General features: G+C 44.5%; 54 protein-coding genes and 4 pseudogenes (2 of these 58 running past the window's edge). 36 read left to right on the top strand and 22 right to left on the bottom strand.

Annotated features, from left to right (window positions below):
- From AC0L6N_RS05085 to AC0L6N_RS05040, 10 genes are all read right to left on the bottom strand, one after another.
- A protein-coding gene (locus tag AC0L6N_RS05085) for an ethanolamine ammonia-lyase subunit EutB (RefSeq protein WP_473479463.1) crosses the window boundary here: on the bottom strand, positions 1-177 show its beginning. It extends 1,227 nt beyond the left edge of the window; the window shows 177 of its 1,404 coding nt (coding positions 1-177); its start codon is at positions 175-177; the stop codon falls past the left edge of the window.
- A gap of 685 nt (positions 178-862) precedes the next feature.
- Positions 863-1,918 (bottom strand): NAD(P)-dependent alcohol dehydrogenase, encoded by a 1,056-nt coding sequence (locus AC0L6N_RS05080; protein ID WP_473481253.1) that lies wholly within the window; start codon positions 1,916-1,918, stop codon positions 863-865.
- Between the two features lie 177 nt (positions 1,919-2,095).
- A complete protein-coding gene (locus tag AC0L6N_RS05075) occupies positions 2,096-3,196 on the bottom strand; it encodes an alkene reductase (protein WP_473481251.1) in 1,101 nt (366 codons plus the stop codon).
- Between the two features lie 490 nt (positions 3,197-3,686).
- Entirely contained in the window at positions 3,687-4,697 is a 1,011-nt protein-coding gene (locus AC0L6N_RS05070) for a GGDEF domain-containing protein (RefSeq protein ID WP_473479461.1), read from the bottom strand.
- Positions 4,698-4,889: 192 nt separating this feature from the next.
- Positions 4,890-6,071 (bottom strand): MFS transporter, encoded by a 1,182-nt coding sequence (locus tag AC0L6N_RS05065; RefSeq protein ID WP_473479459.1) that lies wholly within the window; start codon positions 6,069-6,071, stop codon positions 4,890-4,892.
- 217 nt (positions 6,072-6,288) lie between these two features.
- Positions 6,289-7,518 (bottom strand): 2-methylaconitate cis-trans isomerase PrpF, encoded by a 1,230-nt coding sequence (prpF, locus tag AC0L6N_RS05060; RefSeq protein WP_473479456.1) that lies wholly within the window; start codon positions 7,516-7,518, stop codon positions 6,289-6,291.
- 9 nt (positions 7,519-7,527) lie between these two features.
- Positions 7,528-10,134, bottom strand: coding sequence for a Fe/S-dependent 2-methylisocitrate dehydratase AcnD (gene acnD, locus AC0L6N_RS05055; protein WP_473479454.1), 2,607 nt, complete (start codon positions 10,132-10,134; stop codon positions 7,528-7,530).
- 132 nt (positions 10,135-10,266) lie between these two features.
- Positions 10,267-11,391: a bifunctional 2-methylcitrate synthase/citrate synthase gene (gene prpC / locus AC0L6N_RS05050; protein ID WP_473479452.1), complete on the bottom strand. Its 1,125-nt coding sequence runs from the start codon at positions 11,389-11,391 to the stop codon at positions 10,267-10,269.
- Between the two features lie 115 nt (positions 11,392-11,506).
- Positions 11,507-12,385, bottom strand: coding sequence for a methylisocitrate lyase (gene prpB, locus AC0L6N_RS05045; RefSeq protein ID WP_473479451.1), 879 nt, complete (start codon positions 12,383-12,385; stop codon positions 11,507-11,509).
- Positions 12,386-12,484: 99 nt separating this feature from the next.
- Positions 12,485-13,153, bottom strand: a complete 669-nt coding sequence (locus AC0L6N_RS05040; RefSeq protein WP_473479448.1) for a GntR family transcriptional regulator — start codon at positions 13,151-13,153, stop codon at positions 12,485-12,487.
- Between the two features lie 1,479 nt (positions 13,154-14,632).
- Between AC0L6N_RS05040 and AC0L6N_RS05035 the strand changes: the two genes are divergently transcribed.
- The 4 genes from AC0L6N_RS05035 (at position 14,633) to AC0L6N_RS05020 (ending at position 16,678) form a co-directional block, all read left to right on the top strand.
- The gene (locus tag AC0L6N_RS05035; RefSeq protein ID WP_473479446.1) at positions 14,633-14,971 is read left to right on the top strand and encodes a hypothetical protein; all 339 of its coding nucleotides are present in this window, start codon (positions 14,633-14,635) and stop codon (positions 14,969-14,971) included.
- Positions 14,972-15,127: 156 nt separating this feature from the next.
- Positions 15,128-15,457 carry a hypothetical protein gene (locus AC0L6N_RS05030; protein WP_473479444.1) on the top strand — a complete coding sequence of 110 codons (330 nt, stop codon included), beginning with the start codon at positions 15,128-15,130 and terminating at the stop codon, positions 15,455-15,457.
- A gap of 584 nt (positions 15,458-16,041) precedes the next feature.
- Entirely contained in the window at positions 16,042-16,377 is a 336-nt protein-coding gene (locus AC0L6N_RS05025) for a type II toxin-antitoxin system RelE/ParE family toxin (RefSeq protein WP_473479442.1), read from the top strand.
- Complete coding sequence (locus AC0L6N_RS05020) at positions 16,364-16,678, top strand: helix-turn-helix domain-containing protein (protein ID WP_473479440.1); 315 nt, start codon at positions 16,364-16,366, stop codon at positions 16,676-16,678. The genes AC0L6N_RS05025 and AC0L6N_RS05020 overlap by 14 nt, the downstream gene beginning before the upstream one ends.
- Positions 16,679-17,196: 518 nt before the next feature.
- Here the strand turns inward: AC0L6N_RS05020 and AC0L6N_RS05015 are convergent.
- Positions 17,197-18,078 carry a helix-turn-helix transcriptional regulator gene (locus AC0L6N_RS05015; protein ID WP_473479437.1) on the bottom strand — a complete coding sequence of 294 codons (882 nt, stop codon included), beginning with the start codon at positions 18,076-18,078 and terminating at the stop codon, positions 17,197-17,199.
- A gap of 155 nt (positions 18,079-18,233) precedes the next feature.
- Between AC0L6N_RS05015 and AC0L6N_RS05010 the strand changes: the two genes are divergently transcribed.
- Both AC0L6N_RS05010 and AC0L6N_RS05005 read left to right on the top strand, forming a co-directional pair.
- Positions 18,234-20,321 (top strand): TonB-dependent receptor, encoded by a 2,088-nt coding sequence (locus tag AC0L6N_RS05010; RefSeq protein WP_473479435.1) that lies wholly within the window; start codon positions 18,234-18,236, stop codon positions 20,319-20,321.
- A gap of 2 nt (positions 20,322-20,323) precedes the next feature.
- Positions 20,324-21,454 (top strand): PepSY-associated TM helix domain-containing protein, encoded by a 1,131-nt coding sequence (locus AC0L6N_RS05005; protein ID WP_473481250.1) that lies wholly within the window; start codon positions 20,324-20,326, stop codon positions 21,452-21,454.
- Between the two features lie 261 nt (positions 21,455-21,715).
- On the opposite strand, the pseudogene AC0L6N_RS05000 reads toward AC0L6N_RS05005, so the two are convergent.
- Positions 21,716-21,818 (bottom strand): annotated as a pseudogene (locus AC0L6N_RS05000) (transposase); the annotation flags it as partial.
- Between the two features lie 253 nt (positions 21,819-22,071).
- Here AC0L6N_RS05000 and AC0L6N_RS04995 point away from each other — a divergent pair.
- The 4 genes from AC0L6N_RS04995 to AC0L6N_RS04980 all read left to right on the top strand — a co-directional run bounded on the left by AC0L6N_RS04995 (position 22,072) and on the right by AC0L6N_RS04980 (position 24,378).
- Positions 22,072-22,323, top strand: coding sequence for a hypothetical protein (locus tag AC0L6N_RS04995; protein WP_473479433.1), 252 nt, complete (start codon positions 22,072-22,074; stop codon positions 22,321-22,323).
- A gap of 118 nt (positions 22,324-22,441) precedes the next feature.
- Positions 22,442-22,933: a hypothetical protein gene (locus tag AC0L6N_RS04990; protein ID WP_473479431.1), complete on the top strand. Its 492-nt coding sequence runs from the start codon at positions 22,442-22,444 to the stop codon at positions 22,931-22,933.
- Positions 22,934-23,275: 342 nt separating this feature from the next.
- Positions 23,276-23,584, top strand: a complete 309-nt coding sequence (locus AC0L6N_RS04985) for a hypothetical protein (protein ID WP_473479429.1) — start codon at positions 23,276-23,278, stop codon at positions 23,582-23,584.
- A gap of 83 nt (positions 23,585-23,667) precedes the next feature.
- Positions 23,668-24,378 (top strand): hypothetical protein, encoded by a 711-nt coding sequence (locus AC0L6N_RS04980; RefSeq protein WP_473479426.1) that lies wholly within the window; start codon positions 23,668-23,670, stop codon positions 24,376-24,378.
- A gap of 275 nt (positions 24,379-24,653) precedes the next feature.
- Here the strand turns inward: AC0L6N_RS04980 and AC0L6N_RS04975 are convergent, their stop codons facing one another.
- Positions 24,654-26,474, bottom strand: a complete 1,821-nt coding sequence (locus AC0L6N_RS04975) for an acyl-CoA dehydrogenase C-terminal domain-containing protein (protein ID WP_473479424.1) — start codon at positions 26,472-26,474, stop codon at positions 24,654-24,656.
- A gap of 303 nt (positions 26,475-26,777) precedes the next feature.
- Here AC0L6N_RS04975 and AC0L6N_RS04970 point away from each other — a divergent pair, with 303 nt between their 5' ends.
- From AC0L6N_RS04970 to glpQ, 8 genes are all read left to right on the top strand, one after another.
- Positions 26,778-27,029 carry a hypothetical protein gene (locus tag AC0L6N_RS04970; RefSeq protein WP_473479421.1) on the top strand — a complete coding sequence of 84 codons (252 nt, stop codon included), beginning with the start codon at positions 26,778-26,780 and terminating at the stop codon, positions 27,027-27,029.
- A gap of 34 nt (positions 27,030-27,063) precedes the next feature.
- Complete coding sequence (locus AC0L6N_RS04965) at positions 27,064-27,201, top strand: hypothetical protein (RefSeq protein ID WP_473479419.1); 138 nt, start codon at positions 27,064-27,066, stop codon at positions 27,199-27,201.
- Entirely contained in the window at positions 27,194-27,964 is a 771-nt protein-coding gene (locus AC0L6N_RS04960; RefSeq protein ID WP_473479416.1) for an SDR family NAD(P)-dependent oxidoreductase, read from the top strand. Before AC0L6N_RS04965 ends, AC0L6N_RS04960 begins: the two co-directional genes overlap by 8 nt.
- A 404-nt stretch (positions 27,965-28,368) precedes the next feature.
- A complete protein-coding gene (locus tag AC0L6N_RS04955) occupies positions 28,369-29,394 on the top strand; it encodes an NADP-dependent oxidoreductase (protein WP_473479414.1) in 1,026 nt (341 codons plus the stop codon).
- 836 nt (positions 29,395-30,230) lie between these two features.
- Positions 30,231-31,604: a cellulase family glycosylhydrolase gene (locus tag AC0L6N_RS04950; protein ID WP_473479412.1), complete on the top strand. Its 1,374-nt coding sequence runs from the start codon at positions 30,231-30,233 to the stop codon at positions 31,602-31,604.
- Between the two features lie 421 nt (positions 31,605-32,025).
- Positions 32,026-32,340 (top strand): quaternary ammonium compound efflux SMR transporter SugE, encoded by a 315-nt coding sequence (gene sugE / locus AC0L6N_RS04945; protein ID WP_011574244.1) that lies wholly within the window; start codon positions 32,026-32,028, stop codon positions 32,338-32,340.
- A 103-nt stretch (positions 32,341-32,443) separates the two neighbouring features.
- Entirely contained in the window at positions 32,444-32,827 is a 384-nt protein-coding gene (gene gloA, locus AC0L6N_RS04940) for a lactoylglutathione lyase (protein ID WP_011574243.1), read from the top strand.
- A 36-nt stretch (positions 32,828-32,863) separates the two neighbouring features.
- Complete coding sequence (gene glpQ / locus AC0L6N_RS04935; RefSeq protein ID WP_473479410.1) at positions 32,864-33,853, top strand: glycerophosphodiester phosphodiesterase; 990 nt, start codon at positions 32,864-32,866, stop codon at positions 33,851-33,853.
- Between the two features lie 134 nt (positions 33,854-33,987).
- Here glpQ and AC0L6N_RS04930 read toward each other — a convergent pair whose 3' ends face one another.
- The gene (locus AC0L6N_RS04930; protein ID WP_011574241.1) at positions 33,988-34,851 is read right to left on the bottom strand and encodes a flagellar protein MotY; all 864 of its coding nucleotides are present in this window, start codon (positions 34,849-34,851) and stop codon (positions 33,988-33,990) included.
- Positions 34,852-35,060: 209 nt separating this feature from the next.
- Here AC0L6N_RS04930 and rnt point away from each other — a divergent pair, with 209 nt between their 5' ends.
- Positions 35,061-35,696: a ribonuclease T gene (gene rnt, locus AC0L6N_RS04925; RefSeq protein ID WP_473479408.1), complete on the top strand. Its 636-nt coding sequence runs from the start codon at positions 35,061-35,063 to the stop codon at positions 35,694-35,696.
- Positions 35,697-35,831: 135 nt separating this feature from the next.
- Here rnt and AC0L6N_RS04920 read toward each other — a convergent pair whose 3' ends face one another.
- A complete protein-coding gene (locus tag AC0L6N_RS04920) occupies positions 35,832-36,437 on the bottom strand; it encodes a peroxiredoxin (protein WP_006993420.1) in 606 nt (201 codons plus the stop codon).
- Between the two features lie 266 nt (positions 36,438-36,703).
- Here AC0L6N_RS04920 and AC0L6N_RS04915 point away from each other — a divergent pair, with 266 nt between their 5' ends.
- Positions 36,704-36,898 (top strand): bacterioferritin-associated ferredoxin, encoded by a 195-nt coding sequence (locus AC0L6N_RS04915; protein ID WP_006993419.1) that lies wholly within the window; start codon positions 36,704-36,706, stop codon positions 36,896-36,898.
- A gap of 185 nt (positions 36,899-37,083) precedes the next feature.
- On the opposite strand, the gene AC0L6N_RS04910 is transcribed toward AC0L6N_RS04915, so the two are convergent.
- Positions 37,084-37,413, bottom strand: coding sequence for a Grx4 family monothiol glutaredoxin (locus tag AC0L6N_RS04910; protein WP_011574239.1), 330 nt, complete (start codon positions 37,411-37,413; stop codon positions 37,084-37,086).
- Between the two features lie 266 nt (positions 37,414-37,679).
- Here AC0L6N_RS04910 and sodB point away from each other — a divergent pair, with 266 nt between their 5' ends.
- The 7 genes from sodB (at position 37,680) to AC0L6N_RS04875 (ending at position 44,686) form a co-directional block, all read left to right on the top strand.
- Positions 37,680-38,261, top strand: a complete 582-nt coding sequence (gene sodB / locus AC0L6N_RS04905; RefSeq protein WP_011574238.1) for a superoxide dismutase [Fe] — start codon at positions 37,680-37,682, stop codon at positions 38,259-38,261.
- 332 nt (positions 38,262-38,593) lie between these two features.
- The gene (locus AC0L6N_RS04900) at positions 38,594-40,516 is read left to right on the top strand and encodes a PrkA family serine protein kinase (protein WP_011574237.1); all 1,923 of its coding nucleotides are present in this window, start codon (positions 38,594-38,596) and stop codon (positions 40,514-40,516) included.
- 53 nt (positions 40,517-40,569) lie between these two features.
- Complete coding sequence (locus tag AC0L6N_RS04895; protein WP_473479405.1) at positions 40,570-41,853, top strand: YeaH/YhbH family protein; 1,284 nt, start codon at positions 40,570-40,572, stop codon at positions 41,851-41,853.
- 3 nt (positions 41,854-41,856) lie between these two features.
- Positions 41,857-43,422 carry a SpoVR family protein gene (locus AC0L6N_RS04890; protein WP_473479403.1) on the top strand — a complete coding sequence of 522 codons (1,566 nt, stop codon included), beginning with the start codon at positions 41,857-41,859 and terminating at the stop codon, positions 43,420-43,422.
- Positions 43,423-43,488: 66 nt separating this feature from the next.
- Positions 43,489-43,782 carry a VF530 family protein gene (locus AC0L6N_RS04885; RefSeq protein WP_011574234.1) on the top strand — a complete coding sequence of 98 codons (294 nt, stop codon included), beginning with the start codon at positions 43,489-43,491 and terminating at the stop codon, positions 43,780-43,782.
- Positions 43,783-43,801: 19 nt separating this feature from the next.
- A complete protein-coding gene (locus tag AC0L6N_RS04880; RefSeq protein ID WP_473479400.1) occupies positions 43,802-44,296 on the top strand; it encodes a M48 family metallopeptidase in 495 nt (164 codons plus the stop codon).
- Positions 44,297-44,317: 21 nt separating this feature from the next.
- Positions 44,318-44,686, top strand: coding sequence for a YacL family protein (locus tag AC0L6N_RS04875; RefSeq protein ID WP_011574232.1), 369 nt, complete (start codon positions 44,318-44,320; stop codon positions 44,684-44,686).
- A 148-nt stretch (positions 44,687-44,834) separates the two neighbouring features.
- On the opposite strand, the gene AC0L6N_RS04870 is transcribed toward AC0L6N_RS04875, so the two are convergent.
- Complete coding sequence (locus tag AC0L6N_RS04870) at positions 44,835-45,311, bottom strand: phosphate-starvation-inducible PsiE family protein (protein ID WP_473481249.1); 477 nt, start codon at positions 45,309-45,311, stop codon at positions 44,835-44,837.
- 408 nt (positions 45,312-45,719) lie between these two features.
- Here AC0L6N_RS04870 and AC0L6N_RS04865 point away from each other — a divergent pair.
- The 4 genes and pseudogenes from AC0L6N_RS04865 to AC0L6N_RS04850 all read left to right on the top strand — a co-directional run.
- A pseudogene (locus AC0L6N_RS04865) lies at positions 45,720-46,400 on the top strand (transposase); the annotation flags it as partial.
- 108 nt (positions 46,401-46,508) lie between these two features.
- On the top strand, positions 46,509-47,492 hold the full coding sequence (locus AC0L6N_RS04860; RefSeq protein WP_473479397.1) for a transposase: 984 nt from the start codon (positions 46,509-46,511) through the stop codon (positions 47,490-47,492).
- Positions 47,493-47,944: 452 nt separating this feature from the next.
- A pseudogene (locus AC0L6N_RS04855) lies at positions 47,945-48,247 on the top strand (transposase); the annotation flags it as partial.
- A gap of 450 nt (positions 48,248-48,697) precedes the next feature.
- Positions 48,698-48,886: pseudogene (locus AC0L6N_RS04850) on the top strand (IS110 family transposase); the annotation flags it as partial.
- A 22-nt stretch (positions 48,887-48,908) separates the two neighbouring features.
- Here the strand turns inward: AC0L6N_RS04850 and AC0L6N_RS04845 are convergent.
- Positions 48,909-49,652, bottom strand: a complete 744-nt coding sequence (locus AC0L6N_RS04845) for a S1 family peptidase (protein WP_473479394.1) — start codon at positions 49,650-49,652, stop codon at positions 48,909-48,911.
- Between the two features lie 238 nt (positions 49,653-49,890).
- On the opposite strand from AC0L6N_RS04845, the gene AC0L6N_RS04840 reads away from it, so the two are divergent.
- The 4 genes from AC0L6N_RS04840 (at position 49,891) to AC0L6N_RS04825 (ending at position 52,724) form a co-directional block, all read left to right on the top strand.
- On the top strand, positions 49,891-50,133 hold the full coding sequence (locus AC0L6N_RS04840; RefSeq protein ID WP_473479391.1) for a site-specific integrase: 243 nt from the start codon (positions 49,891-49,893) through the stop codon (positions 50,131-50,133).
- Positions 50,134-50,234: 101 nt separating this feature from the next.
- Positions 50,235-50,528, top strand: a complete 294-nt coding sequence (locus tag AC0L6N_RS04835) for a tyrosine-type recombinase/integrase (RefSeq protein WP_473479388.1) — start codon at positions 50,235-50,237, stop codon at positions 50,526-50,528.
- Positions 50,417-50,746, top strand: coding sequence for a tyrosine-type recombinase/integrase (locus AC0L6N_RS04830; protein ID WP_473479385.1), 330 nt, complete (start codon positions 50,417-50,419; stop codon positions 50,744-50,746). The genes AC0L6N_RS04835 and AC0L6N_RS04830 overlap by 112 nt, the downstream gene beginning before the upstream one ends.
- A gap of 109 nt (positions 50,747-50,855) precedes the next feature.
- A complete protein-coding gene (locus AC0L6N_RS04825; RefSeq protein WP_473479382.1) occupies positions 50,856-52,724 on the top strand; it encodes a choice-of-anchor I family protein in 1,869 nt (622 codons plus the stop codon).
- 52 nt (positions 52,725-52,776) lie between these two features.
- Here AC0L6N_RS04825 and AC0L6N_RS04820 read toward each other — a convergent pair whose 3' ends face one another.
- The 3 genes from AC0L6N_RS04820 to AC0L6N_RS04810 form a co-directional block, all read right to left on the bottom strand.
- Positions 52,777-53,178, bottom strand: a complete 402-nt coding sequence (locus AC0L6N_RS04820; RefSeq protein ID WP_011574223.1) for a BLUF domain-containing protein — start codon at positions 53,176-53,178, stop codon at positions 52,777-52,779.
- Positions 53,179-53,326: 148 nt separating this feature from the next.
- Positions 53,327-54,610, bottom strand: a complete 1,284-nt coding sequence (locus tag AC0L6N_RS04815; RefSeq protein WP_473479380.1) for a cation:proton antiporter — start codon at positions 54,608-54,610, stop codon at positions 53,327-53,329.
- A 424-nt stretch (positions 54,611-55,034) separates the two neighbouring features.
- Positions 55,035-55,574 carry a hypothetical protein gene (locus AC0L6N_RS04810; protein ID WP_473479379.1) on the bottom strand — a complete coding sequence of 180 codons (540 nt, stop codon included), beginning with the start codon at positions 55,572-55,574 and terminating at the stop codon, positions 55,035-55,037.
- Positions 55,575-56,008: 434 nt separating this feature from the next.
- Here AC0L6N_RS04810 and AC0L6N_RS04805 point away from each other — a divergent pair, with 434 nt between their 5' ends.
- Complete coding sequence (locus tag AC0L6N_RS04805; RefSeq protein WP_473479376.1) at positions 56,009-57,340, top strand: Na+/H+ antiporter NhaC family protein; 1,332 nt, start codon at positions 56,009-56,011, stop codon at positions 57,338-57,340.
- A gap of 91 nt (positions 57,341-57,431) precedes the next feature.
- Here AC0L6N_RS04805 and AC0L6N_RS04800 read toward each other — a convergent pair whose 3' ends face one another.
- Positions 57,432-57,671: the 3' portion of an alpha-amylase family glycosyl hydrolase gene (locus tag AC0L6N_RS04800; RefSeq protein WP_473479373.1), read on the bottom strand. The gene runs 1,542 nt beyond the window's last position; 240 of the gene's 1,782 nt are visible here — the last part of the coding sequence; its start codon lies off the right edge, out of view; it ends in the stop codon at positions 57,432-57,434.

The raw sequence follows: 57,671 nt of genomic DNA, 5'->3' as shown, positions 1-57,671 counted from the left end.
AGTCAGCACAACGTCGGCCAAGGTAAATTGTGCAGCCACACGCTCTTGCTCAGTCTCAGCTGCCACCCCAGCAAGTATGTCTCCCGAGCGCAGCGGAGTGGCTTTGGCCATTAGCTGGGCCAAACTCGTGAATTGATATGTAGTACCGCCGACTGTGTGTCGATAACCTTGACTCATTCAACTATCCATAATGAAGTTGGTCAGTGTCAGCCGCATATTCACGTCATTATCCTTAAGATGAAGAGAAGACTTCAATTTAAGATCTACATGCATGAACGACTGACAGCCAGATTAGGGTGTTGCGCACGTTATGTTCTGTTCCTTTATTATTGTTTAAAAATGCAAATTTGCTCAGGGCGTGTTGAGCTTTTCTGCACATTTTCACAGCGGTCAGTGTGCTGTTTGAGCAAGGTGAATGATTGAAGGTCTAGTGGTCTCAATCAAAACCATTCAACGCGCCCTATCAAAAAGTAAACCTGCCATGACGAGTTTCATTTTTCGCTTGCCTACATCAGAAGTTGCCAGAAACATGCCGCTGGACTAACTTTTCAGCAATTAATCTCAAGTGTTGGTTAATATATATTGATATCAATAACTTACATGTAAATGGTAAAATAAACTCTCAACACCGTCCATTGTCGCCATGCCGCGCCCAACAAAGTGAGCACCATTTTAGTTGCAATGCACCTTTTCAAAGCATCAATTAATGTTGGGTAAGCGCTGCCGGGGCCTTATTGGACGTATTTAGCTACAAGGCCTTTATAAAAAAAAGCTGTAAATGAAAAACCCAAGCACAGTGCTTGGGTTTCTAGGTAATGTTCGACTTATAGACGCGTTATTGAATTTTCATTATCAAGCCGTCTTATAAACTCTGCATATCAATGACGAAGCGATAACGCACGTCGTTACTCTTCATGCGCTCAAACGCGTCATTAATATCCTGCATATCAATTTTTTCGATTTCGGAGACCACATTATGCTCACCGCAAAAATCGAGCATCTCTTGGGTCTCTTTGATACCACCAATAAGAGAACCAGCCAGCGCTTTACGCCCACCAATCATGAATGCACCGTTAACTGCATCGAGTGGCTCAATGGCACCGACAAAACACATAGTGCTGTTGTATTTAAGCAAAGATAGATACGGGTTCACGTCATGCCCCACCGGAATGGTGTTAAGCAAGAAATCAAATTTACCTCGCCATTTTTTCATGGCGTCTTTGTCTTTAGTGACTAACACATCATCCGCGCCAAGCTTTTTGGCGTCATCGGCTTTATCTTTAGAGGTGGTTATCATTACCACATGGGCGCCCATGGCAGAAGCGAACTTAATGCCCATATGGCCCAAGCCACCCAAACCAATCACACCCACTGTCATGCCTTCTTTCACACCATGTTGATGCAACGGTGAGTAAGTTGTGATCCCCGCACACAGTAGTGGCGCGGCAGCGGCTTTATCTAAGTTCTCGGGCACTTTTAGTACGAATTTATCGTTAACCACAACTCGCTTAGAATAACCGCCCTGCGTGATGTCTTCTTCATCATCAGTAGCGTCTTTTAACTTACTGTTATAGGTCATGGTCGCGCCGTTCAAGCAGTGCTGCTCAAGGTTTTCCTCGCAAGCTGCACAAGTTTGACATGAGTCCACCATGCAACCCACACCCACGGTATCGCCTACTTTGAAGTTGCTTACTTTGCTGCCCACAGCGCTGACTTCACCGATGATTTCGTGGCCAGGCACTAGAGGGTAATTGGAGTTGCCCCAGTCGTTTTTAACCGCGTGCAAATCACTGTGACACACCCCACAGAACTGAATATCGATTTGTACATCATGCTCGCCAGGCGCTCGGCGTTTAATGTCATGGGGTGCCATTTGGCCGTCTTCTGATTTTGCTGCATATGCTGAAATAGTCGTCATCATTTATCCCTTGGTTATCGCGAAAGATATTGTGTGTAACCGTCAATTCAATACCCGCTTTCTCGCAGTTGTTAAACTGAGGCGCTAACTACTTTTGCACAAGTCAGCGCCACGTTAAGTGTTAGGTGCAAGCTTTGCGTTGCTTGCCTTACATTAAAAAGGTGTGAGGGTGAAATCTTACATAGCTGATTTAACATGACTCAATGAAGGATAATCCACGTAGCCTTCACTGCCACCGCCGTAGAATGTCTCATCATTTGGCTCGTTATATGGGCCATCTTTAGCGATGCGAGCGGGTAAATCTGGGTTAGCCAAAAACGAGCGCCCGAATGCTACTGCATCAGCGTCGTTATTTTTAATCCACGTATCAGCCTCTTGTGGACTAAATTCACCGTTCGCGATAAACACCCCGCTAAAGGCTGCGCGCATATCTTTAAGCAGTTGGTTACCTTGCTCGATGCCTGAGCCATCGCCTGTGTGGTTATTCGGGCGAACCACATGTAGATAAACGGCACCTTTGCCAGATACTGCTTTAGCCGCGGCAACGTAAGTGCCTTCTGGGTCGTCGTCATAACTGCCACCTGGTCCGCCGGTGGGCGATAAGCGCACACCAATATTATTGCGCGGTATTTCCTGTGCGATAACGTCAATGACTTCTTCGAGTAAACGCAATCGATTTTCGACACTGCCACCATATTGATCGTCTCGTTTGTTCACCGATGAGCGAATGAATTGATCAAGTAAATAGCCGTTGGCAGCATGTAATTCGATACCATCGAACCCAGCTTCCTTGGCGCATTTCGCTGCGTGACGGTAATCGCGTTTAAGGTTATCAATATCCTCAAGCGTCATCGCTTGCGCTGTAGGGTGTGGCACCGTTGGGCCATCAGGCAATAGATCCCCCACAAAGGCTTCGCCTTCAGGTTGAAATTCGCTTGATGAAAATGGCTGCGCATCATGTGGCTGGAACACTTGATGAGAAATTGCCCCAACATGCCATAGTTGACAGAAAATACGCCCCCCCGCGTTGTGCACTGCATCTGTGACCACTTGCCAGTGCTGAACTTGCTCGTCAGTGAAAATGCCCGGCGTCCACGCATAACCTTGGCCCTGAGGGCTGATTTGGGTGGCTTCAGAGATAACCAGGCCCGCAGAAGCCCGTTGTGCGTAATACAAGGCATGCAAAGGCGTTTGTAAATTTTCTCCTGGGGTTGAGCGCGAGCGTGTTAACGGGGCCATGAACACACGATTGTTAAGCTGTATGTTGCCCATATTGATTGGCGCAGATAAAGAAGGAAAGGCGCTTTTTTCGTTGCTTTTTTCACTGCTTTTCTCGCTACTTAGTCCGTTATTTGTTTCGGGCTGAGATGACGTTGAATTATGAATATTTGGCAATGGTATTGTCCTCTTGCTGAGTTACGGCTGCGGCTGCACCTGACACCTTGTGCTTTGGTTGTCGCTTTAAAAGTGCATACCTGTTCGTAACGTTAAAGTGATGTGACGTAGGCTAAGCAAGGGGTATTCCAATCGCTGGAAATTATATACGTTCGCGTGCTCATGCTAGAAGCGCTCTATTGTGTAGACATGTTTGGTTATAACGGAATGATATTTTTAGAAGGTAAAAACTGGTGAGCCAAGCGCTGAAACAGTAATAATTGCAAAGTGAGTGGCAGTATTACTCGGTCGGTTGCGCAGTGACGAAGTGCTTTTAACGTTGCAGTCAACCACGTAATGAGCCGCGTTATTGCGTACCAAAATGAAAGTAATATTAAGACCCGTCAGCAATATCAGCATTAATAAAGCGCGCTCGGCCCTCATTTTTTGCCACATAAAGTGCCTTATCCGCTTGATCGATTAATTGCGTCTTCTGCGTGTCTTTATCTACATGCGTACTTATCAGACCAATGGAACAGCTTACAAAGTCTTGGCCCTGACCTTTACCGTGTTGAATTTTTCTTCTTTCCCACTCTCGCAGCACTTCAGCAGCCAGCGCCTCAGAAGCCAGTGCGTTAATGCCCAGTGATATGACAATAAACTCTTCACCGCCATAGCGCGCAACCGTGTCTGTCTCACGATTAAACACTTGCCTTAATATTTCTGCTTGAATTCTTATCACCTCGTCACCGCGCAAATGCCCATAGCCATCGTTAAAATCTTTAAAATTATCAAGGTCAATCATAAACACACTGATAGATGTGCCTATACGACTAGAAACCGATAGCATCAGATCAAACTGTTGCTCTAAAGCGCCACGATTATATAGCCCAGTTAATTGATCTATTTGATTTAAGTGCACAAGCTTTTCGTTAAGATGCTGAAAGCGCCCAAAGGCACTTTCAATTTGCTTTACGCCAATCAAGCTGATCAGTAAACCAAGGGAGACAAAGCCAAGATTTACCATACCAAAGCCTGCGTAAACAGGGTATGAGCCTACAATTAGAGCAAATCCGAATATAGTAAACGATACAAAAATAATTGAAAATTTGAATGATAATCGCATGATAAACATACAAAAAAGTCCATAAAGCAGAGTCCCCTCATAGGAAAATGAAAACTCTGCTATTTGCCAGCATTGTACAATCAGCCAGTAGTTGGCATAGCACACTAGAAGGAGACTGACACACAGCACTAAGTGATAAATTCGATGGTAATTCGGTAGGAAAGTCAGAGCGAAAAAGATACACAATATTGGCAATTGCATGCCTAACCGAGAGACAAGGTAGACCTGTTTAACCGCTTCGGGGATAACGCTTAAATCCGCAATGATAAAACTCATCATCAGCACTGTACCTAATGCAATCACTTGCCTCAGTTTGCTTAAGCTAAGTAATACAGTGTTATCTGGTATATGACTCGTAATTGTGGCTATTCCAACAAGTAAACCGGTCTATGAACTTTATAGTGCCCAAACGCGCAGATCAACGAAAAGGATAAATGGTGTTAGTGCATGGCGTTACTATAGTGAGGTCTACTATGAAATACCATGTAGACGTCTTAATTTGTAACCGAGTGCCAATATAACCAACAGCATTAACCAAGACCCTAACACAACACCACCCCAATGGCCGCCTTGCCAGAATAGGTTTAAATAGATGCCTCCAGAACTGGCACCAAGATAATAAAAAGTCAGATACAAAGAGGACGCGCTAGCTTTGCCCGTTTTAGCATTTAAGCTTACCCAACTGCTTGCAGTGGAATGCGTTAAAAAGAAACCAAAGGCATTAATCAGTAACCCTAGAATAATCGCATATAAAGACGGAATTAACGTCACGGCTGAACCCAGCATAATTATCACTGTACCCGCCATCATGCATACAGGTTGCGAATAACGCTTGCCCAACTTACCTGAAATAGCCGATGCGTAAGTGCCAGATAAATAAGTTAAAAATAGCAATCCAATATACTGCGCCGATAAAGCATACGGGCTGTCTTTGAGCACAAACGTAACAAAGCTAAATTGGTTCACAAAGACAAAAAAGCTTAGCCCGCCAATCAGGTAACTCAACAGTAAGCGTTTGTTGGCAAGATGTGCTCCCAGCTGATTTAGCATGGGTATAGGCCGCAGCGCTTTGGGGGTAAAGCGTTTTGAGGGCGGTAAAAGCCAAGCAAACACCAATGTCAGGCTCAAACTTAATAACGCCATTATTTCGAATGTGCCCGTTAAACCAAAGTTTTCCCCTAAAAATCCCCCGAGTAACCGCCCACCGATGCCACCGAGTGAATTACCACTGATATAGATACCTACGGCTATCATCAAAGCATCAGCGTTAAATTCATCACTCATGTAGGCCACCGCGATAGCGGGTAAACCTGCTAAAAAGAAACCCTGCGCGGCACGTAAAATCAGCAAATTGTGATAATCACCAGCGAATGCCAAGCAAGTAGTAGTAACCGTAATACCCGCCATGGTGAACAACATGATCCCTTTGCGCCCAACGGCATCAGAGAGCGGCCCATAAAATAATAGAGAGATCCCCAGAGTAAAGGTAGTAATAGTAAAACTGACACTTGATTGCAGCGCGGACACCCCAAACTGCTCAGTTATCATAGGCAATAATGGCTGGGTAACATACAAGTTAGCAAACACCATGAAGGAGCCTAAACACAGTGCTAGGGTGGCGCGCCAAAACGCGGCAGTATCGGGGGCGATCATCCTTGCAGCTTATCCTTAATTACGAGCTCAACTTAGATTGAAAAATAGAATTTCGATACGCTGTGAAAGCAGCTGACATAAAAAAGCGACCTTAGCAAAGGCTAAGGTCGCTTTCCAATCGCTTATCTAAATGACGCCGATTAAGTCAGCTTAGCCGATGCTGGCGATATTCGGCGCCAAGCCCGACAAGTGACTTAAGCAGTGCTCGTTAAGCGAGTTAGAAGCTGTCTTTAGGGATACGCACCCAGCCTTCCATCAATACACGCGCACTGCGACTCATGGACGCTTTTATCACTGACCATTGCCCATCCACTTGCTCGGCAGCCGCGCCGACTTTTAGGGTGCCTGATGGGTGACCGAAACGCACATCGCTACGCTCGTTGCCGCCCGCGGCTAAATTCACCAGTGTACCTGGTATGGCTGCAGCTGTGCCAATGGCCACGGCTGCCGTACCCATCATGGCGTGATGCAATTTACCCATCGACATGGCCCGCACCAGTACATCGATGTCATCACGTTCAATGGTCTTGCCACTGGATGACACATAAGGCGTTGGCGGCGCTACAAACGCGACTTTCGGCGTATGCTGGCGTGACGCAGCTTCACTAATATCCTTGATTAACCCCATTTGCACAGCACCTTGAGCGCGAATGGTTTCAAACTTGGTCAGTGCAGCGGGATCGCCGTTTATCACCTCTTGCAATTCTGTGCCTGTATAACCAATGTCTTCCGCGTTTACAAAAATCGTTGGAATACCTGCATTGATTAACGTGGCTTTAAGGTTGCTTACCCCAACAGCCGCCAGCTCAGGTGAATCCAAGGTATCCACAATATTACCTGTGGGGAACATGCCACTTGGGCCTTCGGCAGCTGCATCGCCGTCATCCGCTGGGTGCATAAATTCTATCAACACTTCAGCTGCAGGAAATGTCACACCGTCTAACTCAAAATCACCGGTTTCTTGTACTTCGCCATCGGTGATGGGCACATGGGCGATGATGGTTTTCTGGATATTTTGCTGCCAAATACGCACCTCGGCAATGCCGTTTTGCGGAATACGGCTGGCGCTCACCAAACCATTACTGATGGCAAACGAGCCCACAGCAGCCGTTAAGTTACCGCAGTTACCACTCCAATCGACAAAGGCTTTATCGATAGCCACTTGGCCGAACAGATAATTCACATCGTGGCAGGCTCGATCGCTTTTCGACAGGATCACCGTTTTACTGGTACTCGACGTTGCGCCGCCCATACCGTCGGTTTGCTTAGCGTAAGGATCAGGGCTGCCAATCACCCGCAGTAAGAGGTTGTCCCTTGCAGGGCCAGGCTTTTGCGCCACCTCTGGTAAGTCATTCAGAGCGAAGAACACCCCTTTACTGGTGCCTCCGCGCATATATGTCGCAGGGATTTTGATTTGTGGCTGATGTGTTTTAGATTCAGTAGCCATGCCTACTCCTTACCCTACTGTCGCTTCAAGAAAGTCTTGCGCGAAGCGTTGTAGCACACCGCCCGCTTCATAGATGGACGATTCCTCTTGGGTATCAATACGGCACTTCACCGGCACACTCACCTGCTCACCGTTTTTGCGGGTAATGTTCAGGGTCATTTGTGCACCTGGCTTGCGCTCACCTACTACATCATAGGTTTCACTGCCATCTATCTGGTACGTGTGACGGTTATCTCCCGGCATAAACTCCAGCGGTAATACGCCCATACCAATTAAGTTAGTACGGTGAATACGCTCAAAACCTTCGGCAACAATCACTTCAACACCCGCTAAGCGTACGCCTTTGGCTGCCCAGTCACGGGATGACCCCTGACCATAATCCGCACCCGCCACAATAATCAGTGGCTGCTTGCGCTGCATGTAGGTTTCAATCGCTTCCCACATACGCATTTCTGTACCCTGTGGCTCTAAACGCGTTAGCGAGCCTTGTTTGACCTTGCTTTTCCCGTCAGCACCGACTTCACGCACCATTTCATTAAACAGTTTAGGATTTGCAAACGTTGCGCGCTGAGCGGTTAAGTGGTCGCCCCTGTGGGTCGCGTAAGAGTTAAAGTCTTCTTCGGGCAACCCCATTTTGTGCAAATAGGCACCTGCCGCGCTGTTTAATTGAATAGCGTTTGAAGGCGATAAGTGATCCGTAGTGATGTTGTCGCCCAACACCGCCAATGGACGTAAGCCCTTCATGGAGCGCTCGCCGGCTAAGGCCCCTTCCCAATAAGGAGGACGACGAATATAGGTACTTTGTGGGCGCCAATCGTACTGAGGGTTGATGTGCGCGCCATACTCCACTTTTAAATCAAACATGGGCTCGTACACTTTGCGGAACTGCTCAGGTTTAACGCTGGCTTTGACGACCGCATCGATCTCTTGATCGGTAGGCCAAATATCTTTTAGCGTGACTGGATTACCGTTTTTATCATGGCCTAAAATATCCCGTTCGATATCAAAACGAATAGTACCGGCAATAGCATACGCCACGACTAAAGGGGGTGACGCCAAAAACGCTTGCTGCGCATAAGGGTGAATACGCCCATCAAAGTTACGGTTACCCGACAACACAGCCGTTGTGTATAGGTCGCGCTCGGTAATTTCTTGTTGGATCACCGGGTCAAGCGCACCGCTCATGCCGTTACATGATGTACAAGCAAATGCCACCACGCCAAACCCGAGTTGTTCTAGCTCAGGCAATAATTTGGCGTCTTCTAAATACAGCTGCACCGCTTTTGAGCCAGGTGCCAAAGAGCTTTTTACCCAAGGCTTACGCGTTAAGCCAAGCTTGTTGGCATTGCGAGCAATTAAGCCAGCCGCCACCATGTTGCGCGGGTTACTGGTGTTGGTACAACTGGTTATCGCCGCAATGATAACAGCGCCATCGGGCATTTTGCCTTCTTCGTTTTCTATCACCCCACTGATACCACGTTCGGCCAATTCAGAGGTGGGTACGCGACTATGAGGGTTCGACGGTCCAGCAATGTTGCGCCCAATAGTCGATAAATCAAATGTCAGTACACGCTCGTACTCAGCAGTTTCAAGGCTATCAGCCCATAAACCAGTGTGTTTTGCGTAGGTTTCAACCAATTTCACCTGCTCGTCATCACGGCCGGTGAGAGTCAAATAATCAATGGTTTGACGGTCAATATAGAACATGGCTGCGGTGGCACCGTATTCTGGGGTCATGTTTGAAATGGTTGCGCGGTCACCCAAGGTCAGGTGCTTAGTGCCTTCGCCGTAAAACTCTAGATACGACGACACCACTTTTTCTTTACGTAAAAATTCGGTCAATGCCAACACCACATCAGTGGCGGTGATCCCCGCTTGCGGCCGGCCTGTCAATTCCACACCGATAATATCTGGTAGGCGCATGTACGACGCGCGCCCTAGCATAACGCTTTCTGCTTCAAGACCACCCACACCAATCGACATCACGCCAAGGGCATCGACCATGGGTGTGTGGCTGTCGGTCCCCACTAACGTATCCGGAAAGGCCACGCCATTTAGCTTTTGCACCACTGGCGACATACGCTCAAGGTTAATTTGATGCAAAATGCCGTTACCCGATGGAATAACATCGACGTTTTTAAACGAGGTTTTGGTCCATTGAATAAAATGAAAGCGGTCTTCGTTGCGTCTGTCTTCTACCGCGCGATTTTTCTCAAATGCGTCTTTATCAAAACCACCGTATTCAACGGCCAATGAGTGATCCACCACTAACTGGGTGGGCACCACTGGGTTTACTTTTGACGGGTCACCGCCTTTTTCAGCGATGGCATCGCGCAATCCGGCTAAGTCAACCAACGCCGTTTGCCCAAGAATATCGTGGCACACCACGCGTGCGGGAAACCAAGGAAAGTCCAAGTCACGTTTACGATCAATCAACTGCTTAAGCGAGTCGGTGAGTTGTTCAGGGGCACAGCGTCTTACCAAGTTTTCAGCGAGCACCCGTGAGGTATAAGGTAATTTGGCATAAGCGCCAGGGGTAATGGCATCCACGGCTGCTTGAGTATCAAAATAGTCAAGCTGGGTGCCTGGAAGAGGTTTACGGTAATCAGTATTCATAGCGGTCCTTAAATACGAGAGTAACAACGCGCCAGTCATAACCTGTTTGATAATGAGAAATGCAGATACTGGCGAAAAAATGTAAGCGATGAGGCACAAGCGAATGCATACACATTCGCCCTGCTCGCCCGCTTAGCGCTGACTAATAGGTGACACTTTACGCGGCTCTGGCCCAACGTAATCGGCACTTGGGCGAATAATACGATTGTTGCTGCGCTGCTCCATCACGTGTGCAGCCCAACCAGTTAGGCGTGAACACACAAAAATCGGCGTGAACAATTTAGTCGGAATCCCCATAAAGTGATACGCAGACGCATGGAAGAAATCCGCATTACAGAACAGTTTTTTGCTGTCCCACATGAATTCTTCACAGGCCACTGAAATGTCATACAAGGATGTATCGCCATTTTCTTGCGCCAGTTTTTCTGACCATCGTTTGATGATCACGTTACGCGGGTCAGACTCGCGGTAAATCGCATGGCCAAAGCCCATGATTTTTTCTTTACGCTCAAGCATGCCAGCCATTTGTTCTTTGGCGTCCGCAGGGGAGCTGAACTTTTGGATCATGTCCATGGCGGCTTCATTCGCCCCTCCATGTAATGGACCGCGCAACGAACCAATCGCGCCGGTCACACAAGAGAACATGTCAGACAGCGTCGACGCACACACACGCGCAGTAAAGGTAGAAGCATTAAATTCATGCTCTGCGTACAAAATAAGCGATACATCCATCACTTTACGGTGCTGCTCTGATGGTGTTTTACCGTGAAGTAACGCCAGAAAATGTCCGCCTAACGAGTCTTCATCTGTGGTGCAATCAATCTCAACGCCATCATGGGTGAAGCGATACCAGTAACACATGATGGCAGGAAACGCCGCCAACAAACGATTCGCTGCCTTATGCTGCTGGGAAAAGTCTGTTTCTGGCTCAATGTTGCCTAGAAATGAGCACCCTGTGCGCATTACATCCATTGGGTGTGCGTCTTTTGGAATAAGTTTCAGCACCTCTTTAAGTGCTTGGGGTAAATCACGCTGGGTCAGCAAAGATGCTTTGTATTCGTCGAGTTGGGCTTGATTAGGCAGTTCACCATTAAACAGCAAGTAAGCCACTTCTTCAAAGGTCGCGTTGTCCGCTAAATCCGAAACGTCATAACCTGAGTACGTTAAACCAGAACCTGACTTACCCACTGTACATAACGCCGTTTCACCCGCGCTTTGACCACGTAAACCCGCACCACTTAATTTTTTGTCAACCATGATTTGCTCCTAAATATGTATTCGTTAACGTTTATTTGACGTGCTCGTTAAAACGTTAATCACTTTGATTTTTTTGCGCCGTGAAACTTCGGTTTACGCGACGCTATTTATGCGCTTACTTGTTTTTGCCTTGGGCAAAAAGACTGTCTAGCTTTTGTTCGTAATCGTGATAATTCAGGTAATCGTAAAGCTCCATGCGTGTTTGCATGGTATCGACCACAGAGGTTTGATCCCCCTGCTCTAGGATTGCGTTGTACACGTTTTCGGCCGCTTTGTTCATGGCGCGAAATGCACTTAATGGGTAAAGCACCATCGCGGCACCCCACTCACCTAGCACTTGTTTGTTCCATAATTCGGTTTGGCCAAACTCAGTGATATTCGCCAAAATCGGCACATCTAAGGCCTCGGCGAAGGCGCGGTAGTGCTCTTCTGTTTTAATCGCTTCTGCGAATATACCGTCGGCACCGGCAGCAACATACGCTTTAGCGCGGGCAATGGCGGCGTCTAAACCTTCTTGGGCGAACGAATCAGTGCGGGCCATGATGAAAAAGTCAGGGTCGGTGCGCGCATCAACCGCCGCTTTGATTCGGTCAACCATTTCCTCTAAAGGCACAATTTCTTTGTTCGGGCGATGACCACAGCGCTTTTGGGCCACTTGGTCTTCCATATGTACCGCAGCAGCACCCGCCTTTTCCATATCGCGAATGGTTTTGGCAATATTAAATGCACCGCCCCACCCCGTGTCGATATCCACTAACAGCGGTAAGTCACAGGCCGAGGTAATACGCTGCACGTCGACAATCACGTCGTTTAGTGACGTCATGCCTAAATCCGGTAACCCGTAAGAAGCATTCGCCACACCGCCACCTGATAAGTAAATGGCTTTGTGGCCAATTTTCTTGGCCATCATGGCGGAATACGCGTTGATCGCCCCAACGATTTGCAGCGGTTTATTATCGGCTAAGGCTTGGCGGAATTTTTGACCTGGGCTCATATGACTTGCTCCTTAGAGTAGTTATTATGTGATGAGGTGAACATTCACCCCAATGCAACAATTAAAGGGTTATTTGATGACAACAAAATGACGCCACAGCTAGACCGGCTGTGGCGCTAATTTGCGCTGAATATTATTTTTCGAATATAAAATATGGCGGCGCATCAGCATCTCTGCTAACTCGCCGTCCCGATTCGAGATCGCTTGTACAATATGTTTATGCTCATCAAACGCTGTGCTTACGCGAGGGCCAGACATGCCCAACTGCACGCGATACATGCGCACCAAATGATAAATACCGTTGACTAGCATGGTGATAAGGTGGTTGTTTTTACTGCCTAAAATAATTCGGTAGTGAAAGTCCACGTCCCCTGCCTCTTGATAATAAGAGCCGTGATTTTTTAAGTCTTGGGAGTGCACATTAAGTAGAGCATTTAAGTCGGCGATTTCGTCATTGGTCATATTTTGTGCCGCTAAACGCGCGGCCATGCCTTCAAGGGACTCACGTACTTGATACAAGTCCACCAGCCCTTCGGGAGACAAAGACACCACGCGCGCGCCCACATTGGCTTTGCGCTCGACAATATGACACGCCTCTAAGCGGTTTATCGCTTCTCGGATAACGGCGCGGCTCACGCCATACTTTGTCGACAATTCCGTTTCACTAAGCTTTGAACCCGCCAGCACCACACCTTCAACGATGTCTTTACGCAACTGGAAAAAGGTTTTATCAGCAGCAGTAATAGGTTGTTCGGTTAGGTTTTGCATGAATTTAGCGTGTTCTCTTGAGTGATGGCGCCCGATGAAGACGACAGTTTTTACTGAAAATAAAGTGCGTCAGCGAGTTAGGTAAAGTGCGTCAGCGACTTAAATAAAGTGCGTCAGCGATTTAATGTTGTCGACAATATAGCAGAGTAATTGGTTTTTTCAAGAGGGAATTGCGGGTATTGTCGACAATTTGCTCTTTTTTTAATCTGGCGGTTGTTTATGTGCCGCGTGCACGATCATTCGCTGCGCTTATCTTATGAGCTTCGCTCACGGAGCACAGCTTCGCTGCCTATGAGCTGCGCTCACTTATGCGCAATGCTTACTTTATGGCCTGCGGCCACCTATGGTCTTTGACCACTTATGCACTGCGTGCACTGAGCACAGCTTCGCTGCTTAATTTATGGCCTGCGGCCACTATGCGCTGCGCTTATCGTCATCCATGACGAGTATGACTCTCGTCCCTACGAGCCAGTAACTTCTTTTCAACAGCCAAAAGAAGTCACCAAGAAAGGCCGACCTCCAACCAATTTTTTGATCCATATTTTTATTCGCCTTCAATGCCATAGCGGCGAAAGGAAACATCCATGTAAAGCACTTCGCCTTGTCCAGACGTCCCTGTCTGGTCATCTGGCAAGCCGAAGAAAAAGATGGAAAATTGGAGTCGTAAAAAAACCAAAAGCAGCGACTTCGTCGCCAAAGACAGTTGATTCGAGAAACTGTGCGCTTCGTTGCCTATTTATGGCCTACGGCCACCTATGCACTGCGCTTATGGCATCCATGCCTATTTTCAAACCGCGTCCCGCGGCTCAACTGACTTTTTACCAACAGCCGTAAAAAGTAAGCAAAAAGGGCCGCTCTCCAGCAAGACTCTATTCCCTGTGCGTCTCGACTAACACCGGTCATGAAAACGCGTTCCCGACACGACTTTCACTTAGATTGCATCCATGCAATCGACCCAGTGTAAGCCTTCGATGCTCGGGGAGTCTTGAGTCGAGAAACGGGTGCTTCGTAGTTAGAGTAAATGAAAAATGTACTATGAATAGCATTCAAGCAGCCGGCTCCAACAAACTTTCTATCCCGTTAAAAGTAGCGCCTTTATTGTCAGACCGACGTGAGGAAACATCCCTGTAAAGCAACACGCCTTGTCCAGACCTCCCTGTCTGGCCATCTGACAAGTCGCCACTTTGATCGGGAAAGTTTGAGTCGTAAGAAAAGCAAAAGCAGCGGCTGCGTCGCCAAAGAAAGTTGAGTCGAGAAACGGAGCGCTTCGTTGCTTATTTATTGCCAGCGGCGACTATGCGCTTCGCTGAACCACAAGAACTAATGATAAAGATTATGTTTAAGAAATGGAAAAAATTTAACCTGTACAACAAGTTACGGTGTATGCTAAAAACGACATATAGGGAAAGGCGGAAAAATTCCGTGTTTAAATAAGGAACTTTTCCGGCTATTAATATTGTTAGGCGATAAGGGAATAACATGATATCAATTAAAAGGATTGAGGCTGGCCAGTACTCCGTTTCGGATGGCCGTTTCATTGTTAAAGACGGTGCCAACTGGTACGTACTTAAATCAGACGGTAATGCAGACTTTGGTCCGTTACCTACATTAGCTACAGCAAAAGAATATGTAACTGCGGGTACTACATCGGTAGGTAAACACAATCTTGCATCAAAACATGGCCGCAGGCAGAGTAAAAAAGAGTTTAATGCCTACCTAGCGTCAGAGGCTAAAAATGGTAATTCTGGCCCACTCATAATTTACATTCTAATAATGGTCGCTATTTGCATTTTCTTTCTAGTTGTAAGAGGTTATTAGTTTAGGCTGTTTGGGCAAATCGCCTTACAAAACACTGTAGTCACTCGCTGCCGCTCGTTGGGGCACAAACACGCAGGCTCCCTTCGCTTCGCTCTGTATTATAGCCTGCGTATTTGCGCCCCTAAGTGGGAAGTTATAGGACTAGTAGGATACTTGATGATTGAAAAACTATTTCGATTTAAGGCTACAAAAGAGACTGTTGACTCCCATATAGATATCTTAAAAGTGATAATCTCACTTTGTTCTCTATTTATTGGTGGCCTCGTATTCAAAGGGGCTCCTGCGTTTCCGGCTTATTATCTAAAGGTCTCGGTTCTCTTTGCTGTTATATCATGTGTCTGCTGTCTGGCTGCATCTGTCAAATTGGCTGAGTTCAAATCAGGAAACCTAGAAAAACCTAGCTATGGTGTTTCATTTTATTTTTTACTAGGTTGGACTTCCTTTTTGTTAGCTATCGGTAGTCTAGGATTAGGCATCGTCATATAACAAACGAATTAAATCGCTCGCAAGCTCGCTGGGACGCTAATGAATTAACAAGACACCCATGTGAATTCATGTCAAATACACACTTAAAACACCGGATTATTAGTGTGCAAAGCACATGCTTTGTCTTTTTCACGACTCCAATTTTCCATCTTTTTAATTGGCTTGTCAGATGTCCAGACAAGGGTGAGCCCGTGGCTTTTAGGAGCAACGCTCCTATCGGGTGAACGATTCGCCATGGATGGTGAAGCTGAGTGAGACACCAAGGATGGGTTTAAACACAGTTTTGAATTATAAGTTTTCGAAGAGCTTAGTCAGCGAAGTGTTTTACAAGGATGTTACCTTTCGCCGTTCTGGCTTTGAAGACAATTAAAAATATGGATCAAAAAATTGGTTGGAGATCGGCTTCTTTTGCTTACTTTTCTTAGCTGTTGAAGAAAAGTAAGTCGGACGAAATGGATTTCGTTTTAAAAAAAGGCATGGATGTCGTGTGTGCAGCACATTTCTCGTAAAAATGAATTAACAAGCGCTGTTAGAACTCATTTATATCCCTCCTTGCCTACTATACGCGAACTGCGTACACTTTGATGATGAAGTGTATATTCGTAGAATCAAAAATATTTGAGAAATATCGAGATGACTACCTCAATGATGAAGAGTTTAGGCTGTTTCAAGCTGAACTAATGTCAAACCCTAAACAAGGGGATGTTATTCAAGGTACAGCTGGTTTGCGCAAGCTTCGAGTTGCAAGTAAGGGTAAAGGTAAGCGTGGTGGTTCACGTGTCATTTATTACTTTTTTGATCAAAAACGACGCTTCTATTTACTCACTATTTATGGGAAGAGTGAAATGTCAGATTTAACCCCAGATCAAAAGAATCAATTAAAGACTTTTATGGAGGTATGGCGCAATGAGCAATCGTGATTTATTTACAGAATTAAGCTCGGCTCTTGTTGAAGCAAAAGAGCATTCAGAGGGGAAGCTTACCCTTAAAACACATCAAGTTAATGACTCAAATGAACTTGATATTTCACCTAGTGAAATTGTACATATTCGGGAAAAATTTAATATGTCTCGCGGTGTATTTGCTAGCTTGCTTCATACATCTTCCCGTACTTTAGAGAACTGGGAGCAAGGACGCAGTGCTCCAAATGGGCAAGCAATTACTCTTTTGAAATTAGTACAACGTCATCCTGAAACTCTCTCGCACATAGCAGAGCTATAATCGGATAACCGGAGGCCTCTAAACTCCTGCGCTCCTGCCCTTAGATACGAAGATAGATACGAAGACACCCATGTTAAAAATGTTCCTTATTAAATTAACGATGAATCAATCACTAGTGGTTTTCAAAAGAAGGGTAAGACAAGTCGCCACTTTGAGCGGAAAAGTTTGAGTCACGAAAAGGCAAAAGCAGCGACAGCAACGGCAAAGCCTGCGCTATGCTTATTTATGGCCTGTGGCAATTATGTGCTTCGCTCCCGCCATCACCGCAACTGGAGCGCCGGCCAAGTATTCTCTGCGTAGCCGTACTTCCCGCCATCCATTTGGTCACCTGCGCGCCTTGACTGACATTCGTAATGAAGACTTTAATTGATTTTTATTTGCCCTTGAATCCACTAAATCAGAGGCGCTGGAATGTAAAAACAGGGCGAGTTATGAAGTCACTCAAATAGCGAGGGCAGCAATCTTCATTCACTTCCCTTAAACGTTCGCTTTTTGTCGAATACGGTAAGCCCCTTTAATCAATAATCCTGAGCAGCTACCCACTCTCTTGGGGTTTTACCATTTAGACGGCGAAACGCGGCTGAAAATTTACTGGGATTGGAATACCCAACTGCCATAGATATTTCGGTAACACTATCCCCTCTGCGTAGTAGTTTTTTCGCTACCTCCATGCGACGCATAGTCATATATTCGAATGGCGCGTAGCCCGTTGCCGCGCGAAAAGTGCGGGTAAAGGTACGTACATCTAAATTTGCTTCTTGAGCCACGGCTGAAACACGCAAGTTTGTATCTAACTTATTATTAATGAACTCAAGTGAACGATTCAAACGGGCTCCAGATAGTGGGTTGACCACTCGTTTCAGAGTAGGGTTTTTACGATAGTTGGCTAATTCGTGCAGAATAACCAACAGCCCTTGTTCAAAAAACGCACTGGTGAGTCCATTTGCTTCTGCGTCGCGCCATAACGCGGTCATTACTGAGGTGATTAACGGATTGCGGTGAAAACTTGATGCTGCAGGCAAAAGCTCATCGGTCGATATTTTTTCACCGATCACATTTTCAAACATTGTTAGATCGACTGCGATCCCTAACATTGAAATAGGTGAGTAATAGCCAGTCGCTTCTGAATGAGGAACGGATACCATCACGTCACCTGCTCGAATAACGCCTTCAATATTGGCCTCTTTAGAGAATCGACCTAATTTAGCCACACCCGCTGTGCACAGGTTAAGCATTAAACGTGGAGAAGCTTCAAAGTAACCATCAAAGGCGTCAAAGTGAGCATGTGCAAGCTGTAACATCCCATTTGGATCGCTAATTGATATGGATGGCTTCACACCTAAATCTGTTATTCGATTATTAAAATCTGCATGTTGCTGCTGCCAAGTTTGAATACACATCTAAATTCATCCCTATTAAATGATGCCGCTATTGGAGTAATTCGCCCTTAATTGGAGTGGCAGCGAATAAGACGGCACGGCACAATACAATTAATGCGAATAATTCTCAATCAATAATAATATTGCGGTAATTGTATCCGTGCAGGAAAGGTAAAATGAAATCATCAGTATTCTTAAGCGCTTTTTATATCGCAAGCACTGCGTTTTGTGCTCAAACATATGCACAAGAAGCATCAAGTGGCACGGTCAAAAATAAACAAAAAGACATCGAAAGAATCACGGTAACGGGCGAGTTGATCCAGCGGCCTATATTTAATACGGCCAACAGTGCAGACATTTTTGATGAAGAAATCTTGAGAAATCGTGCAGGCTTAGACACGTTGCGCAACGTGCTTGAATCAGCCGCCAATATTTCAGTTGTCACGGGAACAGGCAAGGCTCCAACTGTACGCGGGGTAGATGGAACGGGCGCAGCTGAAAATGCCAATGCCTTTTTTGCGGGCAGCCGTTCACGTTTAAGTTGGCAAATTGATAATCGCCCCGCGAGTTATAGTGAAGTGGTTTTTGGTGACCTGGGCATATTTGATCTTGAACGTATTGAAGTGCTTAAAGGCACGCAAAGTACATTGGTTGGTAGAAATGCGATTGCTGGGACAGTCATTGTCAAAACCAATGATCCTAGTTTTGATAATGAAGCCGTTGTCCAAATTGCGGGGGGCAATTACCAGCAACGCCGCGCTTCCGCTATGGTTAATACATCTATCATCGATGAACAACTGGCTTTTCGATTAACTGGCGATTTAGTCAAACGAGAGTCAGCCGTTAATTACACTGCCTACGAGGGAGCAAGTAACCCTAGTGAGGTTGACGCCTTAGCGCTAAGAGGAAAAGTATTACTCACACCGGATTTTGCTCCCCAAAGTAAATTACTTTTGACACTGTCTCATACCGATTACACCGCCCCAAATAGTGAAATTATCGTTCAGCCCTTTGAAGATAGAGTTTCTAATTTTCCAAATCAGCCAGTACACAATCCAAAAACAACGTCTGTTGTAGCGGATTTTGAAAATGAGTGGTCAGACACAATCCGATTTACTTTGAATACCTCTACAACGGACTTAACGTTCAAACGAACTGCGGCGCCAAATTCAAGCAATGCAACCATTGATACCCAAGATGTTGTGATAGAGCCTAGAGTTCATTATAGGGCTAATAGTGGTTTTTCTGTGGTGGGTGGTTTGTATTATTATCAAGCGGATCAAGATGAGACCATTGAAATTTTTGGCGGTCAGACTTTTACCGATAAATCCAAGACCATTGCTATGTATTCTGAAGGCCTGGTACCTCTCACTCATGACCTAGATTTATCTTTCGGTTTACGTTATGAAAGAGATCATCATCAACGTTATGGCGGAGATGCAACAGGAGAACTGGTTAAAATTGCGAGTAATGAAACTTACACTGCCTTGTTACCTAAATTAGGTATTAATTGGCAACAAACTGACACAACCAATTGGGGCGCGCAAATATCTCGCGGCTACAACGCTGGCGGTGGTGGTATTACATTTTCGTTCCCTATTGTAAATTATGAATACGGTGCTGAATACGTGTGGACAGCAGAATTATACGGGCGCCAAACGTTACTCGACGGCAAACTTTTTCTCACCCAGAATGTTTTTTACTCTACTTATAAAGACATGCAATTACCGTTTGATCTAACGCCGGATGATTCACGTGATGAGGCATTTGTTGTGCGCAATGCAGACCGTGTCAACACCAGTGGTATTGAACTTGGAGCAACGTTAGCTATTACGCCTAACCTCGAAGCTTTTATTAACCTAGGTCTACTAGACACCGAGGTCAGTGAATACCCTGATTCGGGTATTGAAGGTAACCAGTTATTAACTGCCCCCAGTCTAACATCAAGTATCGGGTTTTCGTGGAGTCACAATAATTGGTCTGCAAGCTTGGTGACGCGCTATACCAATGGCTATTTTACTGATGTAAATAACCGTCCCGGTGGTAAAACCGATGCCTACTTAATTGGCGATGCAAAAATTTCTTATGATTTTGCACGTTTCCGAATTTACGGTTCAGTTAAAAATATAGGAGATGTTCACAAAACAGTGGCTCGTTACCCGGGTACGGCGCCTGTCGATAGCGAACAGCCCGATATTGCTTTTGATAGCGCGGTATTGGTGCAACCAAGAACATTTTTGATTGGTCTGGAAGCTCGATTCTAGTGATGGCTTCCTCGCGTAGAATATTGTCATCGCTACATGGATGGTTGGGCGGTATATCTGCCGTCTTTATCATACTTATTGCGGGCTCTGGTGCCATGCTTGCCTTTGTTGGTGAGTTGTTTATTTTTCAATATGGCGACGTACTAAAAGCGACGCCTCCCACTGTTCGTCCGCCGATGGCTGATGTGACGCGTTTAATCGCATCAGCGTCAAAAGGCTATGAGCAAGATTTTCAAACGGTGGGTGTGTTAATGCCCGCGAGCAGAATTGAAAAGATAGAAACCGCAATGGTATTTGTGATGCCCACGGGTCCCCATGCCAGTGACGGTCTGCGCATGCTCAGTGTTGACCCTTGGAGCACACAATATAAAGGTGACTTTCCTTTAAATGGGGCCTTTGCTCATGAACTAATAGATTTCCATCACTCTTTGTTGATGGGTGCTCCCGGCATCATTTTTGTTTGTATTCTTTGCATATTACTCATTCTTTTTGTGATAAGTGGCCTGTATATATGGTGGCCAAAACACGGTCACGTATGGCGTAAAGCCAGCCGTTTGCATTTACATGGGAGTGTTAAGCAAATCGTGTTTTCACTGCATGGATTGATTGGTGTGTGGAGTGCTTTACTGATCATTTATTTTTGCTTAACGGGATTGGCTTTAGCAAAACCGAATTGGTTCAGCCCGTTATTATCAGCCCCCACTTATGCCCCCCCGGCCAGTGCAGGATTTGCGGAAATATGTCATGAAAAAATAACCCCAGCCGATGCTGAACGAGCAGGAAAGCAAGCTTTCCCCAATAAACGTTTGTCGACTTTTTTTATGCCTAATAAAGAAAACGGCCCGTACATGTTGACATATAAGTCTGTTAGCGATGGCAATAAGATTGAAGGTGATGGCCGGATATACGTACATACGTCTTGTCATAATAAGGTTTACGTCGAAAACGCTAACGTGTCAGAAATATCCGTTAAATTAACGGGCATGATGTTGTCATTGCACGCAGGCTATTCCTTTGCAAAACCTATTGGTTCAATCCTTGTAGTCATAACGGGTCTGAGCCTCGTACTGCTTGCAGGAACAGGTTTGGTGACATTCTTTACTCGCACGTTACGAAGGCGACAAAATGGATAGCGTGCGGCACGTGTTGTGTATTGAGTAAGTTATATAGATATCCAGCATAACAGATACAAAACACCCAACTTAATGCTCAGGTAATAATGACTCCCTATGCAAAGTGGGAGTACCCAAAAATTCTTGGGGTATCTTTGGCCCAGTAGATTGAGGGAGTTTACAGCAATACTGGGCGTTGGAGGGGAAAGGCAGCGTACGGTGAAATCGTAGGCACGGGGCTAAGCTACAAGCTATGCATGGGTTGTTATCGTTACGTCTGCTTTAGGCGCGCTTTAGCAATTCTCTGGCTTTGGTCATTCCTCGCAGTCGTTGGTGATGGGTGACGCTTAATCGCATTTATCATTTGCTCGGTACCTAGCGCGTAGGAAGGTCATTTCAAACTCAATACACATTGCCGTACATACGTGATTACTCCCCGCCCATCTGCGTTCTTCACATAAATGTAAGAGCTGTTCGACGCTTACTGGCCACACCTTACGTTTGAGAAAAAAACTCACCTTTACAGTTAATTCCACGATATGTAACAATCTGATATGTAAGTTAAAGTTGTTACTTTGCAAGTTAGTTAAAAGCACCATTGATCATCCAACGGTTTAATTTTATAGGAGGTTTTTTATATGGAAGGTATTTTAGGTAGTTTCGGGCTCGTAGGGATCATGGTGTATGTAGCATTCATCATATTGTGGCTCTTGGTTCCCATATTTATTTTTGTAATTACGAGGCGAGTCAAAGAAATGCGTGACGTGGCCCGGGATTCACAATTAGAAATCATGGAGCTCAATGCGAACATTAAATTTATTAAAGAAAAATACAGTGAGAAAAATGAACAACTAGTGCAGCCAACGGAGTCTGAGTCACAGAATTTATAACAAATCACTAATCACTATGGTGACAGACAAAAAATGGCTTAACCACCTCACCTGATAGGCAGGTATAATCGCTGGCTTTTACGCGATAGTAATATATCTGGCGGTTCAGGAGGATGTGGTGGCTTTATCAACAGACTGGATTTCTCATCAGATCGTTTCGTCTCTAATGACCTATCATAAAGACAAATTTGGTACGGTTAATGATTGTAAAGTGGCGATCAATCACCTCATCAGAAAGTTCAGTGAGCCGCTTGCAAAAGAGGGTTTACAGCAATTTTATCGCTCTAAAAATATCACTGAAAATTCGAGCGTGATAAAAGAGCACCTGCTTCCTGTGAATGAAATCATGAACCATTTGTTATCCCTCAACCTTGATATTTCAAAAACTGATTTGGCCAAGGAAATCAGTCAATATCTTACAAAATCGCTAGTTATCGTCTTTATCACTGAAGCAGAAGACCGAGCGCTGAATGCCCATGGGTATCAGCGTAAAATGCCCCTCGAGTATTTTGATGCAAACCATTCGCTACATAATGACGCTTGGGCTAGGTATAAGTCCGCCGGTATCTACAGCAACATAGCAAGAAGTGAGTTCACAGACTTCCCATGATTTTGTAAGCTCCATTTGCCACTTTCCATCTACTTCCCCTGGCTGCTGCTATTAGCTACCTCACATAAACATACCTAATTTTAGCTTTATCAGTACCTAAATTTAACCACTTGTTAGGCAAGATTAATTGCAATCTACAATAGTCGCTTTGCTTCTATTGGGCTTGTTTTTGCTGACTATTTTATGCTGATGACGACTCATAATATTGACTATCTCCCTCGATCAGATACACAGTCATCGCTTTGACGTCGCTTCGCCTCTAACGTAATTGACTATACTCATTCTTGCATGGCTCAGCAGAACACTTGAGCGGATTAACTTTACGACTAATTGGGGAAATATATGAAAATACTGTCTGTAGCGCTGCTAGCAACAATATCTTTAGCAACCTTAAACGGATGTACGGATAAAGCGGTTTCATTACCCTACTTAATTCACTCAGACGATATTGTTATTGCGGCCAATGACAGAACGTCTGCCATTGAAATCGCCAAGATATTGCAACTGACGTCATTAGAGCCCGTTCAGCATGATGAGCTCGATTGCGAGAAAGGACCTAGTCACATTGCCATCAAAAAGAAAGGATCGTTACAAGGCGCCTTTGACGATCTGGTGGATGAAGGCTGGGACTGTGTGCTCATATTGGACTAGTAGATACTTCAATTTGTCAGCCTTAATGGATATTCATTAAGCCGGCAACTAATCATTTTTTTCAAAAGGACAAGGAGAAAATAATGGCTAAAGTACAGGTAACATGGGATTTGATAATAGAGGGGTTCAGCGAACTCGGTGAAGACGAAGTATCGCTGCAATTTGCAATGGTTACTGCTTTTGGAGGGGACGTTCGATTAGACCCTTATACCACTGGTAACCTCTTTCCCTCTAGATTTCGTAGAGGGCTAATTTTGCCGCCAGACTCAACTGATGATGAAGGTCGACGGATCCGGGCGCAAGGCATGTTTGTTGTACCCGCGAATGTGCCTACCATCAGAAACCCCTTTCTCGGCTTTGTTGCACGCGCAGTCGAGCAAGACAGCTCAAGTGATGAAAATCGTGAGCAAGATAATGAGCGCTTCTACAGTGCTGTTGAATCTAGTGCTCAGCAAATTTTTTCCGCTGGAAATGTACCTTCAGCAACGGATCTTTGGTCAGCGGGAAATAGTGCGAATTTAACCGATAGTGGCTGGTTTATATTTGACCCAGATGACGACGATAAAGTAAGTACATCAGCAAGAGTATTTCCCACATTTGGAAGTCGATTGCGCGAAGCTTTGGTTGCTGAGCCTACTATTGGTTTGGGTGGACTTAGATTGCCGGGCCCTAACGAGTCATTCAGTATTACGTTTGTTGGCTCTGGAAATGCTTCTGGAGCTTTGTATCAAGTAAATGTTTCGATTCATTTAGTGACTAACGGCGGACCTACATCTTCGCAGTCGTGGTACTAATAACGGCTATGTGCGTTCATACTTCTTTGCTGACAATTCGATACTGACTGTTCTTTACTGACTGTTCTTTACGGAGAACCCCTTACTGATAGCAGCCTAACTTTAGGTTTATGAAACGAAAGCATAAACACCAAGGCACTGAGTCAAATTGGTTCCAATAACTCAGTGCCTTAGCCCTTTCTTTACTGCTATTTTTGCATTCCTTTATTCTGCAGCACTCATTACACTTGATATACCTTAATCACTTACACGCTAACGCTGATTTTCATGAACTATTACAAGAAAGACAGCAAATCTTGATCAAGTTGCATGAGCGTTTTTGGATCTGCCATCATGGTTTTGGCCAGTGATTTTGTTCTGGGCAGTAAACGCTCAAAATAAAATTCAGCGGTTTTAATTTTGGCGCGGTAAAAATCTCGATTTTCCACGTCGGTCGCGAGCTTTTCATAAGCGGTTTGGGCCATCTGCGCCCAGAAATATGCCATCATGATATAGCCTGAGTACATCAAGTAATCCACTGAGGCTGAGCCGACAATATCGCGATCCTTTTTCGCTTTTAACGCTAAACGCATGGTGTATTGCTGCCAGTTCGCCACATTCTTGCTTAATGCCCAAATAAATTTGTTCATTTGGCGCTTGTGAGGGTTTTTAGAAATCATGCTTTTGTCTTTACAGAAAAGCAGCACTTCTTTACTGAACGCATTTAATGACTTGCCACGGGTAAGCAGTATTTTACGGCCTAATAAATCGAGGGCTTGAATGCCGGTAGTGCCTTCATACAAAGTGGAGATACGCACATCACGGACGATTTGCTCCATGCCCCACTCTTTAATATAGCCATGGCCGCCGAATATTTGCATGCCTTGGCTAGTACTTTCACAGCCCATTTCTGTTAAAAACGCTTTAAGAATAGGAGTGATAAAGCCTAACCTGTCATCCGCTTTTTCTCGCTCAGCCTCGGTCTTAGCCATTTCTATTTCATCGACTATTTTGGCGGTGTAATAGATCATCGCGCGACCACCTTCAGAGATGGCTTTTTGGGTCATCAACATTTTGCGCACATCAGGGTGCACTATGATGGGATCGGCGACTTTATCTGGACATTTTTTACCGGTTAGCGCTCGCATAGATAAGCGGTCTTTGGCATACAATAAAGAATTTTGGTAAGCCAATTCAGACGCGCAAACGCCTTGCAGCGCGGTGCCTACGCGAGCCGTATTCATAAAGGTAAACATGCATTCTAAGCCTTTGTTTTCTGGCCCAATTAACACACCTTTTGCATTATCAAAATTCAGTACGGCGGTAGACGATGCTTTGATGCCCATTTTATCTTCAATGGCACCGCACGTGACCTTGTTGCCCTCGCCTAAATTGCCTTGTTGATCAACTTGTACTTTTGGCACAATAAACAGCGATATGCCGCGCGTGCCTTCAGGTGCACCGGGCAACCTAGCCAACACAATATGAATGATGTTTTCAGTTAGGTCGTGCTCACCTGCAGAAATAAATATCTTGGTGCCCACGATGTCATAGGTTCCGTCATCATTTGGTATGGCTTTGGTTTTAACTTGGCCCAAATCTGTGCCACATTGGGGCTCAGTCAAGCACATAGTGCCAGTCCATGTACCTTCAGTTAGGCGAGTAAGGTAAAGCTCTTTTTGTTCTTGTGTGCCGTGGCTTTGGATCGTATTCATGGCTCCGTGGCTCAGGCCCGGGTACATGGCCCAAGACCAGTTAGCCGTTCCCATCATTTCTTGTTTTGCCATGCCAAGCGAAGGAGGTAAGCCTTGTCCACCATGCTCAACCGGGTGAGATAAACTCTGCCACCCCCCTTCTACATATTTGTTGTAGGCCGCTTTGAAGCCAGTTGGCGTGGTCACCACACCATTATCGAATTTACAGCCCTCTTTATCCCCGCTTTGATTTAACGGCAGTAACTCGTTTTCACAAAATTTTGCGCATTCTTGCAATATTGCATCCACTAAATCAGGGGTTGCTTCAGCGAACTCCGGGTATTTTTCATAATGTTGATAATATTTGAACACGTCTTCAATCAAAAACTTCATGTCCATTACGGGCGCTTTGTACTGCAACATAGTAGAACTCCAAAATTTGTTTTTCTTATCGGCTTTTGGCGACTATAGCAGACAAAAAACAACTGGTCTAACCACTTAACTGAAAATACTTGATTCACTGAGTAATAAGCAATTATAAATAATGACAATAATCGCAAAGACACCATGCAGCATTTTTTGTGTTATCAATAACTGACTCGGGATGAGCTGCCTTAAAGCGCAATAGTTCAGGGCTTGTTTTTAGGTTCAATCTATTAGGTGCTTTGTTTAGGTGCAATGCGCTCAAGCGGGTAGTTGCTAATGTGACGTTAAGGATGAAGATAGATGCCCTATAAAGTGAATTTTTTTGCTCGGCCAGTCAATTCCGACCAAAAACTACCTTGGGAAAGTTTACTCATCGAGTTTTCTTTGGGTGTGATATGCCTTGTTATGGCTATCTACGGCTGGGATACAGGTATGGCGTTAATGGCCTACCCCGCTGGTATCGTTGCCACTATATGCTTCGCGCTCGTTGCTTATTCGCTATTTGGCTTTTTTCGAGAAAAGTGGCTAGCCAAGAATCAGGCAAAAGATTAGCTGCGAACTCCGCTTTTATCATTAGGTGAGTTGCATGGATGTAAGCAGCAAGAATAACCTTTTTATGGATCGCCCTTGGCATTGGTTACCGCCAGACCAAGTACAGAATAACAAAAATAACGAAGCGCCTTATGCTTGGCGCTTTACTAAGATAAGGAACGTAGATGAATAATTTTTTTTCAGTGGCTGGCAAGATTGCGGTCGTAACAGGTGGCTCTAGCGGAATTGGCGCTATGATCGCCCGTGGATTCGTGGAAAACGGTGTGAAAACCTATATCACTTCGCGCAAACTTGAACAGCTTGAGCAGACCGCTTCTGAGCTATCCGCCTTAGGTGAATGTATTGCCATTCAGTCTGACTTATCGACCATGGCGGGGGTTGAGGCATTCGCCGAGGAAATGCTTAAACGCGAGTCAAAAATAGACATCCTCATCAACAATGCAGGTGCCGCCTGGGGAGCACCGGTAGAAGAGTTCCCTGAATCAGGTTGGGATAAAGTCATGGATTTAAACGTGAAGTCTATTTTCTTTTTGAGCCAACGCTTACTGCCCGCGCTTCGTTTAGCGGGCGACGCGAACGAGCCTTCACGGATAGTCAACATTGCCTCTGTTAACGGGCTCACTCACCCTCACATGAATAATTATTCGTATTCTGCGAGTAAGGCAGCGGTGATCCAATTGACGCGCCATATGGCGGCCGATATTCGCCCAACTAACGTCAATATCAATGGGATTGCCCCTGGGTTTTTCCCAAGCAAGATGACAAAACAATTACAAGGGCATGAGCAAGAGATTGCAGATAGCCTTCCCGCGCGCAAAGTGGGCGAGCTGGCTGATGTGGCTGGTACGGCAATTTACCTTTGCTCTAGGGCGAGTAATTACGTATGTGGTCACACGGTTGTGTTAGACGGTGGTCAAGTGGCTAATGCGGGTTAAGCTGCTTTAAGGCCAAGCAATAGCGCCTCATATTTGAATACGGGGGCGTTGGAAAGCCAGCATTCTTTGCTGGCTTTTTTTATCTGAAACGTGAGTAGCATCCTTCTTTGCAGTATAGACTTGTGCATTTCTCGCCTACTGCCGTTCTTACTTATCAACGGTTGTATTGTGTATTTTGTCTCCCATTCCACGCTTTCATAGAGACAGTTAATAGCGCCTCATCATTTTTTACAATGGCTATTGTGCTTAAGAAAGACCATAAATATGTTCAACTAACCGTTACCTTATTCACACTTGGTTGGCTAGCTTTTGCTTTATGGATCGTTATTTAATTGAAGTCTGATCCAATGAATCAACGTTAAATCAACGAAGAATACATTTACCACTGTATGTAGGAGTTCACTATGTCTCAATATGTAAACCGCGCGGTTGTGTTAGCGAAAAGACCTGATGGCGAGCCACAAAATGATGATTTTAGAATTGAAGAGCAACCTCTAGCCCCACTTGCACAAGGTGAGATACTGGTTCGCACTGTCTGGTTATCCTTGGACCCCTACATGCGCCCGCGCATGAATGACATGAAATCATATGCAGCGCCGACCCCCATTGGCGGCACAATGACAGGTGAAGTGGTCGGTGAGGTAATGGAGTCGCGCTCAACTAAGTACGCTGTGGGCGATCATATCACCGCTTATGGCGGATGGCAGGAGTACTTCGTCAAACCGGATGACGCGCCCATGATGTACAAAATTCAAGATCTGAATATTCCTTTGCAAGCTTACCTTGGTGCGGCGGGTATGACTGGTCGCACGGCGTATTTCGGGTTAACCGAAATCGGTAAACCGCAACCCGGCGACACCTTAGTGGTGTCTGCTGCCTCAGGCGCTGTTGGCGGCATTGTAGGCCAGTTAGGCAAGATGTACGGCTGTAAAGTCATTGGTATCGCAGGTGGCAGCGAAAAATGTCAGTTCGTAGTTGATGAGCTTGGCTTTGATGCCTGCGTAGATTACAAAGCAGGTGATCTTGAAAAAGACTTACAACAAGCCTGCCCCGATGGTATCGATATCTATTTTGAGAACGTAGGCGGTGATGTCACTCGCGCGGTGGCTAAGCTACTCAATCCAGGCGCTAGAGTGCCCATTTGCGGCTATGTCTCAAATTATAACGATACTGATCTAAGCAAGGTACAAACGCCGCAAGATATTTTGGCAACATCCCCTAACCCACCCACCGCTCGCTTTTTTGTGCAAACTGAATGGCAAGATCAACACCAACAAATCACCCAAAAATTGGCGCAGTGGGTCAAAGATGGCAAATTGGTCTATCGAGAGTCTATTGCTGAGGGCATTGAGCAATCGATACCTGCATTCCAAGGGATGCTCAAAGGCAAAAACTTCGGTAAACAGCTGGTCAGTATTAGCCCTGAATAATTACAAATAACAGGGCTGATAATGGCTGTCATAGTTGTTGTCATAGTTGCTATATGCCTTTTATAGGTAACCATGGGGCGATGCTTTGACCGCGTTTCGCATTGCTCCTTTATTTTATCCCCCTATCTTTTGCCTTAGCAACTCACTTGAGCTACTGACTCTATTTGATCTACTCTCTGACTTGTTCGTCTCGTTATTCGTTTCTGAACATTACATCTAAAAATAGTCATCTCAGGTCGTAGCGCTTGCGCATGTTTATTGGGCGTCGAAAAGTCAGTTAGCGCTCTCAGCGGCTAGCAATCACTGCAACTGCAACTGCAACAAACAATCTTGCCTGTGATCAAAGCTTAGCGTTTATTGACGATAATACTTTACCAGCCACTTAACCCCGGCCGATGAATATGACTCTGCATAAAAATAAATGACGTGTGAAGCATCGCCTTGCTCTTATTCGATTGCACGTTTCAAGTTTGCGTAAAGTTAGTCTTTCACTCCCATTTTAGTCTCTCAAGAATTGACGAAAATATTATGCCGCTCATATCAAATCTAGTTAATGTTCGTCTCTAATCAACGACAGAACTAAACTCCAACTTCCATAAAATGAATATTAATCAAGTAAAAACAATCACTTAAAATAATTAAGCAACTTGGAACGAATTTCGCTAACCTCACCCCGAAAGGGTAATTAATTTACCTTCTATTTGACGGTATTTTCCCTTATACCGCTTGATGTATCGATGTGCAAAATGTGTTGAAAGAGACAGAACTTCAGTATTCACATTCTGCGTAAGGGCGATTAATACAACTAGATCAATAATTTATTTCAAGGAATTTTAATGAAACACGTGTTACGTACATCCACCAAAGACCGTTTAAAACGCACAAGTTTGCCTTTGGCTATCATGTTAGGAGTAGCAATTATGAGTGAGGCCGCTGTACCTCCTCTTAATGTCAGTGGGAATCAAATCGTGACAGATGGCGCTCCCGTGAGCTTTGCAGGTAACAGTCTATTTTGGAGTAATACCGGTTGGGGTGGCGAGAAATTCTATACTGCGCAAGCCGTTGCGAATGCAAAGTCAGAGTTTGGTGCGAACATAATACGCGCCGCAATAGGCCATGGTGTAAATACGGCCGGTAGCTTAAATTTTGACTGGGACGGTAATATGAGTCGCCTGGACACGGTCGTAAACGCCGCTATTGAGCAAGATATGTATGTCATTATCGACTTTCATAGTCACGAGGCTCATACAGACCAGGCCACTGCAGTGAGGTTTTTCGAAGAAGTCGCCAATAAATACGGTACCTACGACAACGTTATTTATGAAATCTATAATGAGCCATTGCAGATTTCATGGGCCAATGACATTAAACCTTATGCAGAAACGCTAATCGATAAAATACGTGCGATTGATCCAAATAGCCTGATTGTGGTTGGCACGCCGACTTGGTCTCAAGATGTTGATGTGGCCTCACAAGATCCCATTGATCGGGCGAATATTGCCTATACCCTTCACTTTTACGCTGGCACGCACGGTGCGTCATTGCGCAATAAGGCACAAACGGCTTTAAATAACGGCATCGCACTCTTCGCCACAGAGTGGGGAACTGTCAATGCTGATGGCAATGGCGGCGTAAATGCAAATGAAACCGATGCATGGATGGCTTTTTTCAAAGCAAATAATATTAGCCACGCTAATTGGGCGCTGAACGATAAAGACGAAGGTGCTTCCACTTTTACGCCCGGCGGAAGCTGGAATTCATTGACTGCCTCAGGCACAAAGGTGAAGTCGATTATTAAAGGGTGGAACTCGAGTGTCGTAAATTTAGACAGTGATGGTGACGGAGTAAGTGACAGTGATGATCAATGTGATAACACCCCCACAGGTACAACAGTCGATATTATTGGCTGTGCGATAGCCGATTCCGATGCTGACGGTGTAAGTGATATCACAGACCAGTGCCCCAACACACCACAAGGCACAAATGTAGATGCTACTGGTTGCCCGCAGACAACAGGCAGTGGCACCGATTGTAGTGCAATAAATAACTACCCTAATTGGGTGCAGGCAGATTATCCCGGTGGCACGAATAACCACAACGACACAGGTGACCAGATGCAATACCAAGGCAATGCTTATGAAGCAAATTGGTACACTAATAGTTTGCCAGGTAGCGATTCATCATGGGTATTGCTAGGTAGCTGCAGTTAAACCATGCTATTGCGCTTAACCGCTTCTGAATATCGTCGTTAGATATTGAGATACAATAAACACGGATAGTGAACGGCAAAAATACTACCACTATTCGTGTTTCTTTTCTTTGCCCGTCACTAAATGATCAAAGCGGGCTTTCCCTCTGCATCGACGCGCGCTTTTTACACAAGGTGTTACCCAGAAATAGGATGTTTAATGCGCCACGTTTTGCATCTGTGATTTAGCGACTATTTATTAAATCACCCACTGTGTTAAAATCTTATCGTCTTTTCGACAATCAAATTTTCACCACCTGTGCGCTGTGCGTGCTTAGAGCGGCTTGTGTTAGCTCAAGGTTGTGATATCAACGAAATGAGGACGACCTCATCCCTCGCGCTTTTCTCTGGGACGACCCAGCTCAAAATGGGTAGGTATAAAAATGAACTGGATTATTTTGATCATTGCAGGGTTATTCGAAGTTGTGTGGGCAATTGGCCTAAAATACAGTGACGGTTTCAGCAAGCTGTGGCCTTCTATATTCACTCTTGTTGCCATGGCCATCAGTTTTGGTTTATTAAGCATAGCCATGAAATCACTCCCAGCGGGAACCGCGTATGCCGTTTGGGTTGTTATCGGCCTCATAGGCACGGCGATTGTTGGTATTGTTATGCTCAACGAGCCGCTTAATTTTTGGCGAGTGGTTAGTTTAATCACCATTACGGTTGGCGTCATTGGATTGAAACTAAGCAGTTAATATCTGACTATCCATTTTTTTGTTACGCTTTGTCATATTGTTGAGACAGTTAACTAGTTACAATCAACGACTTAGTCGCACCTCAGGATTGTTAAGGACCATTATGCGCTTTTTGCACACCATGTTGCGTGTCGGTAATTTAGACCGCTCTATCACTTTTTACACTGAACTGCTTGGCATGAAACTGCTACGCAGCAGTGAGAACAAAGATTACCGCTATACGTTAGCGTTTATCGGTTATGGCGACGAAGACAACAACACCGTATTGGAATTAACCCATAACTGGGATGAAGATAGCTACGATATAGGCACCGCATATGGGCACATCGCCCTTGGGGTAAATGATATTTATCAGGTGTGTGAGCAATTAAAAGCCCAAGGAGCCGATGTATATCGAGACGCTGGCCCAGTTAAAGGCGGCAGCACAGTAATTGCATTTGTGCGCGACCCGGACGGTTACGCCATTGAGCTTATTCAAACAACATAATTATCCGCGAAAGGAAACTGAGACATTGGAGTCAATATGAAGAAAACAATTTTGTCGTTGTCATTGCTTGCGCTGCTGGCGAGCCAAGCCGCTTGGGCTGAACCATTGGTCATTGCTCATCGTGGTGCTTCGGGGTATCTACCAGAACACACCATGGAGTCCACTACTCTCGCCTTCGCCCTTGGGGCAGACTTTATTGAGCAAGACGTGGTGATAAGCAAAGATGGCGTACCAGTCGTACTGCATGATATTCACTTAGATACAGTGACAAACGTTGCTGATAAATACCCACAGCGAAAACGTGATGACGGGCGTTTCTATGCCCTTGATTTTACCTTAGCAGAATTAAAGTCTTTAGAAGTGCATGAGCGCAGCACAACAGAGGGCAAACAGATTTTCAAAAACCGCTATCAAGGCAACGCTGAATTTACCATTGCGACCTTTGAAGAACAGATTGAGCTGATTAATCAACTTAACCGGCAGTTTGGCAAGAACATTGGTTTTTACCCTGAGATAAAATCCCCTGCTTGGCACCGGGAACAAGGCGTGGATATCAGCAAAATTGTTATGAAAACCCTGCGCAAACATAGCCTTGATGATGCTAGTAAAGCCATTTATGTGCAGTGTTTCGATTATGCTGAGCTGAAACGTTTGCGCCATGAATTGGGCGCAAAAGTAAAATTGATTCAGTTGCTAGGTGAAAATGATTGGGGGGAATCCCCCACTGATTATGATGCTCTGCGCACGTCTGAAAAACTCGAAGAGTTAGCCACAATCGCTCAAGGTATAGGCCCATGGATCCCTCAGTTGGTTGATATGCAGACCCTACAACCCACGGGATTGGTCAAACGCGCACATGATGCAGGGCTTGACGTGCACCCATATACGTTTAGGCAAGACGCGCTGCCAAAAGGCGTAACCAATAAACAAACGCTGGACTTATTGTTTAAACAGCTAAAAGTGGACGGCTTGTTTACTGATTTTACCGACACAGTCGTGACGTATTTAGACCAACAACCCCGCTAAGGATATATTGGTTAGCGCATTGGCGCGCAGCGACGCCATCACTTAGCCAATAGCAAAAAGCCGATTAATTGTATTAATCGGCTTTTTTGATGGCTCTGTCACATCCTGACGTTGTTTGGCAGAAAGCGATCCCGCTAAGGTTTCGCCATGCGGATCACCACACGTCGGTTTTTTGCACGGGACATTTCATTGGTATTCGGGGCAATGTGTCGTCGTTCGCCATGGCCTGTCACTTCGATTCGCTGAGGTGCTACGCCCATGTCGCTAAAGTAATTTTTTATCTCTACCGCACGACTCACCGACAAGGTTTTGTTCATGTCTCGACCGCCGTAGCTATCGCTGTAACCGTCGAGCAAAACTAATTCCATATCGCTATCTTCTTTGAGGTATTGACCAATCATATTCAAACGGCGCTGGGAGTACTTGGTCAATTCGGTGCTGTTTTTCTGGTAGGCGAGAATGGTGTAGGCAATATCATCAAAACTATAGGGCAGTAGGTTCGATACACATTGTGCGAAATTTTCATAAGGGGCAGCAAAATTGCTGGCATTTAAGCCAACTGAAATCCTGTCATTTTGATTGTACCAGTCTTGATAATATATGGTCGGCCAGAAACCCTTTTCTAGTTCCGAGAGCATAGTCCACGCAACTTGCTCTGGCAGATCGCCATTGTATTGCTTACGTATGGTCATATCTGCAATGGCGTGGTGCATTTGCCCCGGCATCCACCGAGGAGGAACAGAATAGACAGACGCCATACCAAACGTTTTAGGCAAACGCAGCATATCAAGCTCAAACTCCATATTCAGTTGCTTAGACGCCATGCTAGTAAACATTGCCTCACCATAGCCTGGTATTTTATGTGCCAAGGTACACTGCAAACGACTTTGCTGGCTTAACTGCCAGTCAGATGTCTCAATTTTTGCCGCGTATTGCCGTAGCCCAGCTGATAGAGAACCGCTTAACGTCAGGGACACTATAAATAAGATAGATTTCATAAGTCTTTTCGTTTGATTAATTCCGCTTCATGAGCAATCACTGCTCCTGTGCATTGGTTATCGACTCCCACGGTAAAAGCTTAACCCTGAATTCACCGCTTGCCCAGTCTACTAAAGATTATAGTTCGCTAGATTATTAAGTATATAGGGTAGCGACGTGTGCAGATAGTTGACATAATCACGCCTTATTTTTATCGCTATAGGTAGCTATGTCAGATCCCCAATTTCTCCTAAAAGACCGATTCAGAGGCTACTTTCCCGTTATCGTAGATGTTGAAACAGCGGGCTTTAATGCGCAAACCGACGCGTTGCTTGAAGTCGCTGCAATTACGACCAAAATGGACGCCGATGGCTTTTTAACCCCAGATAAAACGTTTCATTATCACGTGGTTCCCTTTGAAGGGGCTAACTTAGAAAAGGCGGCGTTAGAGTTCAACGGGATAGATCCTTGGTGCGCCCTGCGGGGAGCATTAGATGAAACAGAAGTCATGAAAGACTTGTGCAAGCAAATTCGCAAAGAGCAAAAGGACGCTGACTGCCAGCGCTCAGTAATGGTGGCGCACAACGCCGCATTCGATTTAGGTTTTATCAATGCCGCCATCGAACGCAGTAAAATTAAGCGTACGCCGTTTCATCCATTCGTATCATTCGATACCACCACGCTATCAGGTTTAGCGTTGGGGCAAACGGTATTAGTCAAAGCATGCCAAGCGGCCAATATTAGTTTCGATCAAAGCGAAGCACATTCAGCCTTATATGACACCCAGAAAACGGCTGAACTCTATTGTTATATTGTTAATAAATGGCAAAGCGCATGTGGTTGGCCTACCCCAGAGCATGACTAAGCCTTATTTCGCAGACACAAAAAAGCCGCTATTCACATAAGATCACAGCGGCTTTTCTATCACTTCATCTATAACGCATCACGCTACAGAGTATTAAAGCGGATCAGCGTTGTATTAAAGCGAATCAGCGTTGTATTAAAGCGAATCAGCGTTCTCTGAAAGATAGCTAGCAACACCTTCAGGGCTGTCTACCATACCTTTTTCACCAGCTTGCCAACCGGCTGGGCATACTTCACCATGTTCTTCATGGAAGTTAAGCGCATCAACCATGCGAAGCATGTCGTCAATGTTACGACCTAAAGGAAGATCGTTGACCACTTGGTGACGCACAACGCCTTCTTCGTCGATCAAGAATGAACCACGAAAAGCAACGCCAGCTTCTGGATGCTCAACATCGTATGCTTGACAAATTTCGTGCTTAACATCAGCAACCATAGCGTATTTCACTTTACCGATACCGCCGTCATTGATAGCAGTGTTACGCCATGCGTTATGGGTAAACTGAGAATCAATAGACACACCAATCACTTCTACGCCACGTTTTTTGAACTCATCGTAACGCTTATCAAAAGCGATCAATTCAGATGGGCAAACAAAAGTGAAATCAAGAGGGTAGAAAAACAATACTGCTTTTTGACCTTTGATTGCTTCGCTTAGGGTGAAGTTTTCAACGATATCGCCATTTCCTAATACAGCTGCGGCGGTAAAATCTGGGGCTGGGCGACTAACTAGTACACTCATTTTTGATCTCCATTCTTTGGGTTTAAAATATGCTGGCGCATAGTGTAACGACTATTAACGGGTTATCACACTCTTTTACGAACCAATAATGTAGGTATGGTTTGGTAAAAACCAAGTGGCGAGTCAGATTTTACGGCTCCTTCACCTCACACTATCAAGTAGAAATCAAACTAGACTATTTAATGTACAAATTGACAAAAGAAATACTTGAAAGTACTGCAAACAACAATTATTATCATTTACATCAATATTCAGTAAGGTTAATTATGTACGTTTGTTTGTGTCACGGCATTACCGACAAAGCTATTAAACAGGCCGTTCGCGAAGACGGTGTGGGCAATATGCGCCAGTTACGTGAAGCGCTTGGCGTGGGTGATCAGTGCGGCAAATGTGTGCGTATGGCGCAAAGCATCGTTGACAACACGATTATTGATGAATCTCTATTTAAAGAAGTGTGTTAACCCAACCTAGCGGAGTCAACACTCGCCAGGAACACCAAAAAATCAGTGTCTTTTTAGCGTTCATTAGTATTATGACGCAGGGAACAAGACACAAACAAAAAAAGAGTCCTACAGGACTCTTTTTTTATGGATGATTAACTGCTCTAAACGCAGCCAATCGACGTCGTTTAGAGCAACTGGCTTTGTTACTTATCAGCGCGTTTTTCAGCGCTTTCTTTAACGATTGTTTGCAATTCGCCCTGCTGAACCATTTCCATGATGATGTCACAACCACCAATAAGCTCACCGTCGATCCACAACTGTGGAAAAGTAGGCCAGTCAGCGTATTTTGGCAATTCTGAACGAATGTCAGGGTTTTGCAGAATATCAACGTAAGCAAACTCTTCGCCACAAGACATCAACGCCTGTGATGCCTGAGCTGAAAAGCCACAGTTAGGCAATTTAGGCGACCCTTTCATATAAAGAAGAATGGGGTTTTCACTGATTTGTTGCTGAATTTTTTCAACTGTTTCCATAAATATTCTCACTCAAAATTTTATTAACGCTAGTAATGCGGTCAAGTTTACCGTTTTCAAGGCAATATACCAATGCTGCCTTGTGATCTTTATTGGTTTCAAATTATTATCAAGCTTACCCCTTGTAATGTACCTTAAGCGCCCTAAGATCGGTGACTGGGTTTCAGGATAACTTTGGACAAACCGTTTTATATTCGTGTATAAAACATTAGCGTTTACACAAGGTTAGACACACGATTTTTGTTAACTTTAAATGGAGAATTATCATGGCTTTCGAACTACCAGCTCTTCCGTATGAAAAAAATGCCTTAGAACCACATATCTCAGCTGAAACGTTGGAATATCACTACGGCAAGCATCACGCGACTTATGTTACTAAGCTAAACGGCTTGGTTGAAGGTACTGATATGGCGAATAAAGATCTTGAAGAGATCGTTAAATCGTCAGAAGGCGGAGTTTTCAATAACGCTGCTCAAATCTGGAACCACACGTTCTACTGGAACAGCCTAAGCCCTAATGGCGGCGGCGAGCCAACTGGCGCTCTTGCTGATGCAATCAATGCTAAATGGGGTTCTTTCGCAGACTTCAAAGCCGCATTAAACGACAAAGCAGTTAACAACTTTGGTTCAAGCTGGACTTGGCTTGTAAAAACTGCTGATGGCAGCCTAGACATCGTTAACACTAGCAACGCAGGTACCCCGTTAACGGATGCAAGTGTTACCCCTCTACTAACAGTAGATTTGTGGGAACATGCTTACTACATCGATTATCGTAATGCGCGTCCTAAGTACCTTGAAGGTTTTTGGGCACTAGCAAACTGGGATTTCGCAGCGAGCAACTTCGCTTAAACGATCCTGGTCTGATTAACGTAATCAGAAGATGATTTAAAAGCCTCGATAAATCGAGGCTTTTTTGTATCTGCTGTCTTCCCGCTTGTGCCAATAATCATCCTGCACTTCATCAGTAGCATCCTTTAAAATTTGCCAATAATAGACCCCTGTTCATACTTCATTCAGTCTTGCCTACTTTGCGCTTCTTTTGCGCCAACTTCGTTAGTGCTTAAAAATCAGTTTTTAGCATTCTCTAGAAAATATTGTTCTAAATCTGAAACATACAAATGCCAATAAGGGTCTAATCTTACCAGTGAAGCCAGAAAATTTTCTATATGTGAGGTCGAGTTATGGGAATTTTAGAGCAATATCAGACACGGTACGAAGCCCGTAAAGAAGAAGAATTAACCATCGACGAATTCTTAGAAATCTGTAAAACAGATGATTCAGCATACGCCAATGCAGCAGAACGTCTTCTTAAAGCAATCGGTGAACCAGAAATGGTCGACACCGCCAAAGATGCCACCTTAAGCCGTATTTTTTCTAACCGAATCATCGCTCGTTACCCAGCGTTTGACGGATTTTATGGCATGGAAGAATCAATAGAACAAATCGTGTCTTACCTTCGGCATGCTTCTCAGGGGCTGGAAGAAAAGAAACAAGTGTTATACCTGCTTGGCCCTGTCGGTGGTGGCAAGTCTTCTTTAGCAGAGAAGCTAAAAGAACTGATGCAGCAACAGCCCATTTACGTACTCAAAGACTCCCCGGTGAACGACCACCCTCTTAGTTTATTTGATTCGAATGAAGACGGCTCATTGCTGCTTAACGAGTATGGTATTCCACATCGCTACCTTAGAACCGTCATGTCACCATGGGCACGTAAACGCTTACATGAATACAACGGGGACATCCGAAAGTTTAAGGTGGTCAAGTTACACCCTTCAATACTCGATCAGATTGCGGTTGCTAAAACCGAGCCCGGTGATGAGAACAACCAAGACATCTCCGCCTTAGTCGGCAAAGTGGATATCAGGCGTTTAGAGCACTTTGCCCAGAATGACCCTGATGCCTACAGCTATTCAGGAGCATTGTGCCGCGCAAACCAAGGTCTAATGGAGTTTGTGGAGATGTTTAAGGCACCTATAAAAGTGCTTCACCCCTTGTTAACCGCCACTCAGGAAGGTAATTATAATTCCACCGAAGGATTGTCTGCCCTGCCCTTTGAAGGCGTAATATTGGCCCACTCAAATGAGTCAGAGTGGCAAACCTTTCGCAATAACAAGAACAATGAAGCCTTTCTTGACCGTGTATTTATTGTCAATGTGCCATATTGCTTGCGCGTATCAGAAGAAATGCAGATTTATCGCAAACTCATCGATAACAGTGAACTATCTGGTGCCCCATGTGCCCCAGATACGCTAGAAACCCTAGCCCAGTTCAGTGTGTTATCTCGTTTGAAAGAGCCTGAAAACTCGAGCATTTATTCAAAAATGCGAGTGTACGACGGTGAAAGCTTGAAAGACACGGATCCTAAGGCCAAGTCCTATCAAGAGTACCGAGATTACGCAGGTGTGGACGAGGGCATGCAAGGTCTATCGACCCGCTTTGCATTCAAAATATTATCCCGCGTCTTTAATTTTGATCCACAGGAATTGGCCGCCAACCCAGTACATTTATTTTATGTACTCGAGCGCCAGATTGAACGTGAGCAATTCGCCAGCGAAATTGCTGATAAATACAAAGAACATTTAAAAGGTTATCTGATTCCTAAATATGTGGAATTTATTGGTAAAGAGATCCAAACCGCGTATTTAGAATCCTATTCTGAATACGGTCAAAATCTGTTTGACCGTTATGTCATTTATGCGGATTTCTGGATCCAAGATCAGGAATATCGGGATCCTGAAACCGGCCAGCTATTTGACAGGGAAGCGCTGAATACTGAGCTTGAGAAAATTGAGAAAACCGCAGGTATAAGCAACCCTAAAGATTTTCGCAATGAAATAGTCAATTTCGTGCTGCGCGCTAGAGCCAATAATAAAGGCAAGAACCCAAGCTGGACCAGCTACGAAAAATTACGCACTGTGATTGAAAAGAAAATGTTTTCCAACACTGAAGATCTATTACCCGTTATATCGTTTAACAAAAAAGGCTCTGCGGAAGACGAGAAAAAACACGATGATTTTGTCGCCCGTATGGCCGAAAAAGGCTACACCCAAAAGCAAGTCAGATTGTTATGCGAATGGTATTTACGGGTGAGGAAATCTTCTTAATGTGGCACTGGTAAACAACAGCGCTCCAATGGAATCCATTGAGGTAAAGTAGTATGGCCCATTTTATTGATCGACGGCTCAACGGCAAAGGAAAAAGTACAGTCAACCGCCAACGTTTCCTGCGCCGTTACAAGGAGCAAATTAAGAAGGCGGTGTCTGATTCAATCAACAAACGCAGTGTCACCGACGTGACCAGTGGTGAAAAAATCGGCATTTCCAGCCGAGATATATCTGAACCTATTTTTCATACAGGTAAAGGGGGTGCCAGAAGCATCGTGCACCCCGGCAATGACCAATTTACCGCGGGGGATAAGATCAAACGCCCCGATTCGGGTGCAGGACAAGGCGGGGATAGCAACGCCAGTGATAGCGGTGAGGGACAAGACGACTTTGTTTTTCAAATTTCAAAAGACGAATACCTAGATCTTCTTTTTGAAAATCTGATCCTGCCGAATCTCGAGAAAACACAGCAAGCTAAACTGGTTGAATATGAAAGCTATCGAGCGGGATTTGTATCAGACGGTGTCCCGAGTAATTTAGATGTAGTGCGATCTTTAAAAGGGTCGGTAGCTCGGCGCATCGCTCTCAGTGCCGGTAAAAAAGCGCAATTACAGTTACTGCAAGCGCAGCTTGCTGAAGCCCTCGAATCTAGTCTGCCTGATCAACATATGCTGGCAAAGCTAAAAGAAGAGATAACGCAGTTGGAAAAGGCCATTGCTCGCGTGCCCTTCATCGATACCTTCGACCTGCGCTTTCGCAATTATCAAAAACGCCCCATACCTTCAAGCAAAGCCGTTATGTTTTGCCTAATGGATGTGTCGGGTTCAATGGACCAAGCCACCAAAGACAAAGCCAAACGGTTTTATATCTTGCTGTATTTATTCTTAACACGCACTTACAAGGACGTCGAGGTCGTCTATATACATCACCACACTCAAGCCAAAGAGGTCGACGAACAAGAATTTTTTTATTCAACGGAAACCGGCGGCACAATTGTCTCAAGTGCCTTAGTGTTGATGAAGCAAATCATAGAGCAGCGTTTCTCTCGTCATGAGTGGAATATATACGCAGCACAGGCGTCTGATGGAGATAACTGGACAGACGATTGCGCCAAGTGCACTGAATTACTCGAGAAGAGCTTACTGCCTGCGGTGCGTTACTTCGCTTATATCGAAATTACTGCACGTCAACATCAAAAGCTCTGGCATGAATATGAAAAGCTCAGCGAAACCCATAATAATTTTGCCATTAAGCATATTGTTGATGTTGATGACATTTACCCAGTTTTCAGGGAGCTGTTCGACCAAGGCGTAGAAAAACAATCAGGAGTGGCTTAGCTTATGAAAAATACTCAAGCAGATGTGCAGCACAAGCAAACTTCCGATGTGCTCAGCGATGGCCCCGACTGGACTTTCGAGCTTTTGACCGAATACGAACAAGAGATTGATCGCGTAGCGAAACATTATGGCTTAGACATTTATCCCAACCAGATAGAAATTATTACCGCTGAACACATGATGGATGCCTACGCGAGTATCGGTATGCCGGTTAATTACGCCCATTGGTCTTATGGCAAAAAATTTATTCAATCAGAGCAAAATTATCGCCGCGGCCAAATGGGATTGGCCTACGAAATCGTTATTAACTCAGACCCTTGCATCGCCTATCTAATGGAAGAGAACACCATGCCTATGCAAGCACTGGTAATAGCCCATGCTTGTTACGGCCATAACTCGTTTTTCAAAAACAACTATCTTTTCAAAGCATGGACAGACGCTAGCTCTATCATAAACTACTTATTATTTGCCAAAAATTATGTGGCTAAGTGCGAACAAAAATACGGTGTGAGTGAAGTCGAGAATGTGCTCGACTCTTGTCATGCGTTGATGAATTTCGGCGTTGACCGCTACAAACGGCCGCAGAAAATATCCATGCAGATCGAGCGGGAGCGCCAGCAAAATCGTGAGCAACATATCCAATCTCAAGTGAATGAATTATGGCGTACCTTGCCCAAGTCTGAAGCCAAAAGCAGTGAACCTAATCGAAGGTTCCCTTCTGAGCCTCAAGAAAATGTGCTCTATTTTATCGAAAAGAACGCCCCCTTGTTGGAACCTTGGCAACGAGAATTAGTACGTATCGTGCGTAAAGTATCTCAGTATTTTTACCCGCAAAAACAGACGCAGGTTATGAACGAGGGATGGGCCTGCTTTTGGCATTACCATATACTTAACCATCTCTACGATGAGGGTAAACTCACAGATAAGTTTATGCTCGAGTTTTTACACAGCCATACCAATGTGGTGGCACAACCGGCATATAACCAACCGAATTATTCAGGCCTCAATCCATATGCACTCGGCTTCAATATGTTTATGGACATAAAGCGCATTTGCCAATCCCCCACCGATGAAGACCGCCAATGGTTTCCTGAAATTGCAGGCAAAGATTGGTTGGAAACAGTCCATTTCGCTATGCAAAACTTTAAGGATGAAAGCTTTATCAGTCAGTTTATGTCACCAAAGCTAATGCGTGATTTTAAGTTTTTCGCCATTGAAGATGATGAGCAAAACGCGTTTCTCGATGTTTCCGCCATTCATGACGAAGCCGGTTATCACGCCATCAGAGAGAAGCTATCCGCGCAATATAATTTGAGTAATCTTGAGCCAAATATACAAGTGTATGATGTAGACTCCAGAGGCGACCGCTCTTTAACCTTGTCATATTTGCCACAAAACGGTGTTCCACTGGCTGACAGCCACCATAAAGTGTTAAAGCATCTACATCATTTGTGGGGATTTTCTGTTAAATTAGAGCAAATAGACGAACACGGTTCACGGCAAACACTTACTACCTACCCGGATCAGCCGGTAGAGAATTCACAACCCCTAACAGGCATCATAATTTAGCGTACCTCCTGATCCTAACGTCGCAGATTATATTGCCCAATATCAAACTATTTCAGATGTGACAGAATGACAGTTCAGAAAAACAATCCTTTGCACGGCTTGACCTTGCAACACATAGTGGAAACACTGGTCGAAAAGCTTGGTTGGGAGCGAATGCACGAGCAAGTAAAAATCAATTGTTTCAAAAGCGATCCAAGCGTTAAATCAAGCTTAAAGTTTTTACGCAAAACGCCTTGGGCTAGAGCCAAAGTCGAAGAGCTTTATTTGTATACTACTAGGAGCAAATCTTCATCCCCTAAGAAAACCGTTCAAGCGCCCGCTTCTACTGGTGAATTTGTTTGGCCTGAGCCTAAAAAGTAGAGTCATTAATATTTATACAATGAAGTACTTAGCTGCATACCCTGGACACCTGCAAGACAAAATAGAGCAGCTCCTTGAGCAAGATAAATTAAAAGACTATTTGCTCAAAAGCTATCCCCATGCGCATGACGTGAGCAACGACAATGCATTACGGCTATATGTTATGGACCTAAAGAACCGTTTTATGCGTAAGTCTGCACCGCTTAGCAAAATCGCATTTGATCCAAAAATACATGTGGTTAACCATGCGTTAGGTTTACACACGTATGTTTCACGGGTGCAAGGCGCGAAACTCAAAAGCAAGAATGAGCTTCGCGTGAGTACGCTATTCAAACGTGTTCCAGAGCCCTTCCTCAATATGATTGTGGTGCACGAATTAGCACACCTAAAAGAGAAAGATCACAACAAAGCATTCTATCAACTATGTTTACATATGCTGCCGGATTACCACCAATTGGAATTTGATCTGCGAGTTTACTTAACTCAGATCGAAGCCCAGGGCGACATTTTTTAATTCAATCTTTTTGGACACCTAATGGATTATCAATTTATTCGCAACGATCGCGCAGAGCCTGCCGCCATTTTTGAAATGGGAGCGGAAACGCTCGGCTTATGGTTCAGTGAAGAGCTCGGTCGAGATCGCCAGAAAATAAAGCACTTGTTGGATGTTATTCAGCAATTAGAACACAAAGACATTGAGCAATACGCGTTGCAAGGGCGTGAATTCAATATGGATTTAACGCGAGATGAGATAGAAGTTTACGCGGCCATAACCCGAGATGAAGGCGAAATTGATATTCCTGAAGACACTGAATTATACGATCAAGAATCAATCTGCGGTTGCGGCTTAGAGGACTTCAAAGAAGTCCTGTTATCATGGCAACAATTTGTAGGCAGAATGTAGCTCACCGTCGGATTCTTAGCGTCAAAATTGTATTTGCAGCACCGCATTTAATCTGTTTTAGCTCACCTATATGATGATATTCGAGACAGACCGGTTTCGAACGACTCTGACAGACGGCTATGAGCGACGCAGGAGCAGCAGCCAACTGTTATTTGTCCTGCTTGAGCGGCTTGCTAGGGCTTGATTGAGCCTTACGTTTTAGTAGAAAATAAGTTATCCCTAAAGCGAGAGTAACCAAAGCTAGTCCCATAATTTGTTCGGCTGAAACAATTTTAAGGTCTAACACTATAATTTTTCGTGCTACAGCCATGAGTGCAGTTGCCACAACTAACTCAACTGGGATTATATGTGAGCCAAGGTATAATCGAATATTAATAAATATTTCAACAGCGATTAATACAATCATGAATGCACCAAAGACCTGAAGGATATCTTCTACGTCTAGAAGGAAGTATGGTGGTACTGATAACCTCATATAAAGAACATAAACAACGTCAGCAATACTCCAGTAAATTACTAACACCATCAAAATAGCCAGTATTTTAATCGCAAATCTAATATTAGAGTGTAATAGGTTCAATAATTTATCTGACGTGTTTTCAGGTAACTCTTCATGTTTCATAATATCTCCAGAGTTAAGCAAATAGCGCAGAAAGCCCTAACGCTTAACACTAACGAATCCCCTCATAATTATGAGCAGAAACAATAACATAGACACGCATGGTGCTATTTGATGTCTTTTATCAAGAAAGAGTATTTCGCCAAAAACTAACCAAGCTGCTACCTACAAAGAATAACACCATGCGTGATATTCATATCTTACATGATTTGCTTAAAAACAATGCCCTAATCTACATGCCAAACGTCTTTCCTCTTTGATGGTTGCCACTCAATCTTTGCTAGATGGTTAGCAACTGTCGTTGACCGAATTAGTACGAAAAACAAAAAAGAAAGACACCCATGATAAAAATGGTCAATTTTCAGGGCTGAACTAGACTTGATGTGTGTTTCATTTTTGTCAGGTCGATGGATTATGCCTCAACCTCGAAAAAGCCAAATTAGTTTAATCGATACGCCTTATTACCATTGTGTTTCCCGCTGCGTACGCCAGTCATTCTTGTGCGGAGTCGACACGCATTCTGGGCAAAGTTACGAGCATCGCCGAGGCTGGGTTGAAGCGCGTTTATTGTTTTTGTCTACGGTATTCGCCATCGACATTTGTGCTTATGCGGTTATGAATAATCACACGCACGTGGTGCTTTGTGTAGATAAAGCCTTGGCCGATAACTGGGATAACGATGAAGTGTTGAGGCGCTATCACAAGCTGCACATAGGCACATTGCTGACCCAGAAATTCATGAACGGCGATACGCTGAGCCAAGGCGAGCTAATCACCTTTGATGAAACCGTTGAAACCTATCGGCAACGTTTGTACGACATAAGCTGGTTTATGCGTGACTTAAATGAGTATATTGCTCGTGAAGCCAATAAAGAAGACGGCTGCACTGGTCGTTTTTATTCGCCGCCATCCCTGGCGCTCTCCCTGCGGGCCAGCTAAAGCTGTTCTAATTTACTCCTGATAAATTAGTGGGAGGGTCGATTTAAATCACAAGCCCTGTTAGATGAAAGTACGGTGCTAGCGTGCATGGCCTATGTAGATTTAAACCCCATTCGCGCAAAAATAGCAGAAACACCTGAAACGTCAAAGCACACCAGAGACACCCATGGAGAATTTATATGGAGACACCCATGATAAAAATGGTCAATTTTCAGGGCTGAACTAGACTTGATTGGTGTTTCATTTTTGTCAGGTAAATGGACTATGCCTCAACCTCGAAAAAGCCAAATTAGTTTAATCGATACGCCCTATTACCATTGTGTATCCCGATGTGTGCGGCGTTCTTTCTTGTGTGGAATGGATAAATACTCTGGTCAGAGTTACGAGCATCGTCGGGCTTGGGTTGAAGAGCGTTTGTTGTTTTTATCTACGGTATTCGCTATAGACATTTGTGCCTATGCGGTCATGAGTAATCACACTCATGTTGTACTATTTGTAGACAAAGCGTTGGCTGATAGTTGGGATAGCGATGAAGTGTTGAGGCGTTATCACAAGCTGCACAGAGGCACTTTGCTGACTCAGAAGTTCATGAATGGCGATACGCTGAGCCAAGGAGAGCTAATCACCTTTGATGAGACCGTTGAAACCTATCGGCAACGTTTGTACGACATAAGCTGGTTTATGCGTGATTTGAATGAGCATATTGCTCGTGAAGCTAATAAAGAGGATGGTTGCACCGGCCGCTTCTGGGAGGGGCGTTTTAAATCTCAGGCACTGTTAGATGAGAGTGCCCTACTGGCGTGCATGGCCTATGTAGATTTAAACCTCATTCGTGCAAAAATGGCAAAAACACCCGAAACATCGAAGCACACCAGTATCAAAAAGCGAATTCACGCCATCAAAAACCAACAACCACAACCGGCCGTGTTAATGCCTTTTGTAGGAAATCCTCGTGAAGAAATGCCTCGAGGTATCGCTTACTCACTCAAAGATTATTGTGAATTGGTAGACACGACAGGTCGATGCATTCGTGATGATAAGGCCGGTCATATTGATAACACTCACAGTCCTATTCTACAAAGATTGGGTTTAGACTCTGCTCAATGGCTAACCTTAACCACGGAGTTCGAAATACACTTCTGTTACGCAGCCGGTGCGGAGCAAATGATGAATGCATTCAAGCGCCATACCCACCATCAACGGCTGCGAGGAATGACCAAAGCGAGAGAGTTGTTAAGGCGCGCCTAAATCAATTTCGAACACTACATATCATGCACATCTTGTAGCGTTAGCGTTTGCCTGGTAATTGACCTTACGCACCATTTCCTTCCTCAACGCTCACTTTTCCAGTAAAAATCCCCAATCATTCAAATGAAAAGTACCTTGACGCTTCTTTAGAGGCGTTTACCCACCTTGAGCAGGTGTGCTTTTTAATACGGCTCTAAACATGGGTGTCTTTATTAATATTTCGCTAAACATGGGTGTCTTTGTTAATATTTTACATATCATGCTTACCCTGTAGCCTACTCCCTTGCCCGAAAATTGACCTTGCGCGCAGTTTCCTTCCTCTACGCTCACTTTTCGAGTAATTTCATAATCCCCGACCATTTAGATCAAAAGTACCTTGTCGCCTGTTGAGGGGTATTTTCCGTTCGAAGCAGGAGAGTTTTTTATACGATTCTTAGGATGGGTGTCTATGTAATTCTCGTGAAAAAATGCCTCGAGGTATGGCTTACTCACTCAAAGACTATTGTAATTTGGTAGACACGACAGGCCGATGCATTCGTGATGACAAGGCTGGTCATATTGATAACACTCACAGTCCTATTCTTCAAAGATTGGGTTTAGACTCTGCTCAATGGCTAACCTTAACCACGGAGTTCGAAAAACACTTCTGCTACGCTGCAGGCGCTGAGCAAATGATGAATGCATTCAAGCGCCATACCCACCATCAACGGCTGCGAGGAATGACTAAAGCGAAAGAGCTATTAAGGCGCGCATAAACCAATTTCAAACATTACATATCATGCTTACCCTGTAGCCTACTCCCTTGCCCGAAAATTGACCTTGCGCGCAGTTTCCTTCCTCTACGCTCACTTTTCGAGTAATTTCATAATCCCCGACCATTTAGATCAAAAGTACCTTGTCGCCTGTTGAGGGGTATTTTCCGTTCGAAGCAGGAGAGTTTTTTATACGATTCTTAGGATGGGTGTCTATGTAATTTCTTAGGATGGGTGTCTATGTAATTTCATAATCCCCGACCATTTAGATCAAAAGTACCTTGTCGCCTGTTGAGGGGTATTTTCCGTTCGAAGCAGGAGAGTTTTTTATACGATTCTTAGGATGGGTGTCTATGTAATTGTTACTGAGCAGGTGTGCTTTTTAATGCGATTCTAAAGATGGGTGTCTATGTAATTGGTGTCTATGTAATTGTTGTCTATGTAATTGTTGCCGTTTTATACATGGCCATGATGTCAGCAATTCAAAGTAATCCGGTATTTAAAGCAACATATCAACGATTAGTCACTGCCGGAAAGCCTAAAAAAGTGGCTATTATTGCCTGTATCAGAAAGATGGTTGTTATCTTAAACTCGATGCTGCGAGAAGGTGTAATGTGGGAAGCGCCAAAGGCTATAAATTAACTATTGACGCCATAGTCTCTTGTTAAGTTTCGATTTCATCTAGCTTTTCACCTTTACCAAAAGGAATTCTTGTAATGCCTAAATCTTTTAGGAAGTGACGTATATCCCATGCAGTATGGACAACACCAAGCTCTATAACTTTATGAATTTTCTCGGAAAATAGCTCGCCATTTTCTTCGATTTCTTCAAGTCTATGCAACTCAATACTCGATTCCATATTACTAAATACCATGCCTGCCACTGAAGATTTTTTAGAATCAAAAAGTAAAGGTGTACCACTAAATCCCTTCAGAGCAGGAAATGAAATCTCGCAAGTCGAGCGGGCATCCTCCAAAATAGGCTGGTCAAAAGTTCGAACTATGTGACCTTTAAAAAGTCTGGGGGATGTAACAAGCCTTTCTTGTATCAATCCCTCATTGGTAAACCCATAAGCCAGAACATCTTGAGCAATAAATAAGTCTTTTTCTCCATGTAATGGGATCGCTTTATAGTTTTTTCTAGCTACATACCCAATTGCGAAATCGTATTTGGGGTGGCATTTAACGTCTAAGACGTTAAACATTAATCCTTCGCCAAACATTTCCATACCACAAAGAGTTTCACCTTCTTGTATTGCTTCAACTACGTGCTTACAAGTAGCAATTATGCCTTGGTCGTTCACATGATAAGAGGAGCCTAAGTACCTAAAGTCACTTGCGCTATTCGTAGTCCCATTTTCTAATTTGACTGCAAATAATGGCAAAATACTATCTCGAAACTGAATCATGACTTCCTTAGAAACTTAACAATTTAATAAGGCGCAACTTGCGCGTTTTTCTACCGAGCTACCGCTCGTTTTTATCCATACTGCCATGATTATCAAGTTTATAAAAGTCACCGCAGGCGATGGCTGCAAGTTAATAAAGCGAGTTAGTTTTACGACGCAAACGCGCGATTGGGTCGTTTGCTTGAATATGGGGTAAAGGCTGTTTTAACTGCATATTTATACAAGTAAAGTGAAGGTCATGAAAACAAAGTCTCCCTTCCTAAATCACATTACTGAGTTCATATTGCTAAGACAGTATTCTCCAAGGACTGTGTCACCTTATTTGAAGTGGATCTCTACTTTTATTATCTTTCACGGGAAACGTCACCCTTCATCAATGGGAGGTAATGGAGTGGAACAATACCTTGAACATTTGGCGCTGAATGCCAATGTGTCACCGCGCACTCAAGCTACTGCATTAAATTTACTATCGTTTCTTTAAAAGCACATTATCAAGAATGAGCTGTCTCTTAATTTGAATTTTGCCAGAAGTAAACGCCGACCCAAACTGCCCATTGTTATGACGCAGGATGAAGTGAAGCTGTGCAACTTCGCGTGCAAGATATCGACTTCGATTACAAGTGTTTAAGGGTCTACAATGGTAAAGGCAAAAAACACCGAGTCGTTACTTTGATAACGGAGCTTATTCAATTATTTAGAAATCAAATAGTGCAGGTTGATGAGTACCTGAGACTTGATATTCAGAGTGAGCAATACGCCGGCGTTTGGATGCCTCATGCGCTAGCCAAAAGTCCCCTTCAGCGAATAAGTCGCTCGCATGGCAGGTCTTGTTTCCCTCTCATAAACTTAGCGCAGATCCAGAAACAGGTGAGATAAGAAGGCATCATTTTTATCCTTCTTGCGTTCGCAAAGCGGTCAAACAAGCTGTATTGGTGTTGGGGTTAACTAAACCGATCACGCCTCATACTTTGAGGCACTCATTTGCTACCCATTTACCACAATCTGACGCAGATATCCGAACGGTTCAGGTCAAGCCTGCTTTCTCACCTAAGCAATTTTCTGATGTTTGCTCTTCCCCCAGTTTCGTTTTTTAAAATAGCCGTCGTCACAATTTGTTCATTTTATTGTCGTTAAAGAGTCACATGGCCACTCTAAGTTGTTGGGCTGCGTTTACCCAAGACAATTAAAAAAAAGGAACAAGCAGTGCAACCACTCAATAAAGTGTTAAAACTTAGTATGTTAACTATGGCGGTCGTTTTTGGCCTTTCAGGCTGTGCCCTTGACGGTGATGACGGGCAAGATGGCGCCGCAGGTGTTGACGGCGCAAATGGCACTGACGGAGCCGATGGCCAAAGCCTGCCCCGTGATATAAACATTGAAGTGGTGGGCCGCTTTACCGCCGGGGGCATAGAGGTGTTTGGTAAGAGTGCTGCTGAAATCGTTCAGTTTCACCACGCTTCGACTACCGCATTCGCGATTAACTCTGCCGTTAATCAAATTGAAGTGATTGATTTATCGGGCTTAACCACCGCTGCTGTCGCTAACCCGTTTTCTGATGCCAGTTTACAATCTAGCGCATTTACATTTGCTGATAGCGTAACGGTAAAAGATGAGGCAAATGCAGATCAAACCATCACCTTAGGAGCAGCCAACTCCATTGCCATCAATGGTGACATGCTGGCGATTGCAGTCGAGGCCAGTGTAAAAACCAGTCAAGGTGCCGTATTGTTTTACCGTTTAGATGCTACTGGCCAAGGTACCTTTATCAAGGCGGTTGCCACAGGTGCTCTGCCGGATATGGTGGCGTTCAACCCTGATGGCAGCAACGTATTAGTCGCTAATGAAGGTGAGCCAGACACAGATTACGCAGTTGACCCACAAGGCAGTGTGTCCATGATCACCATCGAAGATGGTGTTCCAGCTGACACAGCAGAAACGATTAATTTCACCACAGATATGACGTTTTCAAGTGACACACTTGATGATGAAGATTTTGACACGGATGCAAAGCGTAAGGCGTTGCTGCAAGCGTCAGGGGTTAAATTTGCTGGCCCAGCGGGCATGACAGTCGCGCAAGAATTAGAGCCTGAGTACATTACCTACGCAGCAAATGGTAAAACTGCCTATGTATCACTTCAAGAAAGTAACGCTATTGGCATTCTCGACTTAGAAGACATGACGATTGAAGTGCGTGCCCTTGGCTTTAAAGATTGGAATGATTTTGAATTAGATTTCACTAATAAAGATGAGCTCCCTAATTTTAGCACTGTAAACGGCCTGTACGGCATGTATCAGCCAGATACAATCACGTCATACCAATACAATGGCGCGACCTTTATTTTATCAGCCAATGAAGGGGATTCTCGTGATTATGACGCCTACTCGGAAGAAATCAGAGTCGCGGATATTATTGATGAAGATGAACTGAATATGACACTCTCCCCTAGCTTACAAGCCACATATGACCTAAGTGGTGGCGATGATGGCCTGGGACGTTTAAAAGTCACCACAGCCTTGGGAGATGCAGATCAAAACGGCGAGTTTGAAGCCTTGTACGCTTACGGCGCGCGCTCGTTTTCTATCTGGGACCAAAACATTAATCTTGTGTACGATTCTGGCGATGACTTCGGTAAGATTTCAGCCGCTATTTTAGGCAATGACTTTAATAGCGCCCACACCGAAAACAAAGGCGACAACCGTTCTGATGATAAAGGTGGCGAGCCTGAGGCTATTACCGTTGGGGAGATAGAAGGTCGAACTTACGCATTTATTGCCCAAGAGCGATCTGGTGATCTGTTCGCTTACGATGTCACAAATCCATTCAATGTTGCTTATGTGGCCCATTACAACAATCGGGATTTCAGTACAGACTTCGAGTTAGACGATGATTTAAACAATCCTTGCGATGAAGCCGAAGGCATGGACTGCAGCGAAGTCGCCATATCGGGTGACCTGGGGCCTGAAAGCATTCAATTTGTCGCCCCAAGTGACAGCCCAAATGGTAATGCACTATTGATTATCGGCAACGAAGTAAGCGGTACAGTGACTATTTATCAAGTGACTGAGAAATAAAAAATATTGCATAAAAACCTTGGTCAAATACTTTGACCAAGGTTACATCTTCTTATACCTGCTTGAGTAATAACCCGATGCCACTGTGATGTTCTGGCGAGAAGTTTTCGCGTTTGGCAAAATCACTCAGTATAAAAGCCGCATCTTGCTCTTGCTGGGATTCGAGTAAACTCGAGAACCCCATAGTCCAGTCACCAAACTCACGTATACCAGTGCTTTTCGTCATCACCAAGCGAACATTTTTATGCCGAGGATCCTGCTTTATTTTGGCATACAGCTGATTAACCTTCACTTCATCACCTTCAATCACCTGAAAAAAGTGGCGAGACACCGTAATCAGCTTACCGCTTATCCCCTGCTCACTATTGATTGCTCTGGCTGAGATAAGGATGTCTTGCAAATCGTTTTCATCGAGCGATTTTGCAAAATCGCTTACGTAAATCAATTGAAACATAACACCTAACCTTCTTACTCAATAGGGAACGAATAAACGTCTAGCTTACTCGGTAAATCAACTGAGTAAGCTAGACGTTAGTCTAATGACTTATTCGCTTTTTCTGGCCTGAAAGGTCAAGTATCAAACGCACAGGTGAGCAAGATGCCTAATTGTTAGACTCAGCAGCGGCAATACTCTTCTTGATCAAAGGAGAAATGGTTAAGCCTTGTACCACGATGGAAAAAATAACCACTATGTAGGTCACAATGACCATTAAATTATGCAAATTATGACCATTGCCTAACATAGTGTCATTGGGAATAGACGCCGCCATCGCGAGCGCTAAACCACCTCGTAAACCACCCCAAGTCAGAATACGTACCGAGTTTAAGTCGTAGCGCCTAAACTGCCTAAAGACTAAGTAAGGAGTGCCAACACTTATGAAGCGCGCGAATAACACGGCGGGGATCATACAAAGACCAATCAAGATCTCGTCTAATGACAGGGTCATACTGACAATCAGCATGCCGATCAGTAAGAACAACAAAGCATTTAGAAAGGTATCTGTGGCATGCCAGAAGTTCTTGATAAAGCGGATACTAGAAATTCGTGCTAAAGGCGCACCTTTTGAGCGGGTGACATTGCCGATGAAAATTCCGCACATCACCATCGCCAGCGCACCTGATACATGCAATGCGATCGCAAGCGCATACCCCGCAGACGGAATGGCCAAGGTGACTAATAAGCGAACGTTAATATCTGGACTTTTTATGATCAAGTAATGGGCAATCACCGCCAGCACTAAACCAAAAATAATTCCCCCTACCGCTTCTGTTAAGAACAGCTCAGCAACGCTGCTAACTGTTGGCTCAACACCGCTAAATGCAACAGCAAACAGAGTAGAAAAAATAACCAAGCCTACCCCGTCATTGAACAAGGATTCTCCTTCGACTTGAATCGAAATGTTTTTAGGCGCCTGCATTTGTTTAATGATCGCGAGCACAGCGATGGGATCTGTGGGGCTGATAAGCGCACCGAACAACAAACAATATATAAACGGCACATCCCAACCAAATTGCGCTAAAACAAAGGCGCTTAAATACCCGACTATGATGGTAGAAACAAGGGTAGAAAACAGCACGAGTATGGTGATTTCCCATCGCTGGCGACGCAAAGCGCGTAAATCAATCTCCATAGCCCCTGCAAATAATAAAAAGCCCAACATGCCATTAAGCAGAATCTGGTTAAAGTTTAGTCTGCTGACCACATTGATAAGCGACTGAGCAGAGTCATCCCCCAGCAGTTTAACTGCTAAAATCAATAACAGAGAAATCACCACAGAGCCCGTCGTAATAGCGATAGTCGTTTGCAGTTTAAGCACGAATTGATTGGTGAAAGCGATAAGGACAGCCAGTGCCCCTAAAAAACAGATCAGATTCCAAGCGTCCATGGACGTTCCTATAGATTAATTGGCTTGTGTGTTGTTGTCGACGTCATGGCAGAAGCGCCAAGGAGAAAACTGAAGCGCACTGGTTTCAGCTGCACAGATTCGACATAACAATTAGGTATTAATTTGACGCGGGGATAATACCCCATGCCATTTAACGCGCCTGTTAACATTGATGCGCAAAGTGTTATGGAATGTAACTTCATGAAAAATTTTCAGCTTAGAGAAGCATTGTTATTTGAAATTGTTTTAATTAGACAACCTTTCAAAGTATCTGATAGTTGATGAACCACTCATTGAGTGATTAAAACGCTAGAGATACGAGAGAAGATACTTTGGCGATTTCATGTGTTGACATGCGCACTCGTGAACCACGAATGCACGTGCCAAGGCCTACCGGAAGAATCTGTACGACAATTGCGTTTAGTTATTGCTTTAACAATGCTAAACGTGTGCCTTCCATTTCCTTAAGAGCTTCTTCTTCGTTAACTGCAACCAAGTAGGGTTGCGGTGAACTAACCACATCATGCTTGAACTCCAACCTAAAGTAATACGTGGCTCCAGCAGATGCTGAGAAAGTATGGAGATCTTCTAATTCAATTTTCGAATTCGTCTCGTGCGCGTTTGCGGCGCCAATAGTATCCATAACGACGCCTAACGGACTGGTTGGAATGTATGTCGGGGTAGTCCTTAAATCAGCTTTAAGTGACAGCGTTTTAGGGGTTGAATCAAAAACAAAATAGGTATTGGTCGACATAACCGCTAATTCAGTATCACCTTCAGTAATTAGCCACGAAAAGGCACTACCATAAAGCTGTTTGTTTTTATAAATAAATACGCGTGCTTTGTTGGTATCAACAGCTGAATCTTGCATTACATACGATTCACCAACGGGCTTTGATGCACAACCAAACAGAAAAGCAGCTGCAAGTAATATGGCATGTATTTGAATAAGACTAAATTTCATCCTTGTTCCTCTTACTATTTAAATGTAATAGCTTCAAACGTAATAGCTCTAAATGTAACAGCTCTAAACGTAATAGCTTCCGATAACGCCATGCTGCTACCGCTTGTAATCACTATCGATTGGCAACTATCATTAGGGGAATATTTTTGGGCCAATACAGGTTAATTCAACATGAGTGACTATTCAACTAAATTCAATATCTTGGAAACGTTTAAAATCTAATACGGCCAAGCGAATCGAATACAATGCGCCAATTTTCTCTTCGACAATTTCTATTTCCGCTACGTAATTAGTAAAGCCATTAAACAGATATAATGTTTATATTCACGCAAGCACCTGATCATATTGAAAAATATTGCTATTTAACTAACTAAACTTGCTATTTTCCCCCAGATGGTTAGTATTTTAGACGTCTAAACGTCCATGGTAAAATTATGCAACCTCCTTCACCTTCGTTAAACCCTTATTCGACTGGCGCTAAACTCGCGCTATTGCCACTGCTCACCTTCTTGGTGCTGTTTTTGGGTGTCGGCTTTTATTATCAGGCGCAAGGCGTGGAGTATGCTTTTTACCAGTTGCCCTCCCCGTCAGCATTGCTGCCTGCGGTGATACTCGCTGTATTGCTGTCAAAGGAACCCCTTACCCAAACCATGGCGCGATACGTCGAAGGAGCGGGTCACAGCAATATTATCACCATGTGTTTTATCTATTTATTAGCGGGTGCGTTTTCCGCCGTGGCTAAAGCCACTGGGGGAGTAGACGCAACGGTAAGCCTAGGGCTGAGTATTATTCCTGCCCAATTTATCTTACCTGGATTGTTTTTAATCGCGGGCTTTATTGCCACCGCTATGGGCACATCTATGGGCACACTTGCAGCCCTTGGCCCAGTGGGGTTGGGCGTGGCCCAAGCCACTGGTATCGAGCCCGCTTTGGTGGCAGGCGTATTGGTCAGCGGCGCGATATTTGGCGATAACTTATCAATCATTTCTGATACCACTATCGCCGCAACACGCACACAAGGCTGTGAAATGCGCGATAAATTCAAGGCTAATTTACACCTCGCTTTACCGGCTGCCCTGATTGTTATCGTACTATTGGTCGTACTAGGCGAAACCGGCGAAGCAAATATCCCCCAAGGCACCAACGGCTGGCTAGCCCTGCCCTATGTAATGATTTTAGTGTTGGCGGTTGCCGGGGTAAATGTGTTCGCAGTGCTGGTGATTGGTATCTTGTCTAGCGCAATTATTGGTATGAGTATCACTGATTACCAACTGGTTGCTGTGGGGCAAGATGTATATGCCGGTTTTGGCCAAATGCAGGAGATTATGATCTTGTCGCTGATGCTCGGCGGATTATCCGAACTCATGCGCCAACAAGGGGGGATCGATTTCTTGCGAGCGTCCATCAGCAAGCTTATTCGCGCTTTATCGTTACCCATTAAAATTGGCAACTCGTTGGGTATCGCGGTACTTATCAGCGCCTTAAATGTCTGTATTGCCAATAATACCGTATCGATTATTGTCGCCGGTAGCACGGCGAAAGCTCTCGCAGAACAAGGCGGTATTGAGCCCAAGCGCAGTGCCAGCTTGCTTGATATTTTTGCTTGTGTGGTACAAGGGCTAATCCCTTACGGCGGGCAGTTATTAATTATTGGCGCAACGTTTTCACTGTCGCCAGTAGACGTCATTCCCTATTCGTTTTACTGCTTTATTCTTGCTGGTGTTACCTTACTAAGCTTTATTTGGCGCGCTAAAAAAGCACGTTAAACCATATAAAAAGGCTTACGCGCAGAGGTTAATGCATCGATTGTGCAATAACATCTGCGGCTTTTGCTGATAAAAATAAAGGCGTTTACGTTTATTTGGCTTGGTACAAAGCGAAGCTCAGTTCAGGTACGGTCACTTTAATCACACCATCGCTTAAGTTGAACCTAGTCGCTTCAACCAGCCCTTCATAATGTGTTGATTGCGCGGCCAACGTCAAGCTAGCGGCTTCAGTACCGGCATTAAACACCGCTAAATACTCTTTGCCTTGTGGCAATTTACGAGCAAATGCAAACATCATCGAGTCCTCATTAAAATACCGACTCTCATATTG

This window comes from Paraglaciecola sp. G1-13, from assembly GCF_055809255.1.
The sequence above is the reverse complement of the archived record's forward strand: the minus strand, read 5'-3'. Positions and strand labels throughout refer to the sequence as shown.

Excerpts from the sequence above, each read along its gene's own strand:
- AC0L6N_RS05080 (WP_473481253.1), bottom strand. The coding sequence starts at position 1,918 with ATGACGACTATTTCAGCATATGCAGCAAAATCAGAAGACGGCCAAATG.
- AC0L6N_RS05070 (WP_473479461.1), bottom strand. The coding sequence starts at position 4,697 with ATGATGAGTTTTATCATTGCGGATTTAAGCGTTATCCCCGAAGCGGTT.
- AC0L6N_RS05065 (WP_473479459.1), bottom strand. The coding sequence starts at position 6,071 with ATGATCGCCCCCGATACTGCCGCGTTTTGGCGCGCCACCCTAGCACTG.
- prpF (WP_473479456.1), bottom strand. The coding sequence starts at position 7,518 with ATGGCTACTGAATCTAAAACACATCAGCCACAAATCAAAATCCCTGCG.
- acnD (WP_473479454.1), bottom strand. The coding sequence starts at position 10,134 with ATGAATACTGATTACCGTAAACCTCTTCCAGGCACCCAGCTTGACTAT.
- prpC (WP_473479452.1), bottom strand. The coding sequence starts at position 11,391 with ATGGTTGACAAAAAATTAAGTGGTGCGGGTTTACGTGGTCAAAGCGCG.
- prpB (WP_473479451.1), bottom strand. The coding sequence starts at position 12,385 with ATGAGCCCAGGTCAAAAATTCCGCCAAGCCTTAGCCGATAATAAACCG.
- AC0L6N_RS05040 (WP_473479448.1), bottom strand. The coding sequence starts at position 13,153 with ATGCAAAACCTAACCGAACAACCTATTACTGCTGCTGATAAAACCTTT.
- AC0L6N_RS05035 (WP_473479446.1), top strand. The coding sequence starts at position 14,633 with ATGATATCAATTAAAAGGATTGAGGCTGGCCAGTACTCCGTTTCGGAT.
- AC0L6N_RS05030 (WP_473479444.1), top strand. The coding sequence starts at position 15,128 with ATGATTGAAAAACTATTTCGATTTAAGGCTACAAAAGAGACTGTTGAC.
- AC0L6N_RS05025 (WP_473479442.1), top strand. The coding sequence starts at position 16,042 with ATGATGAAGTGTATATTCGTAGAATCAAAAATATTTGAGAAATATCGA.
- AC0L6N_RS05020 (WP_473479440.1), top strand. The coding sequence starts at position 16,364 with ATGAGCAATCGTGATTTATTTACAGAATTAAGCTCGGCTCTTGTTGAA.
- AC0L6N_RS05015 (WP_473479437.1), bottom strand. The coding sequence starts at position 18,078 with ATGTGTATTCAAACTTGGCAGCAGCAACATGCAGATTTTAATAATCGA.
- AC0L6N_RS05010 (WP_473479435.1), top strand. The coding sequence starts at position 18,234 with ATGAAATCATCAGTATTCTTAAGCGCTTTTTATATCGCAAGCACTGCG.
- AC0L6N_RS05005 (WP_473481250.1), top strand. The coding sequence starts at position 20,324 with ATGGCTTCCTCGCGTAGAATATTGTCATCGCTACATGGATGGTTGGGC.
- AC0L6N_RS04995 (WP_473479433.1), top strand. The coding sequence starts at position 22,072 with ATGGAAGGTATTTTAGGTAGTTTCGGGCTCGTAGGGATCATGGTGTAT.
- AC0L6N_RS04985 (WP_473479429.1), top strand. The coding sequence starts at position 23,276 with ATGAAAATACTGTCTGTAGCGCTGCTAGCAACAATATCTTTAGCAACC.
- AC0L6N_RS04980 (WP_473479426.1), top strand. The coding sequence starts at position 23,668 with ATGGCTAAAGTACAGGTAACATGGGATTTGATAATAGAGGGGTTCAGC.
- AC0L6N_RS04975 (WP_473479424.1), bottom strand. The coding sequence starts at position 26,474 with ATGTTGCAGTACAAAGCGCCCGTAATGGACATGAAGTTTTTGATTGAA.
- AC0L6N_RS04970 (WP_473479421.1), top strand. The coding sequence starts at position 26,778 with ATGCCCTATAAAGTGAATTTTTTTGCTCGGCCAGTCAATTCCGACCAA.
- AC0L6N_RS04965 (WP_473479419.1), top strand. The coding sequence starts at position 27,064 with ATGGATGTAAGCAGCAAGAATAACCTTTTTATGGATCGCCCTTGGCAT.
- AC0L6N_RS04960 (WP_473479416.1), top strand. The coding sequence starts at position 27,194 with ATGAATAATTTTTTTTCAGTGGCTGGCAAGATTGCGGTCGTAACAGGT.
- AC0L6N_RS04955 (WP_473479414.1), top strand. The coding sequence starts at position 28,369 with ATGTCTCAATATGTAAACCGCGCGGTTGTGTTAGCGAAAAGACCTGAT.
- AC0L6N_RS04950 (WP_473479412.1), top strand. The coding sequence starts at position 30,231 with ATGAAACACGTGTTACGTACATCCACCAAAGACCGTTTAAAACGCACA.
- sugE (WP_011574244.1), top strand. The coding sequence starts at position 32,026 with ATGAACTGGATTATTTTGATCATTGCAGGGTTATTCGAAGTTGTGTGG.
- gloA (WP_011574243.1), top strand. The coding sequence starts at position 32,444 with ATGCGCTTTTTGCACACCATGTTGCGTGTCGGTAATTTAGACCGCTCT.
- glpQ (WP_473479410.1), top strand. The coding sequence starts at position 32,864 with ATGAAGAAAACAATTTTGTCGTTGTCATTGCTTGCGCTGCTGGCGAGC.
- AC0L6N_RS04930 (WP_011574241.1), bottom strand. The coding sequence starts at position 34,851 with ATGAAATCTATCTTATTTATAGTGTCCCTGACGTTAAGCGGTTCTCTA.
- rnt (WP_473479408.1), top strand. The coding sequence starts at position 35,061 with ATGTCAGATCCCCAATTTCTCCTAAAAGACCGATTCAGAGGCTACTTT.
- AC0L6N_RS04920 (WP_006993420.1), bottom strand. The coding sequence starts at position 36,437 with ATGAGTGTACTAGTTAGTCGCCCAGCCCCAGATTTTACCGCCGCAGCT.
- AC0L6N_RS04915 (WP_006993419.1), top strand. The coding sequence starts at position 36,704 with ATGTACGTTTGTTTGTGTCACGGCATTACCGACAAAGCTATTAAACAG.
- AC0L6N_RS04910 (WP_011574239.1), bottom strand. The coding sequence starts at position 37,413 with ATGGAAACAGTTGAAAAAATTCAGCAACAAATCAGTGAAAACCCCATT.
- sodB (WP_011574238.1), top strand. The coding sequence starts at position 37,680 with ATGGCTTTCGAACTACCAGCTCTTCCGTATGAAAAAAATGCCTTAGAA.
- AC0L6N_RS04900 (WP_011574237.1), top strand. The coding sequence starts at position 38,594 with ATGGGAATTTTAGAGCAATATCAGACACGGTACGAAGCCCGTAAAGAA.
- AC0L6N_RS04895 (WP_473479405.1), top strand. The coding sequence starts at position 40,570 with ATGGCCCATTTTATTGATCGACGGCTCAACGGCAAAGGAAAAAGTACA.
- AC0L6N_RS04890 (WP_473479403.1), top strand. The coding sequence starts at position 41,857 with ATGAAAAATACTCAAGCAGATGTGCAGCACAAGCAAACTTCCGATGTG.
- AC0L6N_RS04885 (WP_011574234.1), top strand. The coding sequence starts at position 43,489 with ATGACAGTTCAGAAAAACAATCCTTTGCACGGCTTGACCTTGCAACAC.
- AC0L6N_RS04880 (WP_473479400.1), top strand. The coding sequence starts at position 43,802 with ATGAAGTACTTAGCTGCATACCCTGGACACCTGCAAGACAAAATAGAG.
- AC0L6N_RS04875 (WP_011574232.1), top strand. The coding sequence starts at position 44,318 with ATGGATTATCAATTTATTCGCAACGATCGCGCAGAGCCTGCCGCCATT.
- AC0L6N_RS04860 (WP_473479397.1), top strand. The coding sequence starts at position 46,509 with ATGCCTCAACCTCGAAAAAGCCAAATTAGTTTAATCGATACGCCCTAT.
- AC0L6N_RS04845 (WP_473479394.1), bottom strand. The coding sequence starts at position 49,652 with ATGATTCAGTTTCGAGATAGTATTTTGCCATTATTTGCAGTCAAATTA.
- AC0L6N_RS04840 (WP_473479391.1), top strand. The coding sequence starts at position 49,891 with ATGAAAACAAAGTCTCCCTTCCTAAATCACATTACTGAGTTCATATTG.
- AC0L6N_RS04820 (WP_011574223.1), bottom strand. The coding sequence starts at position 53,178 with ATGTTTCAATTGATTTACGTAAGCGATTTTGCAAAATCGCTCGATGAA.
- AC0L6N_RS04815 (WP_473479380.1), bottom strand. The coding sequence starts at position 54,610 with ATGGACGCTTGGAATCTGATCTGTTTTTTAGGGGCACTGGCTGTCCTT.
- AC0L6N_RS04810 (WP_473479379.1), bottom strand. The coding sequence starts at position 55,574 with ATGAAATTTAGTCTTATTCAAATACATGCCATATTACTTGCAGCTGCT.
- AC0L6N_RS04805 (WP_473479376.1), top strand. The coding sequence starts at position 56,009 with ATGCAACCTCCTTCACCTTCGTTAAACCCTTATTCGACTGGCGCTAAA.